Origin of the sequence: Acinetobacter sp. NRRL B-65365 (assembly GCF_001605865.1) — a bacterium.
Lineage (GTDB): Bacteria > Pseudomonadota > Gammaproteobacteria > Pseudomonadales > Moraxellaceae > Acinetobacter > Acinetobacter vivianii.
In genome coordinates this window covers 1-57,671 of the sequence record NZ_LRPD01000002.1, presented here as the reverse complement: position 1 = coordinate 57,671, position 57,671 = coordinate 1, and the positions used below count along the sequence as shown (strand labels likewise).

General features: G+C 41.2%; 54 protein-coding genes and 1 tRNA gene (1 of these 55 running past the window's edge). 31 read left to right on the top strand and 24 right to left on the bottom strand.

Translation table 11 applies throughout. The features are described from left to right. Nucleotides 1-1,060: the 3' portion of a beta-ketoacyl-ACP synthase III gene (locus AWW72_RS01585; RefSeq protein WP_062846219.1), read on the top strand. Its footprint begins 47 nt before the window's first position; the window shows 1,060 of its 1,107 coding nt (coding positions 48-1,107); its start codon lies beyond the left edge, outside the window; the stop codon is at nucleotides 1,058-1,060. Between the two features lie 63 nt (nucleotides 1,061-1,123). Here AWW72_RS01585 and lipA read toward each other — a convergent pair whose 3' ends face one another. Continuing rightward, entirely contained in the window at nucleotides 1,124-2,137 is a 1,014-nt protein-coding gene (lipA, locus tag AWW72_RS01580) for a lipoyl synthase (protein ID WP_004772671.1), read from the bottom strand. Nucleotides 2,138-2,327: 190 nt separating this feature from the next. On the opposite strand from lipA, the gene sthA reads away from it, so the two are divergent. Beyond that, on the top strand, nucleotides 2,328-3,743 hold the full coding sequence (gene sthA, locus AWW72_RS01575; RefSeq protein ID WP_004772670.1) for a Si-specific NAD(P)(+) transhydrogenase: 1,416 nt from the start codon (nucleotides 2,328-2,330) through the stop codon (nucleotides 3,741-3,743). Between the two features lie 79 nt (nucleotides 3,744-3,822). After that, complete coding sequence (locus AWW72_RS01570; protein ID WP_062846218.1) at nucleotides 3,823-4,296, top strand: DUF3465 domain-containing protein; 474 nt, start codon at nucleotides 3,823-3,825, stop codon at nucleotides 4,294-4,296. Nucleotides 4,297-4,336: 40 nt separating this feature from the next. Here AWW72_RS01570 and AWW72_RS01565 read toward each other — a convergent pair whose 3' ends face one another. The 11 genes from AWW72_RS01565 to AWW72_RS01515 all read right to left on the bottom strand — a co-directional run bounded on the left by AWW72_RS01565 (nucleotide 4,337) and on the right by AWW72_RS01515 (nucleotide 13,107). Beyond that, the gene (locus AWW72_RS01565) at nucleotides 4,337-4,789 is read right to left on the bottom strand and encodes an Mpo1 family 2-hydroxy fatty acid dioxygenase (protein ID WP_062846217.1); all 453 of its coding nucleotides are present in this window, start codon (nucleotides 4,787-4,789) and stop codon (nucleotides 4,337-4,339) included. Nucleotides 4,790-4,929: 140 nt separating this feature from the next. Further along, nucleotides 4,930-5,541 (bottom strand): septal ring lytic transglycosylase RlpA family protein, encoded by a 612-nt coding sequence (locus AWW72_RS01560; RefSeq protein ID WP_004772666.1) that lies wholly within the window; start codon nucleotides 5,539-5,541, stop codon nucleotides 4,930-4,932. A gap of 290 nt (nucleotides 5,542-5,831) precedes the next feature. After that, nucleotides 5,832-6,833, bottom strand: a complete 1,002-nt coding sequence (mltB, locus tag AWW72_RS01555) for a lytic murein transglycosylase B (RefSeq protein WP_005258051.1) — start codon at nucleotides 6,831-6,833, stop codon at nucleotides 5,832-5,834. A gap of 19 nt (nucleotides 6,834-6,852) precedes the next feature. Beyond that, nucleotides 6,853-7,995, bottom strand: a complete 1,143-nt coding sequence (gene rodA / locus AWW72_RS01550) for a rod shape-determining protein RodA (RefSeq protein ID WP_004772663.1) — start codon at nucleotides 7,993-7,995, stop codon at nucleotides 6,853-6,855. Nucleotides 7,996-8,160: 165 nt separating this feature from the next. Then, nucleotides 8,161-8,820, bottom strand: a complete 660-nt coding sequence (locus AWW72_RS01545) for a hypothetical protein (protein WP_004772661.1) — start codon at nucleotides 8,818-8,820, stop codon at nucleotides 8,161-8,163. Between the two features lie 35 nt (nucleotides 8,821-8,855). Then, on the bottom strand, nucleotides 8,856-9,671 hold the full coding sequence (queF, locus tag AWW72_RS01540; RefSeq protein WP_062846216.1) for an NADPH-dependent 7-cyano-7-deazaguanine reductase QueF: 816 nt from the start codon (nucleotides 9,669-9,671) through the stop codon (nucleotides 8,856-8,858). Beyond that, complete coding sequence (locus AWW72_RS01535) at nucleotides 9,668-10,441, bottom strand: ABC transporter permease (protein WP_004772656.1); 774 nt, start codon at nucleotides 10,439-10,441, stop codon at nucleotides 9,668-9,670. Before AWW72_RS01535 ends, queF begins: the two co-directional genes overlap by 4 nt. Further along, nucleotides 10,438-11,373 carry an ABC transporter ATP-binding protein gene (locus AWW72_RS01530; RefSeq protein WP_062846215.1) on the bottom strand — a complete coding sequence of 312 codons (936 nt, stop codon included), beginning with the start codon at nucleotides 11,371-11,373 and terminating at the stop codon, nucleotides 10,438-10,440. Before AWW72_RS01530 ends, AWW72_RS01535 begins: the two co-directional genes overlap by 4 nt. Nucleotides 11,374-11,511: 138 nt before the next feature. Next, a tRNA-Arg gene (locus AWW72_RS01525) sits at nucleotides 11,512-11,587 on the bottom strand. A 120-nt stretch (nucleotides 11,588-11,707) separates the two neighbouring features. Further along, nucleotides 11,708-12,277, bottom strand: a complete 570-nt coding sequence (locus AWW72_RS01520) for a hypothetical protein (RefSeq protein ID WP_062846214.1) — start codon at nucleotides 12,275-12,277, stop codon at nucleotides 11,708-11,710. A 137-nt stretch (nucleotides 12,278-12,414) separates the two neighbouring features. Next, entirely contained in the window at nucleotides 12,415-13,107 is a 693-nt protein-coding gene (locus AWW72_RS01515) for a putative quorum-sensing-regulated virulence factor (protein ID WP_047428111.1), read from the bottom strand. A 246-nt stretch (nucleotides 13,108-13,353) separates the two neighbouring features. Between AWW72_RS01515 and AWW72_RS01510 the strand changes: the two genes are divergently transcribed. Next, a complete protein-coding gene (locus AWW72_RS01510) occupies nucleotides 13,354-14,589 on the top strand; it encodes an alpha/beta hydrolase family protein (RefSeq protein WP_062846213.1) in 1,236 nt (411 codons plus the stop codon). A gap of 26 nt (nucleotides 14,590-14,615) precedes the next feature. Here the strand turns inward: AWW72_RS01510 and AWW72_RS01505 are convergent, their stop codons facing one another. Further along, complete coding sequence (locus AWW72_RS01505) at nucleotides 14,616-15,347, bottom strand: hypothetical protein (protein WP_249409138.1); 732 nt, start codon at nucleotides 15,345-15,347, stop codon at nucleotides 14,616-14,618. A 172-nt stretch (nucleotides 15,348-15,519) separates the two neighbouring features. On the opposite strand from AWW72_RS01505, the gene glyA reads away from it, so the two are divergent. After that, nucleotides 15,520-16,773 carry a serine hydroxymethyltransferase gene (glyA, locus tag AWW72_RS01500; RefSeq protein ID WP_004772645.1) on the top strand — a complete coding sequence of 418 codons (1,254 nt, stop codon included), beginning with the start codon at nucleotides 15,520-15,522 and terminating at the stop codon, nucleotides 16,771-16,773. A 50-nt stretch (nucleotides 16,774-16,823) separates the two neighbouring features. Here glyA and AWW72_RS01495 read toward each other — a convergent pair whose 3' ends face one another. The 4 genes from AWW72_RS01495 to yiaA form a co-directional block, all read right to left on the bottom strand. Beyond that, nucleotides 16,824-17,072 carry a YfhL family 4Fe-4S dicluster ferredoxin gene (locus AWW72_RS01495; RefSeq protein ID WP_062846211.1) on the bottom strand — a complete coding sequence of 83 codons (249 nt, stop codon included), beginning with the start codon at nucleotides 17,070-17,072 and terminating at the stop codon, nucleotides 16,824-16,826. 1 nt (nucleotide 17,073) lies between these two features. Further along, on the bottom strand, nucleotides 17,074-18,441 hold the full coding sequence (gene trhP, locus AWW72_RS01490; protein WP_062846240.1) for a prephenate-dependent tRNA uridine(34) hydroxylase TrhP: 1,368 nt from the start codon (nucleotides 18,439-18,441) through the stop codon (nucleotides 17,074-17,076). A 148-nt stretch (nucleotides 18,442-18,589) separates the two neighbouring features. After that, the gene (locus AWW72_RS01485; RefSeq protein ID WP_004772639.1) at nucleotides 18,590-19,018 is read right to left on the bottom strand and encodes a hypothetical protein; all 429 of its coding nucleotides are present in this window, start codon (nucleotides 19,016-19,018) and stop codon (nucleotides 18,590-18,592) included. A gap of 240 nt (nucleotides 19,019-19,258) precedes the next feature. Then, a complete protein-coding gene (gene yiaA / locus AWW72_RS01480; protein WP_047428096.1) occupies nucleotides 19,259-19,726 on the bottom strand; it encodes an inner membrane protein YiaA in 468 nt (155 codons plus the stop codon). 327 nt (nucleotides 19,727-20,053) lie between these two features. Between yiaA and prfA the strand changes: the two genes are divergently transcribed. Together prfA and prmC are read left to right on the top strand one after the other, a co-directional pair. Beyond that, entirely contained in the window at nucleotides 20,054-21,142 is a 1,089-nt protein-coding gene (prfA, locus tag AWW72_RS01475; RefSeq protein ID WP_004772635.1) for a peptide chain release factor 1, read from the top strand. Further along, nucleotides 21,142-21,960, top strand: coding sequence for a peptide chain release factor N(5)-glutamine methyltransferase (prmC, locus tag AWW72_RS01470; RefSeq protein WP_062846210.1), 819 nt, complete (start codon nucleotides 21,142-21,144; stop codon nucleotides 21,958-21,960). Before prfA ends, prmC begins: the two co-directional genes overlap by 1 nt. On the opposite strand, the gene AWW72_RS01465 is transcribed toward prmC, so the two are convergent. Then, entirely contained in the window at nucleotides 21,957-22,589 is a 633-nt protein-coding gene (locus AWW72_RS01465) for an FMN-binding negative transcriptional regulator (RefSeq protein WP_004772632.1), read from the bottom strand. The two genes, prmC and AWW72_RS01465, sit on opposite strands and share 4 nt — an antisense overlap. Nucleotides 22,590-22,602: 13 nt before the next feature. Then, entirely contained in the window at nucleotides 22,603-23,664 is a 1,062-nt protein-coding gene (locus tag AWW72_RS01460) for an AraC family transcriptional regulator (protein ID WP_062846239.1), read from the bottom strand. A gap of 143 nt (nucleotides 23,665-23,807) precedes the next feature. Here AWW72_RS01460 and AWW72_RS01455 point away from each other — a divergent pair, with 143 nt between their 5' ends. Then, nucleotides 23,808-24,578, top strand: a complete 771-nt coding sequence (locus tag AWW72_RS01455) for an SDR family NAD(P)-dependent oxidoreductase (protein WP_047428087.1) — start codon at nucleotides 23,808-23,810, stop codon at nucleotides 24,576-24,578. Nucleotides 24,579-24,740: 162 nt separating this feature from the next. Continuing rightward, complete coding sequence (locus AWW72_RS01450; protein WP_062846209.1) at nucleotides 24,741-25,307, top strand: hypothetical protein; 567 nt, start codon at nucleotides 24,741-24,743, stop codon at nucleotides 25,305-25,307. A gap of 44 nt (nucleotides 25,308-25,351) precedes the next feature. Here the strand turns inward: AWW72_RS01450 and AWW72_RS01445 are convergent, their stop codons facing one another. Beyond that, on the bottom strand, nucleotides 25,352-25,927 hold the full coding sequence (locus AWW72_RS01445; RefSeq protein ID WP_062846208.1) for a flavin reductase family protein: 576 nt from the start codon (nucleotides 25,925-25,927) through the stop codon (nucleotides 25,352-25,354). Between the two features lie 450 nt (nucleotides 25,928-26,377). On the opposite strand from AWW72_RS01445, the gene AWW72_RS01440 reads away from it, so the two are divergent. From AWW72_RS01440 to AWW72_RS01405, 8 genes are all read left to right on the top strand, one after another. After that, complete coding sequence (locus tag AWW72_RS01440) at nucleotides 26,378-27,394, top strand: lipase family alpha/beta hydrolase (RefSeq protein ID WP_062846238.1); 1,017 nt, start codon at nucleotides 26,378-26,380, stop codon at nucleotides 27,392-27,394. Nucleotides 27,395-27,472: 78 nt separating this feature from the next. Further along, the gene (locus tag AWW72_RS01435; protein WP_062846207.1) at nucleotides 27,473-28,504 is read left to right on the top strand and encodes a lipase secretion chaperone; all 1,032 of its coding nucleotides are present in this window, start codon (nucleotides 27,473-27,475) and stop codon (nucleotides 28,502-28,504) included. A gap of 704 nt (nucleotides 28,505-29,208) precedes the next feature. Continuing rightward, the gene (locus AWW72_RS01430; RefSeq protein ID WP_227610468.1) at nucleotides 29,209-29,937 is read left to right on the top strand and encodes a HesA/MoeB/ThiF family protein; all 729 of its coding nucleotides are present in this window, start codon (nucleotides 29,209-29,211) and stop codon (nucleotides 29,935-29,937) included. Nucleotides 29,938-29,993: 56 nt separating this feature from the next. Then, nucleotides 29,994-31,292: an ABC1 kinase family protein gene (locus AWW72_RS01425; protein WP_004772617.1), complete on the top strand. Its 1,299-nt coding sequence runs from the start codon at nucleotides 29,994-29,996 to the stop codon at nucleotides 31,290-31,292. Nucleotides 31,293-31,318: 26 nt separating this feature from the next. Then, nucleotides 31,319-31,699: a dihydroneopterin aldolase gene (gene folB, locus AWW72_RS01420; protein WP_062846206.1), complete on the top strand. Its 381-nt coding sequence runs from the start codon at nucleotides 31,319-31,321 to the stop codon at nucleotides 31,697-31,699. Further along, nucleotides 31,656-32,090 carry a 2-amino-4-hydroxy-6-hydroxymethyldihydropteridine diphosphokinase gene (locus tag AWW72_RS01415; RefSeq protein ID WP_005258026.1) on the top strand — a complete coding sequence of 145 codons (435 nt, stop codon included), beginning with the start codon at nucleotides 31,656-31,658 and terminating at the stop codon, nucleotides 32,088-32,090. The genes folB and AWW72_RS01415 overlap by 44 nt, the downstream gene beginning before the upstream one ends. Nucleotides 32,091-32,130: 40 nt before the next feature. Continuing rightward, the gene (locus AWW72_RS01410; RefSeq protein WP_062846205.1) at nucleotides 32,131-32,682 is read left to right on the top strand and encodes a DUF2799 domain-containing protein; all 552 of its coding nucleotides are present in this window, start codon (nucleotides 32,131-32,133) and stop codon (nucleotides 32,680-32,682) included. Between the two features lie 134 nt (nucleotides 32,683-32,816). Next, entirely contained in the window at nucleotides 32,817-33,269 is a 453-nt protein-coding gene (locus tag AWW72_RS01405) for a hypothetical protein (RefSeq protein WP_062846204.1), read from the top strand. Nucleotides 33,270-33,341: 72 nt separating this feature from the next. Here AWW72_RS01405 and coq7 read toward each other — a convergent pair whose 3' ends face one another. Both coq7 and AWW72_RS01395 read right to left on the bottom strand, forming a co-directional pair. Beyond that, nucleotides 33,342-33,977: a 2-polyprenyl-3-methyl-6-methoxy-1,4-benzoquinone monooxygenase gene (gene coq7, locus AWW72_RS01400; protein ID WP_005258021.1), complete on the bottom strand. Its 636-nt coding sequence runs from the start codon at nucleotides 33,975-33,977 to the stop codon at nucleotides 33,342-33,344. Between the two features lie 3 nt (nucleotides 33,978-33,980). Continuing rightward, a complete protein-coding gene (locus AWW72_RS01395) occupies nucleotides 33,981-35,300 on the bottom strand; it encodes an MFS transporter (protein ID WP_062846203.1) in 1,320 nt (439 codons plus the stop codon). A gap of 162 nt (nucleotides 35,301-35,462) precedes the next feature. On the opposite strand from AWW72_RS01395, the gene AWW72_RS01390 reads away from it, so the two are divergent. From AWW72_RS01390 to AWW72_RS01360, 7 genes are all read left to right on the top strand, one after another. Beyond that, on the top strand, nucleotides 35,463-38,168 hold the full coding sequence (locus tag AWW72_RS01390; protein ID WP_062846202.1) for an autotransporter assembly complex protein TamA: 2,706 nt from the start codon (nucleotides 35,463-35,465) through the stop codon (nucleotides 38,166-38,168). Nucleotides 38,169-38,216: 48 nt separating this feature from the next. Next, nucleotides 38,217-42,722 (top strand): translocation/assembly module TamB domain-containing protein, encoded by a 4,506-nt coding sequence (locus AWW72_RS01385; protein ID WP_062846201.1) that lies wholly within the window; start codon nucleotides 38,217-38,219, stop codon nucleotides 42,720-42,722. Between the two features lie 136 nt (nucleotides 42,723-42,858). Beyond that, a complete protein-coding gene (locus AWW72_RS01380; RefSeq protein ID WP_062846200.1) occupies nucleotides 42,859-43,329 on the top strand; it encodes a DUF4124 domain-containing protein in 471 nt (156 codons plus the stop codon). 104 nt (nucleotides 43,330-43,433) lie between these two features. Further along, nucleotides 43,434-43,793: a hypothetical protein gene (locus AWW72_RS01375; protein WP_004772604.1), complete on the top strand. Its 360-nt coding sequence runs from the start codon at nucleotides 43,434-43,436 to the stop codon at nucleotides 43,791-43,793. 259 nt (nucleotides 43,794-44,052) lie between these two features. Then, complete coding sequence (locus AWW72_RS01370) at nucleotides 44,053-46,692, top strand: bifunctional aconitate hydratase 2/2-methylisocitrate dehydratase (protein ID WP_004772603.1); 2,640 nt, start codon at nucleotides 44,053-44,055, stop codon at nucleotides 46,690-46,692. A gap of 116 nt (nucleotides 46,693-46,808) precedes the next feature. Next, complete coding sequence (locus AWW72_RS01365; RefSeq protein ID WP_047428062.1) at nucleotides 46,809-47,390, top strand: hypothetical protein; 582 nt, start codon at nucleotides 46,809-46,811, stop codon at nucleotides 47,388-47,390. Between the two features lie 10 nt (nucleotides 47,391-47,400). Next, nucleotides 47,401-47,901, top strand: a complete 501-nt coding sequence (locus AWW72_RS01360; RefSeq protein ID WP_047428061.1) for a hypothetical protein — start codon at nucleotides 47,401-47,403, stop codon at nucleotides 47,899-47,901. 47 nt (nucleotides 47,902-47,948) lie between these two features. Here AWW72_RS01360 and AWW72_RS01355 read toward each other — a convergent pair whose 3' ends face one another. Next, nucleotides 47,949-49,406 (bottom strand): DASS family sodium-coupled anion symporter, encoded by a 1,458-nt coding sequence (locus AWW72_RS01355; protein ID WP_062846199.1) that lies wholly within the window; start codon nucleotides 49,404-49,406, stop codon nucleotides 47,949-47,951. 268 nt (nucleotides 49,407-49,674) lie between these two features. Between AWW72_RS01355 and AWW72_RS01350 the strand changes: the two genes are divergently transcribed. The 6 genes from AWW72_RS01350 (at nucleotide 49,675) to AWW72_RS01325 (ending at nucleotide 55,276) form a co-directional block, all read left to right on the top strand. Further along, complete coding sequence (locus AWW72_RS01350) at nucleotides 49,675-50,658, top strand: ion transporter (RefSeq protein WP_062846198.1); 984 nt, start codon at nucleotides 49,675-49,677, stop codon at nucleotides 50,656-50,658. A gap of 282 nt (nucleotides 50,659-50,940) precedes the next feature. Next, on the top strand, nucleotides 50,941-51,897 hold the full coding sequence (locus AWW72_RS01345; protein ID WP_062846197.1) for an ABC transporter permease: 957 nt from the start codon (nucleotides 50,941-50,943) through the stop codon (nucleotides 51,895-51,897). Continuing rightward, nucleotides 51,887-52,843, top strand: coding sequence for an iron chelate uptake ABC transporter family permease subunit (locus tag AWW72_RS01340; protein ID WP_062846196.1), 957 nt, complete (start codon nucleotides 51,887-51,889; stop codon nucleotides 52,841-52,843). The genes AWW72_RS01345 and AWW72_RS01340 overlap by 11 nt, the downstream gene beginning before the upstream one ends. Continuing rightward, the gene (locus AWW72_RS01335) at nucleotides 52,834-53,598 is read left to right on the top strand and encodes an iron ABC transporter ATP-binding protein (protein WP_062846195.1); all 765 of its coding nucleotides are present in this window, start codon (nucleotides 52,834-52,836) and stop codon (nucleotides 53,596-53,598) included. Before AWW72_RS01340 ends, AWW72_RS01335 begins: the two co-directional genes overlap by 10 nt. Nucleotides 53,599-53,607: 9 nt before the next feature. After that, nucleotides 53,608-54,561, top strand: a complete 954-nt coding sequence (locus AWW72_RS01330; RefSeq protein ID WP_062846194.1) for a siderophore ABC transporter substrate-binding protein — start codon at nucleotides 53,608-53,610, stop codon at nucleotides 54,559-54,561. 97 nt (nucleotides 54,562-54,658) lie between these two features. Continuing rightward, a complete protein-coding gene (locus tag AWW72_RS01325) occupies nucleotides 54,659-55,276 on the top strand; it encodes a DUF2238 domain-containing protein (protein ID WP_062846237.1) in 618 nt (205 codons plus the stop codon). A 12-nt stretch (nucleotides 55,277-55,288) separates the two neighbouring features. Here AWW72_RS01325 and AWW72_RS01320 read toward each other — a convergent pair whose 3' ends face one another. Next, a complete protein-coding gene (locus AWW72_RS01320; protein WP_062846193.1) occupies nucleotides 55,289-56,509 on the bottom strand; it encodes an MFS transporter in 1,221 nt (406 codons plus the stop codon). A 192-nt stretch (nucleotides 56,510-56,701) separates the two neighbouring features. Here AWW72_RS01320 and AWW72_RS01315 point away from each other — a divergent pair, with 192 nt between their 5' ends. Then, nucleotides 56,702-57,493, top strand: a complete 792-nt coding sequence (locus AWW72_RS01315; protein WP_062846236.1) for a DUF4198 domain-containing protein — start codon at nucleotides 56,702-56,704, stop codon at nucleotides 57,491-57,493. Nucleotides 57,494-57,671: the final 178 nt, after the last annotated feature.

Below are 57,671 nucleotides of genomic sequence, written 5' to 3'. Positions count from 1 at the left end.
TATTTCCAATGAAGAGTTGGTTGAAAGTTTAAATGCTTATGTAGAACAATATAACCAAGACAACGCAGCTCAAATCGAAGCGGGCGAAATCGAGGCTTTACGTGGTTCAAGCCCTGAATTTATTGAAAAAGCATCAGGGATTAAACGTCGCTATGTAGTCGAAAAATCAGGTATTTTAGATCCAACACGCTTGCGTCCGCGTTTGCAGGAACGTAGCAATGATGAGCTTTCACTTCAAGCAGAGTGGGGCGTGATTGCTGCAAAACAGGCGATGGAAAATGCAGGCGTAACGGCTGAAGACATCGATGTGGTGATTTTAGCGTGTTCAAACATGCAACGTGCTTATCCTGCGGTTGCGATTGAAATTCAGTCTGCACTTGGGATTCAGGGTTATGCTTATGATATGAATGTGGCATGTTCTGCTGCAACATTCGGTTTGAAGCAAGCGTATGACGCAGTGAAATGTGGCGCTCGCCGTGTGTTATTGCTCAATGTTGAAATCACGTCTGGTCATTTGGATTATCGTACCCGTGATGCTCACTTTATTTTTGGTGATGTTGCTACAGCGTCAATTATTGAAGAAACTGAAACAAAAACAGGTTTTGAAATTTTAGATATTCATTTGTTTACTCAATTTTCAAATAATATCCGTAATAACTTTGGTTTCTTAAATCGCAGTGAAGATGCGGTTGTAGATGACAAACTGTTCCGTCAAGACGGTCGTAAAGTATTTAAAGAAGTTTGTCCGCTTGTTGCAAAAATCATTACTGCACAATTAGAGAAACTTGAATTAACGCCTGAGCAAATCAAGCGTTTTTGGTTGCATCAAGCCAATGCCAACATGAATGAACTGATTTTAAAATTGGTTGTTGGTAAAGATGCTGATCTTGAGCGTGCACCGATCATCTTGGATGAGTTTGCCAATACTTCATCTGCTGGCGTCATCATTGCGATGCATCGTACTGGTGAGCAGGTAGATAATGGCGAATTCGCTGTGATTTCTTCTTTCGGTGCTGGCTATTCAGTTGGCTCGATTGTGGTACAAAAGCATATTGCTTAAGCCTTTGGGTTAGAGCATAAAAAAACACCACAATCGTGGTGTTTTTTTATGCCTTATGAAACTTTAAGCTTCAATCGCTTGAACTGCAATTTTCTTGGCAGGATCTGCTTTACGACGTACAGCAGGTACTGGTTCACCATGATATTGGCGATCAGCAAAGTAGCTTGAACGAACCATTGGCGCAGACCAGATATTTCTGAAACCGAGCTTACGGCCATGTTCAGCATAACGCTCGAATTCTTCTGGTGTAACAAAACGGTCGATTGGTGCATGTTGTTTAGACGGTTGTAGATACTGACCAATGGTCACGTAATCCACATCGTGTGCACGAAGATCATCTAGTAATGAAATTACTTCTTCTTCAGTTTCACCAATACCCACCATCAAACCACATTTAGTTGGCACATCAGGGCAGTATTCTTTAAACATTTTTAACAGGTTTAAAGAGTGCTGATAGTCAGAACCTGGACGCATCGCTTTATAAAGGCGAGGTACAGTTTCAATATTGTGGTTGAATACATCTGGCGGACATTCAGTCATGATGCGTAAGGCGATATCCATACGACCACGGAAGTCTGGTACCAGAATTTCCAATAAGGTTTTTGGACTTAATGCACGTGCTTCTTTGATACAGTCAACAAAATGTTGAGCACCACCATCAAGAAGGTCATCACGGTCAACCGAGGTAATCACGGCATATTTTAAGCCCAGATTAGAAATGGTTTCAGCCATGTGACGCGGTTCATCAGGGTCCAATGCATTTGGACGACCGTGTGCAACATCACAGAATGGACAGCGACGGGTACAGATATCGCCCATGATCATGAAGGTTGCTGTACCACCACCGAAGCATTCAGGCAGGTTAGGGCAAGCAGCTTCTTCACATACGGTATGCAGTTTTTGTGAACGCAAGGTTGTTTTGATACGCTGAACTTCTTCTGGAGCGGTCATCTTGACTCGAATCCAGTCAGGTTTGCGAGGTACTTCAACCGTAGGGATAACTTTTACAGGAATTCTTGCGACTTTTTCCGCGCCACGAAGTTTTATACCCTGTTCAGGTTTACGGTGTTCAGACATATACTTCCTACAGCCTTTGATTTGAGATATGTGAATATTATAGTCAAATTTACTGCATTAAAGCAGGAAAAGTGGTATTCATTTTGAAAATGTAAATATATAAAAATATATAGTTGTGAAATACATCATCTCGCTGCATATTGGTTATCATATAGAGAGCAAAAACGGTTAAGAGACAAAGGAGCTTTGAATGCCACGTAAGAAAGAGGTCGTTGGTGGGAATATTGTTAAATATGATGCAGTAATTCTCGGTTCTGGCCCAGCTGGCGAAGGCGCGGCAATGAAGCTTGCAAAAGCAGGTAAAAAAGTTGCAATCGTTGATGTTCGTGATCAACTCGGCGGTAACTGCGCACATGTAGGAACAATTCCAAGTAAAGCTTTGCGTCAAACAGTTTCAAGTATCATTCGTTATCAACGTGATCCAATGTTTCAAAAAGTCGGTGAATGGAAACAATTCACCATGAAACAGGTATTACGTAATGCGCATAAAGTGATTCAACAGCAAGTTGACACGCATACACGTTTCTATGATCGCAATAAAATCGAAGTCTTTCATGGACGTGCTTATATTCAAGACAAGAATACGGTTCTGATTTTTGGTCAGGATGGCATCAAAGACACCATTATTTGCAAGCAAATTGTGATTGCAACGGGTAGCCGTCCATATCAACCAAAAGGTTTAGACTTCAATCATCCGCGTGTATTTGATTCAGACAAGATTCTTGATCTTGATTATGCCATTCAGAAAATCATCATTTATGGTGCAGGTGTGATTGGGTGTGAATATGCGTCGATTTTCATTGGATTAGATCATAAGGTTGATTTGATCAATACGCAGCAAAAGCTTTTAAGCTATCTGGATGATGAAATTGCCGATGCATTGTCATACCACTTGCGCGAACAAGGTGTGTTGATCCGTCACAATGAACAGATTGACCGCTTAGAGACTTTTGATGATCACGTGGTTTTACATTTGCTCAGTGGTAAGAAGATCAAGGCAGATGCGATCTTGTGGTGTAATGGCCGTTCAGGGAATACCGATGGTTTAGGTCTTGAAAATGTGGGCTTAGTACCAAATGGCCGTGGTCAGTTGATGGTGAATGATCAATATCAGACTGAAGCAGAAAATATTTTTGCGGCAGGTGATGTGATTGGCTGGCCGTCATTGGCATCAGCGGCGTATGACCAAGGTCGTTGCGCAGGTGCGAACATGGTGGGCGAGAAAAATGTGAAGCCAATCCGTGACGTTCCAACGGGTATTTATACTATTCCAGAGATTTCATCGATCGGTAAGACTGAGCAAGAGTTAACCGAAGAGAAAGTACCATACGAAGTGGGACAAGCCTCTTTCCGTCATCTGGCGCGTGCGCAGATTACAGGCGATACAGTGGGTGAATTAAAGATTCTATTCCACCGTGATACTTTAGAGGTATTGGGCATTCACTGCTTTGGTAATAATGCCGCAGAGATTATCCACATTGGACAAGTCGTGATGCATAGTCCAAACAATACTTTGAAGTACTTTGTTGAGACCACATTCAACTATCCAACGATGGCTGAAGCCTATCGTGTTGCAGCGTTGAATGGCATGAATCGTTTGTTCTAAGCCAGCTAGACATTGTATGATCCAAATGCCAATCACCTCGATTGGCATTTTGCTATCTTGAGTTGAATAAAAGGGAAATATGAAAAATCAAAAAAATAATTTGATCATTATTGCCATCGTCTTGTTGGTCACGGCTTATTTCGGTCTGGATCTTAAGCAAAAACAAAATACTGGTGCTGGCGTTCAGACTTCCAATACAGGAAATACGGTTTCTGTTGATGATCAACAGAAGATCATGCAAGCTTATCAGCAGCAACGCAGTAATGTTCAAGTACAGGCTCAAGGAACGGTGAAAGCCATTTTGCCAGATGACAATGAAGGCTCAAGACACCAGAAAATGATTCTTAAACTGGATAACGGTTTAACCGTCCTTATTGCGCACAATATCGATTTAGCACCAAGAATTGAGGGGCTGAAGAAGGGTGATATCGTTGAGTTTTATGGTGAATATGAATATAGCCAGAAAGGTGGTGTCATTCACTGGACGCATCATGATCCACGCGGAAAACACATTGATGGATGGCTAAAATATCAAGGAAAAATGTATCAATAGCATTTTTCCTTGATCGGTTACTTGCAAGATAGGCGCTAAATTAGCTTGTAAGCGCCAATTTTTGACGAATTTTCCATTTAGGTAGGACTTTAGCTAAATAAGCGTCCATGCACCATACAGGGCCAATCAGAAGGAATTGTAAGTCTTTAAAGAAAGAAGGCTTCTTACCTTCAACTTTATGGCCATAAAATTGACCGATCCATGCGATCACAAATACCCCGATATAGAATCCTACACCGACTGGCAAGATCACAATCAGCCATGCCATCACTGCCAATAAGGCTGCCATCGCAATCGCCAGCATAATATCCAGACGTGCATAAAAAACTAAAGTTAAAACCAGCAATAAAGCTGTGAGTAAGGTGCTAAAGTGCGCAAGGATACCAATAATCGAAAATAAGATTGCAGGTACACAGATCCAGTGAATTTTCTTGTTGGTCTGATTTTGATGGCTATCACTATATTCATCAAACCATTCGTCTATCGATTTCACAATGCGCTCCTCGCTGTATTCATTTTTATTGCTTCAATATAACCAACAAGCGAAGAGGGCGTAAAGTGCTAAAAAAGAGAATCGATAAAAATAAAAAAAAGCCGCATGAGGCGGCTTTTTTTGAATGCTGTGGTTAACGCTTAAGAGTTAGGACCATCAACACGTTCGATGCTTACATTGCCAGTACCAGCGCTAGACATACCCAATTGCTTTGCAGCACCGTAAGATAAGTCTAATACACGGTTACCATGGAATGGGCCACGATCGTTTACTTTCACAACAACACTTTTACCATTGTCTTTGTTTGTTACACGGATGTAACAGTTCAAAGGAAGGCTACGGTGTGCAGCGGTCATGGCATTCATATCGAATGTTTCACCACTTGCTGTTTTACGACCATGGAATTGACGGCCGTACCATGAAGCAACGCCACTTTGGCTGAATTTACGAACGGTGTTCGAAGCAACAGTATTCAGTTTTTCAATCACTGAAGGCTCTTCTTCAGGGATATCGATCTTTGCAGCAATCGTCTGGCGACGTACTTTGTCACCTGAACTCTCAGTGATTGAAAGACTATTAACGTTAGAGAAACGAGAATTAAAATTTTGAGAATCTTTGCTTAGAACGCGGGCAGCCAAATTAGAACCATCCACATCATTTGATAATGATGAAGACTGTACCATTTCAGCATGTAACGGGCTTAAACTTAAGCCTGCCGTCAGCGCTAGAATATATTTTAGCGAAAACTGCATTGTATAAACTCCTAGAGAACATGCTTTTCTATTTCAGTAAAAACTGCCTGAAATATAGTGCACATGTCTAATTATTCACTTTTGCAATTACTTTTAACTTGCGGCGATAATATTCATCGCTTACGAAGTGTGTCTAGTCTTTAACGATAAATAGTTACAAAAAGGGCAAAAACTTACAGTTTATGGTTAAATAATAATCAATATTGTAACAAAAAATGAATTTTGCTGATTCTGTGTTCGTTTTTTATTAAAAAATTATTGACTTTTCATAATCTTGTAAAAAAGCTAGCCTATCGGCTAGCCACTTCTGTACCCAATAACCATACTGCTGTCGCATACATACGGCTCTTATTGTAGGTGGTAATCACCTGAAAATTTGGATAGGTAATATAGTAGATCGGACCAAATTGATCTTGTAATTGAATGACATTCACTAGATCAAGATCATCAATTTTTACCAAAGGGTTAACTGGTGTAATTCCTAGTCTTTTCAGCTCGCCATAAGGTGTTGGCTGGGTTAGATCCTTGGCAATAATGCTATCAGGATTGTTGCCTGAGTAACGTGCAGGGAAGCCAATTGGACGATCACGCTCCCAGCCATACTGAGCTAAATAGTTTGCAATTGAACCAATCGCATCAGCAGCAGAATTTCTGAGATCAATATGTCCGTTACCATCGTAGTCCACACCAAGTTTCTGAATGTTACTTGGCATAAATTGTGGATAACCAATCGCACCTGCATAAGAGCCAACGATACTGTTGGTTGGATAACCTTCTTTATAAGTCCACGAAATCAGGGCAGCAAGTTCATCACTAAAATAGTCTGCACGACGTGGATAGCCGAATGCGAGCGTTGCTAGGGCATCACGTGTGATGAAAGAGCCCTTATTTGCGCCGTAGCCAGTTTCTACGCCCAGAATACCTAAAATGACTGCTTTAGGGACGCCATACTGCTGTTCTGCGCGATTGAGGACATCTTCATATTCATTTTTGAAGCGAACACCACGTTGAATGGTGCCTTCAACCAGAAACATAGAACGATATTGATACCAAGGTTTGCTTTCACCTGGGCGTGTCATGATATTTAAAATGTTAGGTAGGTTACGTGCGCCGCTCATTGCAGCGTCAATTTGTTCGCTGCTTAAGCCGTAAGTTGTCATTGCTTTTTGTTTAAAAGCAAAGTAATTCGGGTGATTATAAAATTCATTTGCTTGTGCCCAATTACTGCTCAAGAATAAACCAGCGCTTAAAGTTAAAAATTTAAAAGTTTTATTCAAAGTAGGAAGAAACATAAGTTTATAAAATTCCTCATTATCGATGTGTATGAATAGACATAACCAGTCCAAAAGTTGACATAAGGGTAATAATTGCAGTTCCGCCATAACTCATGAACGGCAAAGGCACACCTACTACAGGTAAAATACCACTGACCATGCCTGCGTTTACAAATACATAAACAAAAAATGACAAACCAAAGGCGCCAGCCACTAAACGACCATAGTTATGGAAGCTTTGCAGGCCAATCTGGAAAGTCCTGAAAATAATTGCACAATAAAGAAGAATCAGCAGGGTAACACCGATCAGACCAAACTCTTCTGAATAGGCTGCAATAATAAAGTCTGTATGGCCTTCAGGTAAAAAGTGTAAATGTGACTGAGTACCTTCAAGAAAGCCTTTACCCGAAAAACCACCTGAACCAATCGCCGTTTTGGACTGGATAATGTTCCAGCCTGTACCCAAGGCATCCGCTTCGGGATTAAAAAGTGTTAATACCCGTTGACGTTGATAGTCATGTAATAAAAATTCCCATGCAATCGGAATAATGATACCAGCAGCACCTGCCGCCGCCGCAATCAATTTCCACGATAAGCCGCTGAGGAAAAGTACAAAAATACCGCTGGCGAGTACCAGCAAGGAAGTGCCTAGGTCAGGTTGTTCTGCAATAAGGAGAAAAGGCACCACAATCAGCATTAAAGACAGAATGACCTGAGAGAAGCTAGGAGGAAGGGCTTTGCGAGACAAGAACCATGCAACCATCATCGGCATGCCGATCTTCATAAACTCACTTGGCTGCACACTCCCGAAGCCCGGAATATCAATCCAGCGTTGAGCTCCCATACGCACTTCACCAAAGACCATCACTGCGATCAGGCACAACACACCGAACACATAAAAGTAAGGTGAAAATGCCTGATAGACTTTTGGTGGAATCTGGGCCAAACCAAACATCACCGCAAAGCCAATTCCGAAGCTCATCGCCTGTTTGGTAACCAGCCCCACATCTTGTGCAGATGCGCTATATAAAACAGTCAGGCCGAGTATGGCATTGAGGATCAAAAACAGGCAAAGCCAAGGATCAAGGTGAAGTTGTTGCCAACGGGAAAGTTGATTGGCTGTGCTCAAGCCATCACGTGGTGCTTGACGCAAAAATTTGTATTGTGAGCTTGGAGACATGCGATTCTAAATCAAGTAAATCAACGCTTCGCGCATGCTAACATAATCGCCGATTTAGACAATGCAAATTTAGAAATTGTGACATTTATAAGCGGTTAATTTTGCATAAAATCGGTATAAAAAAAGCGACGATTTTACAATCGCCGCTTTCTGCTGAATTTCAGCTTATTTTTGTACCAGTAACTGATCGAAATGTTTGGTAAACACTTCGAGTTCAACTTGGCTTAAGCTTGGAATCAATTTCTTAATCACGATATGAACTGCGGTTTCAACACCACTTGTTGCAACGCTAGCAACGCCACGTTTTACCATACCAAGACCAAGTGTCTTGTTATATTCAGTCATAAAGTGGTGGATCAGCGCATCGGCAAATGTTTTAAACTGTTTTGTTAAAGCATCGCGTTGCTCTTTGCCATTTCCAGCAGCTACTTCAGCAAAGCTCTTTTTCATGTCTGCAACAAGGCTATCTGGTAATGCTGTACCAATACGTTGTTTACCGTCATTATCAATGAATAGGCTCTTTTCCATAAAGGCTAAAGATTCAAGCACCTGTTCATTTGAAGCTTTGCCTAGAAGCTGTTTCATGAGGGTTTCAACAATGCCGCGAATTTTAATCGCTAGACCTTCGGTAGTATCTCGTTTATCACTTGGTGGAAACTGCTGAACCAGGTGAACCAACATGGTGTCAATTAACTCATCAGTAAGCTGTAGAGAAATTTTGTCACGTAAAGGGTATTGAGGCTCTTTACTGTCACGATTGGCTTGTGCAAGTTGAATATCCTGACTCAAACTTGCTGACGGAAGAATACCGAAATAACTGGTCATTGAAGAACGTCCTCTATATATCAAATTTATTCGTTTTATTGTCGTGCCAAGCGAATTGGCTCGGGCATCCATGACAAATCTGATACTCGGCATGGGTTAATATCCAAGCCCCCGCGGCGAGTATAAGTTGCATAGACCATCAGTTTTTCTGGCTTCAAAAGTTGCCAAATGTCGGCAAATATTTGCTCAACACATTGCTCATGGAAGCCATTATGCTGACGGTACGAGATAATATAAGCTAAAACGCTGCGATAACAAGGCTTTTTACCTTGCAAACGAATAAAAACCGTACCCCAATCTGGTTGACCTGTAACAGGACAATTACTTCTTAAAAGATGAGAGTAAAGCTCAATTTCTACATTTTCTTCAGCAGACGTATCTAATTGCAACAACGTCGAATCAGGATGTTCGGAAAGACGTTCTGGAATCAAATCATCAATGCAAATGCCTTGGGGTTTTGAAATCTCCAAATCATCGACTTGAAACAGGTGTAGTTCAACTTTTGCACCTGCTGCTTTTGATAGGTCCTGTTCAACTGTTGCAATAAAGGCTTCTTTCGAATCAAATTGAGTGAAGTTCATGCTGTTGAAATAAAGCTTAAGTGACTTCGATTCAATTAAGTTGGGTGAGCTTGCTGGCAGCGTTAAACGGCCAATCGCCACCTGAGGTAAACCCAGTTGATTCAACCATGAAATTTCAAAAACATGCCACCAGTCTTTGCCTTGAGTAATGCCTTCAATATGCGCATATTGTTGACGAGATTCAGCACGAGCAATTGGAAATAAAACTTCTGGCTGATATTGAGTCGGGTATTGGGTGTCTTTACCCAATAAAGAAAGTTCAACACTCATTCACGCATTCCTGAACCACGAGCTAATAAATGATATGCAATTGCATAGAGGACAACACAACACAAGGTCACAACACCTAAAGAGAAGGCAACATTAACGTCACTGTGCCCTAAAATGCCGTAACGGAAGGCATTGACCATATATACAATTGGATTAACTAAAGAGACGTTTTGCCAAAAAGGGCTTAATGCACTGATGGCATAGAATACACCACCTAAATAGGTGAGTGGGGTCAATACGAAAGTCGGGATAATGGAAATATCATCGAAAGACTTTGCATATACGGCATTAATAAAGCCGCCCAGAGAAAACAATAATGACGTAATAATGACGGTATATATCGTCACAAATAAATTATAAATTTCTAAATGAGTAAAGAATAGGCTCATGATGGTCACAATCAAGCCAACCAGTACGCCACGGCTAACCCCACCAATCACATAACCCCACAGGATTAAATGCAATGGCACAGGACTCATAATCAGTTCTTCAATACTTTTCTGGAATTTGGCACTAAAGAAACTTGAAGAAACATTGGCATAGCTATTGGTAATGACGGCCATCATGATCAAACCGGGCACGATGAATTGCATATAGCTAAAGCCACCCATTTCACCAATACGTGAACCGACCAGATTCCCGAAGATCACAAAGTACAAACTCATCGTGATCGCAGGTGGAAGTAAGGTTTGTGGCCAGATTCGCATAAAGCGACGAATTTCTTTAACAACTAAAGTCCAAAGCGCAGTTTTTAATTGACTGAAGTTCATTCATTCGCTCCTGCAAGATTCTTCTCGACCATTTTCACGAATAACTCTTCCAGACGATTCGATTTATTCCGCATACTGTTCACTTGAATATTTTGTGACTGCAATATCAGGAACAGGTCATTCATACTGTGGGCTTTGTCCATAGTCACTTCTAATGTCACTGGATCAATCAGATTAAATTTGAAACCAATGATATTGAGATCAAAACCATTAATCGGTTCAGCCAAATCACAAATGAATGATTCTTCATTGAGCTGGTTGAGGAAGCCTTTCATGGTGGTGTCTTCTTTAATCACGCCACGATCGATAATCGCAATGCGACGACACAACATTTCGGCTTCTTCTAAATAGTGTGTGGTCAGAATGATTGACGTACCATTTTCATTCATTTCGGTGAGAAAGTCCCACATCGAACGACGAAGTTCAATGTCAACACCAGCGGTTGGCTCATCCAGAATCAGCAGCTTTGGCTCATGCATCATGGCACGTGCAATCATCAAACGGCGTTTCATACCGCCTGAAAGCATACGTGATTGAATATTACGTTTTTCCCATAGGCCAAGCTTTTCTAGATAATGTTCGGCACGTTGTTCTGCCAATTTTTTAGGAATGCCGTAATAACCAGCTTGGGTCACTAAAATATCGAAAGTTTTTTCGAATTGACCAAAGTTAAATTCTTGAGGAACAACACCAAGACATTGTTTTGCTTGAGAAGGATGGGTATCTAAGTTATGTCCAAAAATCTCAACTGAACCAGATGTTTTTTTGGCTAAAGAGCTAATGATACTGATCGTCGTCGATTTTCCTGCACCATTAGGGCCTAATAGTGCATAAAACTCACCTTCAGGTACGGTTAAATTAATACCTTTTAACGCCTGAAAACCATTACGATAAGTTTTGGACAAATCGCTCAACACCAAAGCATCAGTCATAAACGTCTCACGTTGTTAAATAGAACGGGTATTTTGAGCGATATGAATAAATAAACCAAGTAGAAAAATAGGTTTATGGCGTGTTAAAAACAGAACGATTATAGAAATATGAGAATTTGGGTAAAAAAGAAGAAGCAATGGTGCGCTCAGCGGGACTCGAACCCACGCCACAGGCTTCGGAGACCTGTACTCTATCCAGTTGAGCTATGAGCGCATGCGTGCCACATCATAGGCAAAAAACACAGGCAGGTAAATATATACCTTTGAATAAAGCGATTTCTTGTTTATTAAAACATCAATTTTATTCTCGACTTAGTCAAATTCTGGAATAAAACTATAAATGCTGTACTGAATAATTGATTAATTTTAAGGTTTGATTCAACTGACTTGGTGGAATCCGCGATTCTTGTAATGACGTAATCCATTGCATCTGACAGGTTTTCAGTTGCTGTAAAGAATGAATCGACTGAATTTTCTGGATTAACGGGCGAGCCATCAGACCACAATAGCTGGTCAATGTCTGAATCATGACTTGCTGGATTTCAACAAAAGGAAGTTTTTCCAGTTCAACTGTTTCTTCAACCTCTAATGCAGTTTGAATTATGTCTTGTTCTTGAACTGGGAGTGATTGAATAGGTAGTGCTTCTTCAAGAATTTCTGTCGTTAATACTGTTTTTGTTGCTTCTTTATTTATTGGTGGAGATGTGTGTTGTGCCAATAGGCCCATCTCGATTAGCTGTTGCACCAGTTCCGTGGGTGCAATTCGATCCTTATAATCTTGATCCAGTTCTTTAAAATCTTCGTGATCAATTAAAAGCAATAAACGACGTTGACGGGCAGTTAAAGCTATATGACGTTCCTGTAACGCACTTTGCCCAAGTTCGGTTTTAAAAAAATGTGACATCTCTTAATTTCCCCCTAATCAAGATAAGACGGGGATTAAGATAGAGTTGAAAAATGACAGTAATATTAACAATTTATTAAATATCACTGCCTTTTTTGATAAAGAGGGAAAGTTACGAAAAGACTTTCCCTTTAAGCTTATTTAACTAATTTTGCTTCTAAAGCTTTGCGCAAATAAGGATCTAGATCATCCTGACGCATTAGCCATTGAATATAGTCAGCAGGAAGATCCTGAATGGCAGTGCCTTTATGTTTGCCAAAGGTGATACTTTTTGGAATACGGGCTTCTTCTGAGGCAATATAGAGTTGTTCAATGTCTTGAATGTTGAGTTGATGGATGATGTGCATCAAGATATTGGCGGTTAAGATAATGTCCGCGTCCGCGCGATGTGCACCTTTAAGCATTTCACGCGCTTTATCACTGCCTTTAGAAATGAGATAGATGAGGGCAGAGATATTATGTGCTTCAGCATTTTCCCAGACATGTCGTGCCAGTGCCAAAGTACAAATGGGCTTTAATTGAGATACATCGACACCACAACGTGCAATAGCAGCAATATCATAGTCAACGTTGTGACCAATAATATAGGTGGTTTGAGCAGGAAGCTGAAACTCATTATAAAAAGGTTGTCCCACCAGATCAGATTCTAAAATATGGTGTACTGCCATGGCCGCATAAGAAATCGGTTGTCCAACCTGATAAAGTTGGTCAAAGATCTGCTTTTTATCCAGACTGAGTTTTCCATTTTCGATTTCAATTGGAGCGTAGGCGATTTCAATCGGCAAACCATTCAAAGTATGCGTTTCTGTATCTAGGATGATGGCTTGCATGAAAGTCGACCTGATCTGAGTTGAGAATGCCAATATCTTACAAGAAATTTATTTGAAACAGGATTGAATCAGTCAAGGTCACTTTATTTTTTTTAAACATAAAATTGAGTTTGGATAAATTAACATCGAAAATTGAAAAAATACTTGAACAATTTGATATTAAGCGCATTCTTATAGAAGTAATTGCCTTAGTAAAAGATGTGCTAAGGATTAAAATGAAAAAGATAAAAAACAGGGAAACATGACATGAATATGAAATTGTTAACGGTTGCGCTCATCAGTTCAAGCGTGTTGCTTAGCGCGTGTAATGACGATGATAACGATATTTCGTTTGTACCTAAGCCAGACATTCCAGAAAATAATATTAAAAATCCAGTTGTGGGGATTCCAGTAGCATATACCAAAACAGATTTTAGCGCGGTGGCTACGGAAAGTTCGGTACTGACTTATAAAATGTTGGGACAGAATGGTAAGGAAACGATGGCAACCAGTCTGTTGTTCGTACCAGGCGGGCCAACACCTCAAGGAGGATGGAAAATTGTTGCATGGGCACATGGTACGACAGGGGTAGCAGATCAATGCGCGCCGAGTCGTAACGCAACTGGCCCTGAGGTTGGAAATATGATTACGCAGTTACTTGCAGCAGGTTATGTTGTAGTCGCGCCTGATTACGAAGGCTTGGGAGAACCGAGTGGTCGAGAATTACATCCATTCTTGAATGTTAAGAGTGAGGCATTCTCTATAACCGATGCTGTAGTGGCTGCACGATATTATTTAGCTGGACAAGGTAAAGTTGTATCTCGTCAATGGATGACAGTGGGGCATTCACAAGGTGGGCAAGCAGCATTGGGCGCAGCGCAATATCAAAGTCGTGCCAAGCTGGATTATAAAGGAACAATTGCTGTTGCTCCTGCGTCTAATTTAGCGGCTATTTTGGTCAATGGGAATGCATCTGTTGAAAATGCACCTTTGCCGCAAAAAATTGAAATGTATGCGCAACTGGATACATTTACGGCCTTAATTACCGCCGGACTACGAAACCTTGAACCAAGCTTTAGCTATACCAATGTATTCCAGTCGCCAACGGATGGGATCGCTAACAATGCAGAAACTGATTGCTTTGATGTGCTAGGTAAAAAGTTTGGAAACGCCATGCAGAAATATGCACTGAGCAATGGTAATTTAACCAATTATCCTCGCACACAAACCAATTTTATGGCTGTGCCATTGGTGAAAACATTCCTGGAAAAGGATTCACAGCCCGCTCAAGTGAAGTTGAATCAGCCTGTTACGATTTATCAAGGTGCACAGGACACAACCGTTCCTAAAGCAGCAACGGATGCACTTGTAGCGCTGGCTCAGAGTAAAGGGTCAAGCATCCAGTACATTACGAATACACAGTGGAATCACGGTACAGCTTATGACTTGAATATCAGCAATATTGTCGGGGATGTAAAAGCGGCGATGCCTGCGAATAATTAAGTCACTGGGAATAATTTAATGGTAAATTATTCCCGAATTTTACTTTCTAGATAAGCAATATCTGGACATAGTGTTTTGGTTGGCTTGTGTTCATAAAACTCTGCCCTAAAATCAATTTTTTCAGGTTCATTAAAACCGAAAGTTTTATAAATTTGCATACTTTCGTGAACAGCTTTTTTATATAAAAGACTAACTGAAAAATATGCCAGTAAACCCAAGGTTCCACTGATAAGAATAGAGGAGATAATTGCTATAAACATTTCTCCCGTAGATTCGCTATTAAATAAAAAGAAAGCATTTACTAAAAGGCCTATTATAAGGAATGCCATACCAATCGTTTTTTGTCTTCTTTTTAAACCTTCTAGAGTGAAGCCATGTTGAGGAAGCGAGTAAATTAAATTTTGTTCTAGGTGATAGATTGCATAGGCAGGGCTTATGTCAGTGAAGCTCTCTGCATCAATAACAGCATATAACTCATCACCTTCTTGAAAAAAAATATATTCAGCAACGCCCATTACTGTGCGCTGATCAATCATAAAACTATATATTTTATATTGTTTATTTATCTTATATGCTAAAGCACGAGCATCAAAATCGAACAATTTGTCTATAAGTATCTGTGCCAACAGAGCTTGATCTTGTTCTATCTGAGTTTCATAATTTCGATTTCTGATACAGTAAAAAGCATATATTTTTAAATGCTGAATGTTCCCGTTAATGCGTATCATTTTATCTAGATAATTAACAATAAACTCCAATGATAAGCTTAAGGAAAAATCTTAATCAACAAAAAGCTAGATTTTGATAGATATAAGCAATTTTTATTGAGAAATGAGTAAACTTCATTCTGCTTAATTACAAACTTCGTGCTACAATACGCACCAATCTTTAGCACGGCTTAAAAGCCCTAATTTATAGGACCCTCCGCTAATGTTTGCCAATATTTCTATTGCTGAATTTGATCCAGAATTAGCTCAAGCGATTGCTTCTGAAGGCGTACGCCAAGAAGCGCATATTGAGTTAATTGCATCTGAAAACTATTGTTCACCAGCTGTGATGGAAGCACAGGGATCAAAACTTACTAACAAATATGCAGAAGGCTATCCTGGCAAACGCTACTACGGCGGTTGTGAATATGTTGACGTGATCGAGCAGCTTGCAATTGATCGCGCAAAAGAATTATTCGGCGCTGATTACGCAAACGTTCAACCACACGCAGGTTCTCAAGCGAACTCAGCTGTTTACCTAGCGCTTCTTAACCCAGGCGATACTGTATTGGGTATGAGCTTGGCACATGGTGGTCACTTGACTCACGGTGCAAAAGTAAGCTTCTCTGGTAAAACATACAATGCGATCCAGTACGGTTTAAACCCAGAAACGGGTGAAATCGATTATGAAGAAGTTGAACGTTTAGCTTTAGAACATAAGCCACGTATGATCGTTGCTGGTTTCTCTGCATATAGCCAAGTTGTTGATTGGCAGCGTTTCCGTGACATCGCAGACAAAGTAGGTGCATACCTTTTTGTTGATATGGCTCACGTTGCAGGTCTTGTTGCTGCTGGCGTATATCCAAACCCAGTACAAATTGCAGACGTAACAACCACAACGACGCATAAAACACTTCGTGGTCCACGTTCTGGTTTGATCCTTGCTAAAGCAAACGAAGAAATCGAGAAAAAACTTCAATCAGCTGTATTCCCTGGCAACCAGGGCGGTCCGTTGATGCATGCGATTGCGGCAAAAGCAATCTGCTTCAAAGAAGCAATGTCTGATGAATTCAAAACTTACCAACAACAAGTTGTGAAAAATGCTCAAGCAATGGCTGAAGTATTAATCGCACGTGGTTATGATGTTGTGTCTGGTGGTACAGAAAACCATTTATTCTTATTGTCTTTAATTAAACAAGACGTAACGGGTAAAGATGCTGATGCATGGTTAGGTGCTGCACATATCACTGTAAACAAAAACGCGGTTCCAAATGATCCACGTTCTCCGTTTGTGACTTCTGGTATCCGTATCGGTACGCCAGCAGTGACTACACGTGGTTTTGGTGAAGCGGAAGTTCGTGAACTTGCTGGCTGGATCGCTGACGTGATCGATAGCAAAGGTGATGAGAAAGTGATCGCTGATGTGAAAGCAAAAGTTGAAGCAGTTTGTGCAAAATTCCCAGTATATGCAAACTAATTTGTATAGCTAAAAAAAGCGCCGTCAGGCGCTTTTTTTATCGCTGTCTTTTATACAATTTGTAGATGTTTAAACTTTTGTAAAAGTTCAGTTTGAGTTTCAGGGTGCTGCGGATCGGGTTTAATACAGTCAATCGGACACACCGCCACACAAGTGGGTACTTCATAAAAACCGACACATTCAGTACAGCGGTGTGGGTCGATTTCATAGACTTTTGCACCTTCATCGATCGCTTGATTGGGACATTCAGGCAAACACATATCACAATTGATACATGCCTTTGTAATCAGCAAAGCCATTTTAATCTGCCGAATAGGCTAAAGCTGCCGAATGCAATTGCTCAGCAGCATCAGGTAAATTACGGATCAGCAGTGCATAAGCAATATCAATCTCTGGAGAGAGAGGAATTTCGACAATGTGGCCTGAGCCTTTGGCATTCTCAATCGGATTGCCTTTAAGGTCTCGCATCTGTTCCAAGATAAAACTGATATTACCTTTTGGAGTCATCAGTTCCAGTGAATCGCCGACCAGAAAGCGGTTTTTGACTTCGATACGAATATAGTCGCCATTACGCTCAATCACTTCACCACAAAACTGTTGATAGTCAAAGTGAGATGAACCATCCGTATAATTCTGATAATCGCGATGCACATGACGGCGTAAGAAGCCTTCGGTATAACCTCTATTGGCCAGACCTTCCAGTTGGGTCATTAAGCTAGTATCAAATGCTTTGCCAGCAAGTGCGTCATCTATGGCCTTACGGTAAATCTGTGCTGTACGTGCACAATAAAAATAGGATTTAGTGCGACCTTCAATTTTCAGTGAAGCCACTCCAATTTTAGTAAGTCGATCAACATGCTGCACGGCACGTAAATCTTTTGAGTTCATGAAATAAGTACCATGTTGATCTTCTTCAGCTGCAAACATATCTTCATCGTTGCGCTGTACTAAAACAGTGTGTGCTGATGAATGAGATGTTGAGGTTTGAGAACAACATGTTTTTTCTGAATGGATCTGTTGAACAGGGATCACATCACCATTGGCATCTTCTTGTGCGGCATGAATTTTGTAATCCCAGCGACAGGCATTGGTACAGGCACCTTGATTGGCATCACGTTTATTCATATAGCCAGACAATAGGCAACGTCCTGAATAGGCCATGCACAGTGCGCCATGTACAAAAACTTCCAGTTCAATGTCTGGGACCTGTGTCTGAATTTCCTCGATTTCTTCGATCGACAATTCACGAGACAGAATAATGCGGCTTAGACCATAATCCTTCCAGAATTTAACCGTTGCCCAGTTAATGGCATTGGCTTGTACCGAGAGATGAATCTGCATTTCAGGGAAATGTTCGCGTACCATCATGATCAAGCCTGGATCAGACATAATCAATGCATCGGGTTGCATGGCAATAATCGGTTCGATATCTCGGATAAAATTTTTAAGCTTGCTGTTATGAGGCTGGATATTGACCACCACATAAAACTTTTTGCCTAAGGCATGCGCCTCATCAATACCCATTTTTAAATTGTCGTGGTCAAACTCATTATTACGCACACGTAAGCTATAACGGGGTTGACCTGCGTAGACCGCATCTGCGCCATAAGCAAAGGCATAGCGCATGTTTTTGAGAGAACCAGCAGGAGAGAGTAATTCGGTATTCATCATGCAATAAAAGGCATATAAAAAATAGGGAATTATTCTAGAAAGTTCGAAACAATGATTCAACCTAGCATTTTGCTCAGGATTTTATCGATAGGCTGGAAAGATTGCGGGCATAAAAAAAGCACCCGAAGGTGCTTTTTCTAAGAAATTAGTGATGACGATGCTTTCTTTTTTTCTTGTATTTTTTTGACTGGTGATTGTCATAATAACGGTCTTGACCGACTTTACGGCCTAAAGCAGAACCACCTGCGGCACCCGCAGCAGCACCAATATAACCGCCTGTTGTACCACCGAGGTTTTTACCTACAGTATAACCACCCACACCACCTAAACCACCGCCAATGGCAGCTTCAGTACGTGTACGTTTGCTACTTGCAGCCGCTGCACCACCAGCGCCACCAAGTGCAGAGCCAATCATTGCGCCGTTATTGCCACCGATTTCTTTGCCAAGTGCAGTACCAACGACACTACCGAGTGCAGATGTTGCTGCAACACGAGTTGCGTTATCAGCATGAGCGACAGTAACAAGTGATGAAGTTGCAAAGATTGCACCACATAACCAAGCGTTTAATTTCATTTTTTGACTCCGTGTCCGCAATAAATCGGACGTCTTTCTAATGGCAGCAAATGTAACAAAGTTTGAGAATGAAAGTGTGGAGAAGCTGGCCCAAATTATTACTCTTTGGTGTCTGGATTGTAATCTTTTGTTTTATGTTAGGTTTTTATAGAATATATAATGATTTAAAAACAAATAGTTAGGGTTTTGTTGTTGAGGATAAGGCTTAAATATTTTTAAGCCTTTATTTCAAAATAAAACTTAGTCTTGTTGTTCATCTTTTACAGAATTGTCTTCTAACTTGAGTTGACGCGGGTTAAATTCTGTTTGGAGACGTAAATAATTTAGATCACGAATATTCTTTTGTGTGGCGACGACACCAAATAGACTTAACAGGAAGGACATAATATAAAAGCCTTTCTCACTCATTGTCAGTTCGGCGTTCCATAAACTAATCAATAAAAGCACGATACACACTGCCATTGAGGCCCAGCACAGTCCGTAGTAAATGGCAGTCACAGGAATTTCTTCAAGTTGATCTCGTACCGTTTTTTGCAGAGATGCTGCCGAGAAAAGGCCATAGAGTAAAATGACCAGATAATAGCCTTTTTCATGGAGTGGCATATTGGCATTCCACAATCCAATCATAAAGCCAACGGCACCTGCAATTAAGGCAACCCAGCTTGCTGCAATAAAGGCAGAGGTAGGACGATTAATAAAATTATTCATAGTTTATCCTGTTGTTTTATCATTCTATTTATCCTCCATTATTTATAGCTAAGCACTCGGCAGAGAACAAGCTGTAAAAACTAAAACTGAACAATTTGTGATGAAATGAGGGAGGAATAGTAAGTTCCACAGTTTCACTATGTCTTTTAAGCGGCAGAGTCTGTAAACTATGCGCAATTTTTTGATTTTACTCGTGCTTCGTAGGGGCACCATTGTCTTTTCATGCCTTATTTCTGTTGTTTTAGCCGATAACGCAATGCATGGCTGTAAGGTCAACAAACCCTATTTTGATCGCACTGAGTCTTTAGATTTTGAGATATTCCGCCCATGAAAGCATCACTCCGTTTAAGACTCGATCAACTTTGTGATCGTCACGAAGAGCTGACTGCATTACTCGCTGATGTAGAAGTAATTTCGGACAATAAACGTTTCCGTAAATTGTCCCGTGAACATAATGATTTAACTGAAATCACCGAAGTTTGGAGTAAGTATCGTCAAGCGGAAGAAGATATTGAAACTGCCGAAATGATGAAGTCAGATCCTGATTTCAAAGATATGGCCGAAGAAGAAATCAAAGAAAATAAAGCGCTTCTGGTCGAGCTTGAAGATCAACTTAATGTGTTGATGATTCCTAAAGATCCGAACGATGCCAATGCGGCTTATCTTGAAGTGCGTGCGGGAACGGGTGGTGATGAAGCTGCGATCTTCTCGGGCGATTTATTCCGTATGTATAGTAAATACGCTGAAACCCAAGGTTGGCGTATTGAAGTGCTTTCTGAAAATGAAGGTGAGCATGGCGGTTATAAAGAGATCATTTGCCGTATTGATGGTGAAGGTGTGTATGGCCGCTTGAAGTTTGAAAGTGGCGCGCACCGTGTACAACGTGTCCCTGCAACTGAATCGCAAGGACGTGTTCATACCTCGGCATGTACAGTTGCTATTCTTCCAGAAGTAGATGTAGATACTACAGTTGAAATCAATCCTGCTGATTTGCGTATTGATACTTATCGTGCGTCAGGTGCGGGTGGTCAGCATATTAACAAAACTGATTCTGCGGTGCGTATTACCCATATTCCGTCTGGAGTTGTGGTGGAATGTCAGGAAGAACGTTCACAGCATAAGAACAAAGCCAAAGCGATGGCCTTGTTGGTGTCACGTCTGGAAAATGCCAAACGTGCAGCAGCAGATGCAGCAACATCAGAAATGCGCCGTGATTTGGTCGGTTCAGGTGACCGTTCAGAGCGTATTCGTACTTATAACTATCCACAAGGTCGTATGACCGATCACCGTATTAACCTGACTTTATATAAGTTAGATGCAATTATGGAAGGTGATTTAACCGAATTACTGGACAGCTTGCATCGTGAATATCAGGCCGATCAGCTGGCGATGCTTGCACAGGAAAATGGCGGCTAATGAATATTGCTCAAGCGTTAGAGATTAAAGGTGAAATTGATAGCTATGAACGTCAGGAGGCGGCATGGCTACTTGAACATCTTCTCGGTATTAATGCGCTGGAACTCAAACTACGCCTTGAGCAAGAGTTAACAGACATGCAGGAACAAGCTTATCTGGATGGTCTGGCTCGTATTGAGCAGGGTGAGCCCTTGGCCTATGTCACTGGTTCACAGCCATTTTGGACCTTAGATCTGAAAGTGACGCATGACACTTTGGTGCCACGTCCAGATACTGAAATTCTTGTGGAAACAGTGTTAAAGCTGCCACTGGATCAGCAAGCCAAGATTGTTGATTTGGGTACGGGAACGGGTGCAATTGCTTTGGCACTTGCGAGTGAACGTCCGCAATGGCAAGTCATGGCGACTGATATTTATGAGCCAACTTTAGCGGTTGCTCAGGAAAATGCGGTTCGTCATGGTCTGATGCAGGTGAAATTTGCTTGTGGTGCCTGGTTTGAAGCACTGGATGAGCAGCAGTTTGATTTAATTGTGTCGAATCCACCGTATATTGATCCAGAAGACGTGCATATGCAGAAGCTCAAGTCTGAACCTGAGCGTGCCTTGATTGCGGATCGTCAGGGGATGGCGGATATCGAAATTATTATCGAGCAAGGTAAAAACTGGCTCAAACCAGAAGGCTGGATTGTGCTGGAACATGGTTATGACCAAGGTGAAGCTGTTCGCCAGGTCTTCGAGCAGCAAGGTTTTGAGCAAATCCAGACCATTAAGGATTATGGCGGCAATGATCGGGTCAGTTTAGGTCAAAAGTCTGCTTAATCTTTAATATATTGCTGTACGGCTTTTGCTAAATTGTGATTGCCGTGTTTTTCAAGCCCATCAACCACGCCTAAAGCATCTACTTTTTCCCGATTTTGACTCAATTTAAATTTGCCTGTGATCTCGGTGATCTGAATTTCAATGCCCACAATTCCTTGCAATTGCTGAGTAATATATTCGGCAGGTGCATCTGACATTTTCCATGGAATAGGCTGTTTCGCTTCATGTGTCCGTGTCAGTTTTGCCAAAATGCCGCGCAATGGTTTTTCATCAGATAAGAAATTAATTTTGCCTTTAACATGCACCACCTGATAGTTCCATGTCGGTACATGTTGATGGTGCTGTTGTTTGCTTGGATACCAATTTGGTGAAATATAACCTTGCTCACCTTGAAAGATAATCAGGACTTTTGTGCCATTTGGGATTTGCGTATGCAATGCATTATTTTTGGCAATGTGTGCAATCAGTGTCGCCGTTTGATTTTCTTCATCGAGTATCAGTTTGAAAGGCAGATGATGGGCATCCAAGCCTTCTGAACTGTGGCTGATAAGGGTCGCAAAAGGATAATCCTGAATCAGTTGATAGAGTTTTTGAGTGTCTTTTTCTTCAAAAATTTCAGGTAAGTACATGGCTTAATTCCTTTTACTCATCAAGTAGGTTCAGTTTATTTTTCTTTAATGGAGAGGTTTTTCGATAACTGCCCGGGCTAACACCACTCCATTTTTTAAAGGCACGGTGAAAAGCACTTGGATCATGAAAGTTGAGGTCATCGCTAATACTTTGAATTGAATCATCCGTTTTGCTCAGCCTTTCAATTGCAATATCACAGCGAATGTCATTCTTCAACTGCTGGTAGCTGACACCTTCCTGTTTTAAACGACGCTGGATGGTGGCTGTCGACATATTGAGCTGCTGCGCAATATCTTTCAGTTCCGCCCATTCCGAAGGTGCTTGTAGAAGCAATTGCCGACGTATTTGTAGACTCAGCGAATTTTCATTCTTAAAACGTACAATCAGGTTGTAGGGCGTATGTTTGAGAAAATCATTGAGTGCCTGTTTGTCTTTTTTGATTTTATGTTTCAGATAATGTGCATCAAATTCGATGCTATTTTGCTCAGCATGAAAGTGAATATTTTCACAAAAACGGACACGATAATCCTGTATTTCGACAGGTGGATAGCATCTAAACGTCATTTTATGAAAATGAATGCGTTGATCGCTGAGCCAGCACATTAAGCTGTGAACTAGCATCAGAAAGGTCGAGTAAGTAAACATTCGCTTTGGTTGTTCGCGATCATGCAGGATTAGATAAGCCTTAGTACCTTTCTGAACCAGTTCACCGCGAATATCATCCAGAATCAGCGCTAAAAACTTTAAAATTTCTTTAATTGCCTGTTCCAGCGTTTCGGTATTAAACGCAAGCTTTGCCAGTAATTGATAGCTACCACGGCGCATGGGATGGGTATCCATACCGAGAAACTCATCATTCATACTCTCCGCCAGTTCTACCCATAACTGGGCACACTGCGCGACAGGAACGCGAGCTTTGCTTGAGGTTAACAACTCAGCAGAAATGCCAGCCCGATTGGCAATACTGACAATATTTAAACCGCGACTTGCAGCAACGCTTAATGCTTCCCGAATTAAAGCATTTGAAATTGTATCCTTGGCCGCATTAAGATCGTGAGTGTGGTTTTTGGTCATATCAGCATGAAATACAGGAGAATAAATAGATCGACTGCTCAAAAGTCGCATTAACTTTGCTACTTTTTGAAATTGTATCGGAAAAAAGTTGCCTTTAGGCTTAGTTATAAAAATTTATATCTTTAATTTGATAGGAAACGTAAATGAAAATTCAGGGAAAACATTTTGTTATTACAGGCGGTGGCTCTGGTTTAGGTGCAGCAACAGCTGAATATTTGGTTGAAAAAGGTGCTTCAGTCACTTTGGTCGACATGAATGTTGAAGCAGGACAACAACAAGCACAAGCATTGGGAGCACAGGCAGAATTTGTAAAACTGGATGTGACCGATGAAGCAGCTGCGGAACAGTTTTTTAAAGATGTGCTGACCAAACATGGCAGTGTATATGGTCTGATCAATTGTGCTGGAATTGGCCCATCGGCAAAAGTTGTGGGCAAAGAGGGTGTACATGATTTGGCAATGTTCTCGAAAACGTTACACATCAATGTCACAGGCACATTTAATATGTTGCGCTATGCAGCGGATGCCATGAGCAAAAATACCGTTGCGGAAGGTGATGAAGATCGAGGGGTGATCGTCAATACAGCTTCGGTTGCAGCCTTTGATGGACAAATTGGGCAAGCGGCGTATTCTGCATCGAAAGGTGCCGTTGTGGCGATGACTTTGCCGATTGCACGAGAACTTGCTCGTCATGCGATACGCGTGATGACCATTGCACCGGGTATTATGGAAACCCCGATGTTAAAAGGTTTACCGCAGAACGTACAGGATGCTTTAGGGCAAATGGTGCCTTATCCTTCACGTTTGGGGCGCCCAGAAGAATTTGCTCGATTAGTGGCACATATCGCAGAAAATTCATATTTAAATGGTGAAGTGATTCGTCTGGATGGTGCGATTCGTATGGCACCAAAATAAGCTTTTAAAAAAATTGAATCAATCTACAGAACAGTTGTGAGCTTGGCGCTTGCAACTGTTTTTTATTCTCGTTCTCAAATTTTATATTGTCTGTTGACGGGTTTGACTCTAAGGTAAGAAACAGCTTCTTGATAAGAATAACGATACCAAAAGGATTTAGATATGAAATATAGACTGATGATTGCTACATTGTTTGGCCTGAGTCTAACGGGTTGTGTCGGTAATATGAATCCAACAGGTGGAAATTCATCACCGAATTATCCCTATTATAAAACTCGCGAAGCGCGCATCGTTAAAAAAATTCAGGTACCCGTAGGCACAACCTTGGTTTATGAGACCCAGTTTTTAAAGGAAGGCGAGCAAGATAAAATAATGTCTGAGGATAAACTCAAAGATATTCGTTTTCCTCAAGATCAACCGATGATGTGGGGTGGCGTGCCTGTGAGCATGATTTCGAAATTTTTTAATTCAGAAATGCATGGTTTTTCTGTGTATGCCGACTTTAAACAACTTGATGCAAAGCAGCGCAGTCGATTTGCTCAATTGTGGCAGAGTTGTGATGATGATCTAGGTATTACAGTCAAAGACACCACGGACTGGTCTTTTAATAAAGCCAATATCGCCGATGTAGAAAGCTGCAGTGTCAATTATCAACGTTATTTTAAAGACAATCAGAAACAGCAGCAGTTCCTAGATACCTTATACCGTGAAATGATGAAAGCTGAATAAATAAGGCAGGCAATGCTGAAAATCATTGCCTAAGACCTTGCTGATTATTTGGCTTTGACTTCATCGCCAATTAAATAAAAGGTTCCACCCGCAATATAGTGCAAGCTTCGCAACTCTTTTGCAGCGTCCTGAAAATGCCAGTGTCCATCTCGGAATACGCGAGAATCGGCCCATGCTGCAACCACAGATCCAATAAATAAATCGTGTGCTTGCTGGTTATGTGGCTCTGGAATAACTTTGCAAATCAACCATGCCAGACTGCCTGTGACCAGCGGGAGTGGATAGGGATCCTGATAAAACAATTCCGTTTTGCAATCTGCCAGTTTGGTGGGCTGATCAAATTTACTAATCGTACCGAGTTGGTGCACCATATCAATTTGCGCATAGCAGGGCACCTGTAGTGCAAAATAACCACTTTGCTCAACCAGTTGACGAGTCTTGGTGCTTTTGTCCAGAACAACAGTGACTTTGGCTGGTGTAAGTTCCAGTGCACAAGCCCATGCAGCAGCCATCACATCAGTGTCTTGTTCATGCTGAGCAGAGACCAGAACGGTAGGGCCATGATTTAATAGACGATAGGCTTTGGAAAGTTCAACGGCTGTAATGTCTTGAGCACTCATACGCGATCCGGCAGGATGATAAGACTGGTTATTGTTACATAATCTCTGGAAAAATAAGATTCAATTTTTCTGCATTTAACATGTTCACTACAGCAAAAAGGCAGAATGATTCTGTATCTTTTTGCGTGAAAATTCAAAGCAGATATTAAGTTCTCATATACATCGATGCTCATATTTTCATTGTGTATCGCGTAGAACCTTTTTAACAACGCCTAAAGTGGAAATCCATTCCATTCGCTTTGGGTATGTACATTCATCGGAATTTTATCAATCAGTCGTAATTTTGGCCTGAATTGTTATGATTTTGGCGCAGTTTGCTTTAGTCTAAAAATCAAACAATATTAAAGGAGGGTGATTTGATATCCCTTTTGTATGCTAGGAATGATTCCACGTACAAAATTATAGGACTAACACTTTGTAATAAAAATGAAAAATGCTCGGAGCAAAAACGTGAAAAAGAAATATTTAAATGCTATGGCGTTAATGGCAGGCATGTTTATTAGCAGTGGAACCGTTGTTCATGCAGGTTTGTTTGATTTTCTATCACCTAAAGCCTCATGGCAAAACTGTAATGTGAACGGTTGCTCAGTCGGCGGTAGTACCAACGTCACCTCCAGTTATGCAAAAACCAAGTATCCTATTCTCTTAGCACACGGTATGGCTGGATTCTCAGCGGTTGGCCCATTGCAATACTGGAACGGGATTACTGAAGATCTGGTGGGAAATGGGGCCAATGTATTTGTTGCACAGCAAGCTTCTTTTAATTCATCGGAAGTACGCGGGGAACAACTACTGATACAGGCAAAACAGGTGCTGGCAATTACAGGTGCTGAAAAAATCAATTTAATTGGCCATAGTCATGGCTCACAATCGGTTCGTTATGTAGCAAGCTTATTGCCGAATAAGATTGCTTCAGTGACAGCAGTAGGAGGCCCAACTAAAGGTTCAGATGTTGCAGATGTGGTTGATTCAGTTGTTAAATCACCTGCTGGCCCAGCACTTGCACCTATTATTGCGGCAGGCGTAAATGCCTTCTTCTCATTGGTCGGCATAGGTTCTGGTCATTACTATGATCAAGATGCAATTGCAGGCCTAAACTCACTCACGACCAGCGGTTCAGCAGACTTTAATAAACGCTTTCCAGCAGGTGTACCAACCACAGCGTGTGGATCTGGTGCCGAACTGGTGAATGGGGTTCGTTATTATTCATGGAGTGGAACCAGCCCATTTACCAATGCAGCTGATCCGATGGACTATGCTTTAACAGCGACCTCTTTACTGATCTCTGGTGAAAATGATGGTTTGGTACCACGCTGTTCGAGCCATTTAGGCACGGTCATTCGTGATAACTATGCATTTAACCATTTGGATGAGGTAAATCAGGTATTAGGTCTGGTAGGGTTTTTGCAAAATCCAGTCACGCCATACCGTGCACAAGCCAATCGTTTAAAAAATCAGGGGTTATAATAAATAAGCTAAAGGGGCAGCATTTGCTCCTTTAGCTAAAACGGATTTAAAAATAAAGGATAAATAGAGCAAGGGATGATGAACGGTAAATTTTTAAATAATAAAACCATCAGTTTGTGTGTGATTATCGGGTTATTGCTGATATTGGCTTTGATTTACTGGATATTTAAGCCCGATGCACAAACGACTTCGCATCCATTGAACCAGCAGGCTCAAGCACAGTTCTCAGAGCACAATTTTGCTGGTGTAACACAAGATCATCAAAAGGGAAAACTACCTGTTCTAGCAGCTTCATTACAAGGCACTGAAATTGATTGTCCAATTCAGGTGGATGCCAACGGTAAACTTATACTGACAGTTGGAATCCGTAGTTGTTTTGATTATTTCTTTTCAAGTCTGGGCGAGAAAACCGAAACGGAATTGATCGCGGATATTCGTCAATATCTAACAGCAACGCTACCTGATACGGCTTCAAGTTATGCGATTTATTTGTTAGATCAATATGTGGCGTACAGTCATACCCTCAAAAATTTAAAACCTAATGGTAACTTTAAAACGGGTGATATTGAAGGTTTTCAGAAAGTCCTTGATCAGATGTATAAAGTCCAGCAGCAGTTTTTTAATGCGGCTGAGATCAATGCCTTGTTTGGTAATGAACGTAAGTTAAATCAGTTTAATATTGAACAGATGCGTATTCATGCCAATAAGACTTTAACTGCACAGCAAAAAGCAGCTGAATTGGCAAAACTGATTGATCAGCTTCCTAGTACGATGGCGGATGGTGTTTGGGTTTCTATGCAATTTGCTGAGTTACAGCAATTGACGCAGGAGATCCGTGAGAAAGGTGGTTCTGCACAAGAGCTTCGTAATATGCGTGAAAGTCTGTTAGGGCCAGAAGCTGCGGATCGTCTCGAAAAGGTGGATCAGGAAGAGGCAGGCTGGCAAACACAGGTCAATGGTTATTTGGCTGAGCGCGACCAGATTTTAAAAAGTGATGCGAGCGATGCCAGTAAACAACAGTCGATTAATCAGTTGCGTAATCAATCTTTTGGAACTAAAGAGGATGTGTTAAGAGCGCAATCTTATGAAATGATGCATGATCGGAAGTAGCATTTTTAAGTGTATGTGAATTTTAGAAAATAATGGATGATAGATAAATTTATGGCTAAGGTATTTTTGAAATCTTGTTGCCTGACCTGACCATAGCAATTATGGCCTTAATCGTTCAAAAAAATTAAGGTCATTTTTATATGGGTGAACATAATCTACCTAGGCGGTAGTCAACAAATGCACGTATGAAGAAAAGCGAGCGTTTGACTTCTAAACTAACTATACGGTAGTCAACGCGGTTAAATCAGCGGTACGCCAATTCTGTCACTTCTAACCTACCTATACGGTAGTCAACGAGGAAGAAAAAAAACTTGAAGGCTGCGTGGTCTTCTAAACTACCTATACGGTAGTCAACACCATTGAATATGCGACTTGCTAATGATTTATCTTCTAAACTACCTATACGGTAGTCAACTATAAAATATAATAGATAACTTACGTTAAAACATAAAGTTATAATTAAAAAAGAATAAATACCTAAAGTTTTTAGTCGATATTATAAGTTTTTGATTTTATTCAGCTATTAAAGAGCGATCGAATTGTTGGGATAAAAATAAAACTTGGTCGAAAGAAAATGCGTTTAGATAAAATTTATTACTTTCCTCAAGTCCTGCATCGACTTAGAATCAGCACTATCTTGAAAATAAAGAAGTAGCCACGTGTCAGACCATTTTGAAAACGAATTTGAGCTTAGTAATGAGGAAATGCATCTCTATAGTCGTCAGATTTTATTAGATGGTTGGGATATTGAAGCACAAGAAAAACTAAAACTTGCCAATGTACTGATTATCGGCGCAGGTGGAATCGGCTGTACCAGTGCTGAGCTGCTGGCTCGTGCTGGGGTGGGAAAAATTACCATTGTCGATGCCGACACCATTGAGATGAGTAACCTACAACGTCAAATTGCATTTACCTCAAATGATTTAGGTCGATACAAAGCTGAAATATTGGCAAAACATCTACAAGCCATTAATCCACATATACAAGTCCGCTATCAAAATATACGTTTCGATGAAACGAATGCTGATGACTTCGTACAGCATCAGGATGTAGTGTTAGATGGTTGCGATAATTTTACCACGCGTTATCTGGTGAATCGTGTCTGTAAAACACACCAAGTGCCACTTATCAGTGCTTCAGCGATTGGTTTTGAAGGGCAGATGTTTATGGTTGAGTCAGATTCAGCTTGTTATGAATGCTTATTTCCTAAAGAAGAGCATGCCAATGAAGGCTTGCGCTGTGCTGAGTCTGGTGTATTGGCAACGACACCTGTAATGATAGCGTCATTACAAGCACATCACACTTTGCTGTTTTTAGGGTTGGGTTTGACGCCACTTAAGCAAAAACTGTTGCTCTGGAATGGTTTGAATCTGTCGCAACGCATTCTTAAATTTGAAAAAGATGTAAATTGTCCAGTTTGTCAGGCAACTTGATCGGTAAAATGAGCAAAATTTGCTAAACTAATGCCATCTGTGAGGCAAGAAAGATTATGAAAAGAAATATTTTATTCGATGGATTACGCTCTGTTGCACGTATTGGTGAAACAGTAGTGGTTGCAGCACAAGCAGGTGTGAAATATGCAACTGAGAAACCAAGCAATGCTAAACTCATGCGTGAGACCTTTGAGTCGCTTGGTTCGACTTATATTAAGCTGGGCCAGTTTATTGCCAGTACGCCGTCTTTATTCCCGCGAGAATATGTTCAGGAATTTCAGGGCTGTCTAGATCAAACGCCGACTTTGCCTTTTAGTTATATCCAAAAGGTTTTGGCGGAAGAATTTGAAGGTCGAAATCTCAATGAAATTTTCAGTTTTATTGATGAAAAACCATTAGCTTCTGCTTCGATTGCACAAGTTCATCCAGCAAGATTGGTGACGGGTGAAGATGTCGTTTTAAAAGTTCAGAAGCCTGGCGTTGAAACGATTCTTTATACCGATTTGAATGTAGTGCATTGGGCAACCAAGTTACTCGAAAAAGCAGTGCCTAAAATCAAATTTGCTTCACTGTCTGAAATTGTCGATGAAATTAAGACACGCATGGTACGTGAAGTTGATTTTATTGAAGAAGCACAAAATCTGGATGATTTTATCCAGTATCTGAATATCTCAGGCAATCAGGCTGCGACAGCACCAAAGGTGTATCACCAGTTTTCAACCCGCCGTGTACTAACCATGCAGCGTTTATATGGTGTGCCATTGACGGACTTTGACGTCGTAAAACAATATGCCAAAGATCCAACCCAAGTCCTGATTACGGCTATGAATACTTGGTTTGGTAGCTTGATGTTGTGTAAGAGTTTCCATGCAGACTTACATGCAGGCAACTTGATGTTGCTTGAAGATGGTCGTATTGGCTTTATCGATTTTGGTATTGTTGGTCAGTTAAAACCAGAAGTTTGGACTGCATGTATGGCATTTATGGATGCGTTGCAGCACACCAACTACGTTGCGATGGCTGAGAATATGCTTAAGATGGGCATGACGCATCAAAAAATTGATACGCAAGTATTGGCCGATGATCTCGAACGTTTGTTTAGTGGTGTATTACTGGCAGATCCACAAGAAATTCTGAGTTCGAATCCAGCAGACCTGAATGACATCATGATGGATATGGTGGCTGTGGGCGAACGTCATGGCATCAAATTCCCGCGTGACTTCGCGTTATTATTCAAGCAAATGTTATATTTTGATCGTTTCATGCGTGTTCTTGCACCATATACCGATATTTATGCTGACCAACGTCTGAAAATGGTTCACAATATTGAACCTGCTTCTTTTTTAAAGCATTAATTTATTTATCGGTTCAATAGGTCATTATGGATGCCATTATTATTGAAGGGTTAAAAGTTGATACTGTGATCGGCTGTTTCAACTGGGAACGCCAGATTATTCAACCTTTAATGCTAGATCTCACCATTCATAATGATCTTAGTCAGGCTGCAAACTCGGATGAGCTGGAAGATACGCTCAACTATGCTCAAATCTGTGAGCTTGCAGCACAAGTGATTCAAACAGCAAAACCGAAACTGATTGAGCATGCTGCTCATTTGGTTCTTGAGTGTCTATTTACGACTTTTCCTTCTATTGAGTCGATCACGATCACGATTCGTAAACCCGCAATTATTGCTCAAGCTAATGCAGTAGGAATTCGCCTTGAACGCAACAGAAACAATTTTTGCGCTCGCACTGGCGAGTAATCTCCAGCAGCAACAAAATTTCACTTTTGCTTATGAGCAGATTGCTCAACTCGGTAGAGTGGTGTTTTCTCCGATTTATGAAATTCCATGTCGAGATGGGATCGGGGCTGATTACTGGAACTCGGCCTGTCTATTAACAAGTCAACTTAGTATTGATGAAATCACTGAACTGTTAAAAAGGCTGGAACAACAATCAGGGCGTACTCGTCCTTCACATCAGATCACGCTGGATATTGATGTGATTGCTTGGGGACATACCTTAGAGAATATGCAGTTTAATCCTAAAAAATTACCTTTAGCGTTGGATGTGAAAATTCCTCTATTTGATTTATGGCAACATGCTGATCTAAGCTATGATCAAAAGGTGAACTATCCTGTCATTACAATGTAATTTGTTTGAATGTAATCGCATAATAATTAGGAACATTTTCATGAAAAATATTTTAATTTTATCGACTTTGATGGTTTTACTTTCTGGTTGTGCAGCCATGAGTGTTGAGCAATGTAAAACTGCCAACTGGTTAAGCGTGGGTGAAAAAGATGGTTCGGCTGGGCATCAATCACGTCTAGATAAGTATTATTCGTCTTGCCAGAAAGCCAATGTTGTTCCTAATCAGAGTCTCTATGAAAAAGGCTATCAACAAGGTCTAGGCTATTATTGTCAGCCTGAAAATATTTTCAGTGAAGCATTAGAAGGTCGTGGGGATTTCCGAGTTTGTCCTGTTGAAAAACGCCAATCATTACGACCTTATTATCAGGCTGCCAACGAATATTATCAGGCCGATTCGGAGTTCAGCCGTTCACAGAATGAGATGAATCGGTATTTAAAAGAGCTGGAACGTACTGATCTTTCTTCTAAAGTTCGGGATGATTATAAGAAGCGTTTATATGATCTACGGATCAATAGCAGCAGCGTACAATCACGTTATCATGATGCCGTGAGAAACATGGAACGTTTTAAAGCAGAACATGGTCTAAATTAAGTTGAAAATATTGTTTTAAACAGCCTGTGATTTCGGTCACAGGCTGTTTGCTTTTGGGATTAAACATTTAAATTACAGACCCATGCCGAGATCAATGTTTAAATATTTAACTGATCAATCGCAAGGGATGCATCATGCAAATCAAATTTATTACTGTCGGACTGATGGCATGTGTTGTCATGAACTCTGCTTATGCCATTGATGCCAAATATAGAGAACAGCTCGAACGTTCAGGCTGTACGCAACTGAGTGAAGCGCAAGGTTGTGATATTCATAAAACAGCAGAAGAAAATATGAAGGCTGGATCTACAGCGCCAGATGCAGTTGCGGCGCCTGAGAATGGTGTCAATCAGCCTCAATGGATTGCTGAAAGATCAGATGGAACAGCCTTGGCAACCATTCGAATTGACCAACAACAACGTGTCTGGGTGAATGATACCAGAGTAGCAGCAACTCAAAAAAATGGTCAGTTTGAGTTTAGACAAGGCAAAATTAACTATACGATTTTTACTGATCTTGAAAAGCAACCACAAAGTTTCTGGTCTGACCGTTATTCGACAGATAAAGGGAAAATTGTATTTCGCTGATCTTTTATAAGAGTTTTATGAAGAATTGAGCAGAAAAAAGGGAATTATGAAGTCATAATTCCCTAGACGAGTTTATAAATAATAACTGGTTTTTGTCATTAATTTTGAAATTGCGGTCATGGTAATGCGTACAGGCACGGGTAAATCAACTCCACCTGCATTCAATGCAGTATCACGATGATGCAATTCATCTTCATTCATCTGTTCAAGAATTTTACGTGAACGATCATCATGCGCTGGCAATTGCTGGAGATGTTCTTGTAAATGCTGGCTCACCTGACGTTCAGTTTCAGCGACAAAACCTAAGCTGTATTTGTCGCCTGCAATGCCTGCAATCGCACCCATGCCATAAGACAATCCATACCAGATCGGGTTTAAGACACTGGTGTGGCTATCCAGTTCTTTTAAACGATCTTCACACCAAGCTAAATGATCTTGTTCTTCGATCGCAGCATGCTGCATTTCTTCACGAACGTGTGGCAGCTTTGCCGTCAATGCCTGTCCATGATAAAGCGCTTGAGCACATACTTCACCACTGTGGTTAACGCGCATCAAACCTGCAACATGGCGTGCATCACTCACACAGAGTTGTGAAGGTTCATCACTGGCTGGATTTGAGCGTTGAGCACTGGTTGCTCCAGGTACCAGACTACGTAAAGCCTGATCAAAAGAATTAATAAGTTTATCGAGACCTGTGTATTGACGCATATATTAATCCTCTAAAGTATTGGGCGCATTTTCCAATAATGGTTTGAGTCGTTTTAATAACCAGAATGAGAAAATTGCACTTAAAACAGCAGTAATGGTGAATAAGATTTTAATATCAATTTTTAAAATGCTTAAGATTAAAATTGAAAAAACTGCCGAAGAGACCATAAATACAGCATTTAAGATATTGTTTGCTGCAACAATACGCGCACGGTGCGAGCGTGGTGAGTAGGCCTGCATCATGGCATAAAGAGGCACGATATAAAAACCGCCGCTGATTCCGAGTAAAGTAACGGCAAGCATAACGTGATAATAGACTGTACCTTGCGTAAACATATCTTTTAACGTGAGCAGGTCGCCAGTACGTTCTGGTACAAACGCCAGACTTGCTGCAAGATAAAGTGCAAAAACAGTTAAGCCAATCGCACCGTAGGGCACCATTTTAATATTGATTTCAGTGCCGCCGATTTTTCTGCAAAGTAAAGAACCAACGCCAATACCAACCGAGAAAAAGGTCAGAAGCAGACTCACTACATTTTCAGAAGCATGTAAGTTTTGCTGTGTGAGTTGTGGAATCTGGGTCAGGTAGGTTGCACCATAAAACCAGTACCAAGAATTGCCTAACAGAATCACAAAAACAATCGGGATGCTTTTGGCATATTTAATAGTTTGAAAACTGGTACGAAAAAAATTCCAGTCAATTTTAAGATCGGGTGCAGCGACTTTTTGTGGCAGGATAAAACGACTACACAAATAGCCTAAGCAAGCAATAGCCACCACAGTTACACTGATCCAGAGCAGATTGCCTTCAGAAGAAGCAATTACTGCGCCACCGAGGATCATCCCCAGTAAAATCGCAATCGATGTACCTGACTGGAATAAGGCATTACCGGACATCAGTTCTTGTGGCTTTAAAATTTCAGGCAGAATGGCATATTTGATCGGCCCGAAACAGGTGGAATGCGTTCCCATTAAAAATAGGGCAAATAACAGCAGCCAAAGATTGCCCAGCAAAAAACCTGCTGTGCCAATCAACATGATGCCAATTTCTAATATTTTAATGAAGCGAATAAGCTGTGAGCGTTCGTACTTATCTGCAATTTGCCCAGCTGTTGCTGAAAAGAAGAAGTAAGGAAGAATAAACAGTAACGCCGCTAAATTATTTAAAGTACTGACGGGCGCACTTTGTTGTTGAATCCAACCATAAGTGATGACTAACAGAAGCGCTTGTTTATAAACATTATCATTCAGTGCTCCAAAAAATTGCGTGAAAAACATCGGGGCAAACCGACGTGATGTCATTAAGCGCTCATCTTGTTTCATCGTGTGTTCACTTCATTGTGATTTATAAAAAAATGTGACGAACTGTAAAAATGTGATGAAATGCATGTATGATATCCCTGTCTGATTGGATGAAAAATCAAAGATTTGAAGTTGTTTCAGCCATCAAAAATGATAAATTAAAAAATAAGTTTAGAGTTCTACATGCCATCTAAATCGAAGTTTAAACAGTCAACACTGGTTCATTCTATGCATTTAATTTTTAAAATGCAGGGTTTTCCTAAACTTATTTGTAGCGGTTTTTTAATTACTTATTGTATATCAATTGCTTATGCGCAAGATCAAATTTTAAACCCGACTGAAAATCAGACAGCAGATCAGGCCGAACAACAGGCCAATGCGGCAACTGCTTTGATGAAGCAGCAACAAGCGCTTTTAAATGATCAAGAAAATTCGTTGTCTGTGCAGGACAGTTTGACGGCTTTAAAGCAGCAAGAACAGTCTGCAAATCAGATTGACGAGTTAAAACCGATTCAGTTGGATGATAATTTAGAGAATTTGCCCGTGATTCCTGTGGATCAATCGATGGCAAATGAAATCTTTCGCGTCGCGGAAGACGCAAAAAATGAAGCAAAGAACTATCGCGAAAATACTGCTAAAACCCCTGAAGTCTCGGTAAGCGATGTTTCTCAATCTGAACTGACTGAAATTAAAAGTGCGCCTGTCAATATTGATCAGTTGATGCGAGATATACAGACTGACAGCAAGATTGTGGTAGAAGCCAATGAGACGGGACGAACCTTACCTGAATTTCAGACGCAAACAGAGCAGACTGCTGAAAAAGAAGGTTTCTTTAAAAGAATCTGGCATCGCTTGCGTCCAGAGAATCTGCTGAATACAGATAAAGTACCTCGTATTACGGCAGATGTTACGGGTGCTCCGCCCATTTTGGCTGCAAATATCAAGGCCAAGTTATCCAGTTTTACTCAGGAATCTTTTGAAGAGTTTAATGTTGCCTTGCCGCAATTACGTGCTTTGACTAATCAGGCAGCCCAAGCAGTGGGTTATTACAACGCCACTTATACTTTTGTGAAAGAAAGCGAGAGTAAAGTTAAGGTTATTGTGGTGCCGAATGAACCCGTCAAAATTAAAGAACAAAATATTGAATTTACGGGTGCGGGTGCAAATATTCCTCAATTCCAAGTGATTCGTTTGATTCCAGAGCAGGATGAAGGCGATATCTTTAACCATGGAAAATATGAAGAGACAAAAAACAAGATCACGACTGTTGCGACAGATAACGGTTATTTTGATGCGTTCTGGCGCTTGCATGATGTGAAGATCAGTCAGCCTGAGAAAACCGCAGACATTAACCTGAAATATGAAACAGGTGATCGTTACAAACTGAAGAAAGTTGAATATCGGATGAGTGATCCGAGCAAGCCATTACCATTAACCCAGAAAGTGCTGGATAGTCTGGCGCCCTGGAATGAAGATGATGACTATGCGTTTTGGCGTGTCAATGCTCTGGCCAATAACTTAACCAATACCCGTTATTTTAACTATACGCTGGTGGATACGATCAAGCCAGATGCCATTCAGCCGCCACTTGAGTTACCACCAGATTTGCAAGCTTTGGTCGATCAGCAACGTATTCAACAGTCACAGTTGTTAAATAGTCAGCAAAAGGCTGATCTTGCACGAGCAAAAATTACCTCGGCGGAAGAAGTTACTCAGGATGTTGTAGATGAGTCGCAATTCTCAGGGGGTGAACAAGCACAGACCTATTCTTTAGCCCGTTCAATGCCGATGCCAACGCATGATGAAGATGACGAAACGCGCCAAAAACAAGAAGAGCAAGCACGTATCGATCAGAAAATTCCTGTGGTCGTGACTCTGAATGCGGACCGTTTAAATAGTCTAGAGACGGGTATTGGTTATGGGACCGATACTGGGGCGCGTATTCGTACCCAATATCGCCGTGCCATTGTCAATAAATATGGTCATTCTTTTGATGCCAACGTTGAGGTTTCTGAAATCCGTCAGTCGATTGATGGTCGTTACAGCATTCCTTATAAGCATCCTTTAAATGACTATTTCAACCTTGTGGGTGGTTATGAGCGTGAAACGCGTGATGATATTGGTCCAGATGTCAACTTGCTGATCGAGTCTGCGGTCGTGGGTGGTGAACGTGTCATCAAAAATCCACTCGGCGACTGGCAACATACTTTTGGTTTGCGTTATCGTTTAGACCGTTTAACTGAAAAAGGAATTGTGGATATTGATGAAATCCCAGATGCCTTTAAAGTTTCGCAACCTGAGCAAGAATCTTTGCTCTTGAGCTATGAAGCTTCTAAAACCAATAGCAATACTCGTTTGAATCCAACCAAAGGGTTTAAACAAACCTATAAAGTTGAACTGGGTACAGAATCATTATTGTCCGATGCCAATATGGCGATTGTGAGTGCAGGCTGGCGCTTTATTTATTCACTGGGTGAAAATGACAATCACCAGTTTGTTGGTCGTGGCGATGCAAGCTATATTTTTACCGATGATTTTAATAACGTGCCTTATAACTTACGTTTCTTTACTGGTGGTGATCAGTCTTTACGTGGTTTTGACTATAAGAGCTTATCTCCAGAAGAAAATGGCTATAAGTTGGGTGGACAAGCTTTAGGGGTTGGTTCATTAGAATATAATTACCAATTTAAAGATGGCTGGCGTGCGGCCGTATTCTCGGATTTTGGTAATGCTTACGACAAACAGTTTAGCAATCCAACAGAATATAGTGTGGGTGTCGGTATTCGCTGGAGATCACCAATTGGACCGATTCGTCTCGATATTGCCTCTGGTATTTCGAATGAGAATAATCCGATCCGATTGCATTTCTTTATTGGTCCACAACTTTAAAACTTTTTTATAACCCTTCTATAAAGGGAAAACAATTTCAGGTTGATTATGACGGAAGTAGAACAGCAACTGACACCTCCAGCTGGACCAAGAAAAAATCGGCACATTGTTCGAAATATTGTGCTGATCGTGCTGATCATTCTTTTATTATTGGTCAGCTCTTTAGTTGTAATGATGTCTACGGATAAAGGTAGCCGTTTTCTATTAGATCGCGTGCTGCAAAGCCAGAAAATTATTAAATACGAATATGAAGGCGGTAATCTGCTATCGGGCATTATCCTGAAAAATATTCTGGTGCAGTTACAGGCTGTTGATGTTTCTTTAGATCGGGCAGATGTCTCTTTAGGTTGGAGAGCGATTCTAAGTAAAGAAGTACATTTGAGTCATGCTGATGTTCGTAATCTGAAAATTATTAATAAAAAACCACCATCAGATGAACCGTTTGGATTTGATCCGATCAAGCTGCCATTTGTCTTGCGTATCAATGAAGCCAGTCTGGATCATCTGGAAATCCAGACCGCAACCTCAAAAGTTGATTTTAATGATGTTTATTTAAAAGATGCATTGTGGTCTGAGACCAAGCTGGAATTTGAAGATTCGCGTATGGATATGGGCTATTTAGCCGTCCAGAATGCTTCAGGTCAGATGGATTTTAGTGGTAAATATCCTTTAAATGCGAATGCTGATTTAATTATTCCGTCGTTAAAAAGTCTGGATATTGAAACGATTAAGGTTGCAGCGCGTGGTTCTTTAGACACTTTGAGAGTAGGCGTTGCAACAACCACACCTGATTTGCTCACAGGTCGGGCAACGCTTCATCCTGTGCGTGAACATGTGCCCATGCAAGGCGAGTTATTTTTAAAAAATTATCATTTGCCTTTACTAAAAGACCAGAAACTCTTTGCTAAAGATGGCGTGGTCAGATTTAACGGTGATATACAAAAGCTGGCCTTAAATCTCGATACGGATTTAAAAGGTGAGCAAATTCCTGAAGGGAAATATACCGCACTGATGGATACAGATTTAACCCATCAGTTAAATATCCGTGATTTTAATGGTCAGTTAATGAAAGGTGCTGTCAGCCTGAATGGTATTGTCAACTGGCATGAGCATGTCTCTTGGGATGTTAAAGGTCGTCTTGATCATCTGGATCCTGAAAACACCACAGTACCGCAGATCGCACAAGACTTTTTACCACCAAAACTTGATGCAAATATTAGTTCTTCTGGCTCATTGGAAAAAGGTTTGGCGCTAACGGCTCAAGTGGCCTTTGATAAATATGAGACTTGGGCACTTAAACTTGATCAGGCTGAAGAAAAAAATAATAAAGCTCAGCCTATGCTGCTGGATATTTCATGGAAAGGCATTGATCGCGCCATGCCTTATATTGGCTGGTTGAGTAGTGAGGAAGGTCATACCAATGTGGCACTCAAAGAGGGACAACAGGATATTTATGTTGCAACCACTGTGCGTCCGCATGAACAGGCTTTATTACCAACAGGTAAATATGAAGCGCGACTCGATTTAAAAGACAATCTGTTAAATGTCGAAAATTTCCGTTACCAAGCTGAAAAAGGCAGTTTGTCTGGTCTGGCAAAAGTTAAATTGCCAACTGAAAAGCAGCAACTGTCATGGCAAGCTCAGCTTAAAGCTCAAGATTTTAATCCGCAAACTGTTGCTGAGGCTGCACCTGTTAATTTGTTAAATGGTGATATTAAAGCAAGTGGTTTTGCCAAGCCAAATCAGCAAGTGATTCAGCTTGAACAAATTGATCTGAAAGGCCAGCTTGCTCAAGCCAATCAAAAGGAAACCATTGCCTTAAAAGGAAAAAGTACAGCAGCTTTAATTTTCCATGACGAAAAAGCGGGTGGCGGATTCAAGAGTTTTGCTGTGGACTATAACGGCTCTTTAAATGCTTTGAATCAAGGTGATGGTCTATTAAAAATCAATGTCGCAGGAACACCTGATTATATTAAGATTAATGAACTGAAGCATGATGGCGTTGCGGGTAAGGTCTTTGCGACGGGTGCCGTGAATCTTAAAGATAAGCTCGGTTGGGATATTGATGCTTCGCTGGTACGTTTTAAACCACAATATTTTGTTTCCAGTGTTAAAGGTGAAGTGTCGGGGCATGTTAAAACACAAGGTGTCTGGTCAGATAAACTGAAACGGATTGATATTCGTCAGCTCAATGCAGCAGGCTTCTTGAACAATAAACCGATTCGTGGCCGTGGTAATCTCAGCTTATTGCTTGATTCAAATCAGGAAGGTTTTTTACCGCAGCAATTTGAGGCTAATGACCTGTTCCTTGCCTATGCACAGAACCAGTTGCAAGCCTCAGGCAATGCACAAAGTTTAAGAATCAAACTGAATGCACCTGCGTTGTACGAGTTATATCCTGGTTTACGTGGGCGCGCGTATGGCAGCTTAAACGTTCAGTCACAACCACGTTTAAGAGCAACAGCAAACATGGCGGTCGATGACTTTGGATTTAATGATCTGGTCAGTATCAAGTCATTACGCGTACAAGGTGAACTACCGACATCTGAGACTACACCAACACAATTAACGGCGACGTTGACTCAGCTGCGGAATGGTAATCGCGAGATCCAGAATGCCACTGTCAATCTGGCAGGAACACGTAAAGCACATGTCTTGAAAGTGGAGAGTAAAAACCGTCAGTCTAATTTCTATGTGCAACTGGCAGGTGGCTTTAATTCAAATAATGACTGGTTTGGACTGGTGCAGAAAGGTAACTTTACTTCACGTAATATCAGCCTAGTGCAAAACCAGAATGCACCGATTATCTATACCGCTGCGAAACAGGAACTCTATGTTGGACAGCATTGCTGGCAGAGTGCAAATAGTCAGTTATGTCTGGATCAGCCTGCACGCATCAGTAAGGCAAAAGGTAACTTCTCACTGATTACCAAGAATCTGGACTTAAAAGACTTTACTGCATTTATGCCAGAAGGTCTGGCGGTGACAGGTCAGCTCAATGGTTATGCTAAAGCCTCTTGGGCGAATGGCAGTCATCCAAAACTGGATGCCCGTTTAGTGACACGTAAAGGTGAAATTGGTCTGGCAGCAGATGATCCGCAAGATCCAGCTACAACTGTGACCTACGATGAATTGAGCCTGATTGCTAAAAGTATCAGTGAGGGAATGTTATTCCGTGTGGATATGAAGACCCCTGATATCGGGACGGGCTATGCCAATGTGATTATTGATCCATTCCAGAATAATATGCCAATGCGCGGCGAAGTAGCCTTTGATGATGTGCAGTTAAAAGTCTTCAAGCCATTTATCAAAGATGTACGTTCAATGGCTGGCACATTGTCATTGGCTGGAAAAGTAAATGGGACCTTAACGCAGCCACAGATTACCGGTGAAATGCGTTTAAAAAATGGCGCAATCAGTATGATTTCGCTGCCAGTCAATTTAAGCAATATCCAGCTTTATTCATCTATTCGCCAAGACTATGCCACGATTGATGGGGCATTCAACAGCGGACAAGGTGTAGGGCGCTTAAAAGGGAACTTTGACTGGAAGAATGATCCACATTTAAATCTGACATTAAAAGGCGATAACCTACTGATTCGTCAGGCGCCAATGATTACGGCAATTGTAGAACCTGACCTGACGCTGGACGTTTATCCATTTAATCAGCGCCTAAGCTTAAAAGGTAAGATTGATGTTCCTCGTGCACGTATTTCAATGCCAGAAAGCTCTGCTACAGTTGTGAATCTGTCACCAGATGTACGCGTTGTACAGCAAGGCCAAGATTTACTTGCGACTTTAAAAGCAGCTAAACCGTGGGATATTCGTGCCGATATGACCGTGACACTGGGTAATCAGGTCATCTTCCAGGGCTTCGAAAGTACTATTCCACTGGTCGGACGTTTGCATTTATCTCAACGTGGTCTGGAAACAGCAATGCGTGCCAATGGTGCAATTGGTGTGAGCCAGAAAGTGAAGATTGAAGCCTATGGTCAAAGTCTTGACCTGAACCGTGCGATTGCGCGTTTCAATGGTCCATTGGCGAACCCAACATTGGATATTGATGCCAATAAACCGGTTCAGGGCAGTATGGTTGGTGTACGGGTAACAGGTACAGCAACCGTGCCGAATATTCAGGTTTATAACGATGCTGGCTTATCTGAACAGGAAGCACTGAATGCCTTACTGACGGGGCGTATTAATGAAGGTAACAGTGGTTTAAGTAATACCGAAGGCTTTAAGTCCGATGTCAATAACACCATTGCTGCCGCAGGAATCAGTATGGGCTTAGGTGGTACACGTGCCTTGACCAATCAAATTGGCCGAACCTTTGGTCTAAGTGGTTTAGCACTCGATGCACAAGGGACTGGTGACGATACGCAGGTGAGTCTGACAGGCTATATTACGCCAGACCTGTTCATTCGTTACGGTATTGGGGTATTTACACCAGTAAACAAGTTAACCTTGCGTTATCAAATGAACCGCCGTTTATATCTGGAGGCAAGTCAGTCTTTAGAACGAGCCATCGATATTTTCTACAACTGGCGTTTCTAGCAATACCAATCAAAACCTGTTTTACGGAAGTAAAGCAGGTTTTTTTATTTCAGTTTATTTTGTAATTAGATCGTTGTAAAATAATAATAAGGTGTTGAAAAATATTAATATTTGTGAAAATTTTGGGAGAGGTTGAATGAAATCTGTCACTTTAAGTCAGCTTTTGGCAATGCTGAGCTTAGGCGTATTCAGTTTTGGCTTTCAGGTTCATGCAAAAGAATACTATAAGTGGGTGGATGCAAAAGGTGTGACGACCTATTCAGCGACACCACAACCCGTTCAAAGACATGAGCCTCAATTAGATCCTGCAAAAAAGACCATAAACCCTACGACGACAAATCCTTCCATTCCAGCATCGAGTCAGAATATTGCGGTCAACTCCAAGACAACAGCATCTATTCAAACTAAGCCTATAGCTGCTACGACTGAAGGCAATAACACTCTTAAAGCATCATCGGAGATGCTTTTTTCAATCAAAAGTTGTAACGGTGTGCGATGCTGGGACATGAAAGGACAGTCTTATCATCTAGTCGCAGGAACAACTTATCTTTCTGCAAAAGGTGGGAAGTGTCAAAAGATCGCCAATCAGATGCATTGTAATAAATGATTTGTATGTTTTTATTACGGAAAGCAAGGTTTTAGCCGCTTCCTTTTTGCAAAACAAACAAGTTTGAGTATGATGGTGGGCATCAAATTAGCCGCAGTATGAAGATGAAAAAAGTTTTGTTGATTGCAATAGGTTTAGTTTTGGCTGGTTGTGCTGAGAAAAAGCCGTTAACTCCCGAAGAACAATGGCATGGTTACTGTGTCAGTGTAGGGAATGCTGCGCGCTCAATCACTTTAGATCGTCAAAATGGAATTGACCAAAAGCAGGCAACGGAACATGCGGGTAAAATTGAAGATGAGATGACACGTAAGTTTATCTTTAATATTCTGGATACGGTTTATGCAATTCCAGTCGATGAACTGAAAAAAGATCCAGAAGCATTACGTGAAAATTTAAAGAAAAAATTTATGGAAGAATGCTTGGCTACACCACATGACAAGCTACCGAACTATAAACTTTTTTAATGTGTTCATAAAAAAGACAACATCGTTTGTCTTTTTTTATAGATGTAATTTATTGTTTTATTAGACTTTAACCTTAGACCAAAGCGGTATTTAAAAGAGGGGATCATTTCGCTATAAAATAATGGACATCACGTAGAAATACGGTAGTTGCATTAACATTTGACGCGAAGTCTAGTAAAATTTTGCTGTCCACATTGCTTGTAAAGCTTGTACAAAGCTGGAACTTACAAGTAATTTTTTAAAAAAGAGGAATAACACTGTGCTAGAAGCTTACCGCCAACACGTTGAAGAACGTGCCGCACTCGGAGTCCCACCGAAGCCGCTTGATGATGCTCAAACTGCTGAACTTGTAGCCTTATTAAAAAATCCACCAGCAGGTGAAGAAGCATATCTTGTCGATTTGCTAGAAAACCGTGTTCCAGCAGGTGTTGACCAAGCTGCATATGTAAAAGCTGCTTTCTTAGCTGCCGTTGCAAAAGGCGAAGCAACCTCTCCACTCGTAACCAAAGAACGCGCAGTATACTTACTTGGTACTATGCTTGGTGGTTATAACGTAGCACCGCTTGTTGAGCTTCTTGATAATGCTGAACTTGCTGAGCTAGCTGCTGAAGCATTAAAGAAAACACTTCTTGTATTTGATGCATTCCATGACGTAGCAGATAAAGCAAAAGCAGGTAATGCTGCAGCTAAAGCTGTTTTACAATCTTGGGCTGATGCTGAATGGTTCACAAGCCGTCCAGACGTTCCAGAAGAAATCAAAATCACTGTGTTCAAAGTAACAGGTGAAACCAACACTGATGACTTGTCTCCTGCACAAGACGCTTGGAGCCGTCCAGACATTCCATTACATGCAAATGCAATGTTGAAAAACGAACGTGATGGTATCAACCCTGAAAAACCAGGTGAAGTTGGTCCATTAAGCCAAATTAAAGAACTCATCGCGAAAGGCAACCAAGTTGCTTACGTAGGTGACGTTGTTGGTACAGGTTCTTCTCGTAAGTCTGCAACTAACTCGGTTCTTTGGTTCTTCGGTGACGAACTTCCACACATTCCAAACAAAAAAGATGGTGGTGTGTGCTTAGGTTCTAAAATCGCGCCAATTTTCTTCAATACAATGGAAGATGCAGGTGCATTACCTGTAGAAATCGACGTTGCTAACATGAACATGGGCGACGAAGTTGTATTGAAAATTGACCACGCTGCTGCAAAAGTAACTGCATTTAAAGACGGCGCTCAAATTTCAGAAGCTGACCTTAAAACGCCTGTACTTTTAGACGAAGTACGTGCGGGTGGTCGTATTAACCTGATCATTGGTCGTGGTTTAACTGCGAAAGCACGTGAAGAATTAGGTCTTGCACCTTCTACATTGTTCCGTACACCTGTACAACCTGCTGACACTGGCAAAGGCTTTACACAAGCTCAGAAGATGGTTGGTCGTGCATGTGGTTTAGCAGAAGGTCAAGGTATCCGTCCGGGAACTTACTGTGAACCTAAGATGACAACTGTGGGTTCTCAAGATACCACTGGTCCAATGACTCGTGACGAGTTAAAAGACTTGGCGTGCTTAGGCTTCTCAGCTGACTTGGTCATGCAGTCTTTCTGTCACACTGCTGCGTATCCAAAACCAGTTGACGTAACAACTCACCATACATTACCTGACTTCATTATGAACCGTGGTGGTGTATCTTTACGTCCAGGTGACGGTATTATCCACTCTTGGTTAAACCGTATGTTACTTCCAGATACAGTTGGTACTGGTGGTGACTCACATACACGTTTCCCAATTGGTATCTCATTCCCAGCGGGTTCTGGTCTTGTTGCGTTCGCAGCTGCAACTGGTGTTATGCCACTTGATATGCCTGAATCTGTACTTGTTAAGTTCAAAGGTAAAATGCAACCTGGTATCACTTTACGTGACCTTGTACATGCAATTCCTTACTACGCAATTCAAGCGGGTGACTTAACTGTAGAGAAGAAAGGTAAGAAAAACATCTTCTCTGGTCGTATCCTTGAGATCGATTTGTCAGAAATGGAAAATGACTTGACTGTTGAGCAAGCATTCGAACTTTCTGATGCATCTGCTGAACGTTCTGCTGCTGGCTGTTCAATCACACTTTCTGAAGAAAAAGTTGCTGAATACTTACGTTCTAACATCACCATGTTGAAGTGGATGATCGCAGAAGGTTATGGCGATGCTCGTACTATGGCGCGCCGTGCTGAAAACATGCAGAAGTGGTTAGACAACCCAAGCTTGTTAAAAGCTGATGCTGATGCAGAATACTTAAAAGTTTACGAAATCGATCTTGCTGACATCAAAGAACCAATTCTTTGCTGCCCGAACGATCCAGATGACGCAAAACTTCTTTCTGACGTTCAAGGCGACAAGATTGATGAAGTATTCATCGGTTCTTGTATGACGAACATCGGTCACTTCCGTGCAGCTGGTCAGTTACTTGACAAAGTACCTGGTGGTTCATTGTCTACTCGTTTATGGTTGGCTCCACCAACGCGTATGGACGAGCATCAATTGATGGAAGAAGGCATGTACAACATCTACGGTCGTGCGGGTGCGCGTACTGAGATGCCAGGCTGTTCATTGTGTATGGGTAACCAAGCACGTGTAGCACCGAACACAACATGTGTATCGACTTCTACACGTAACTTCCCGAACCGTTTAGGTCAAGGTGCAAACGTTTACTTGGCTTCTGCTGAGCTTGCATCTGTCGCTGCGGTTCTTGGTAAATTACCAAGCCCAGAAGAATATCAACAGTACGCGTCGCAAATCGACAGCGCTTCTGCTGATATCTACAAATACTTGAACTTCGACAAGATGAGTGAATATACAAAAGAAGCTGATCAAGTTGATACCAAGAAAATTCAAGCTGCTCAATTGACTTAATGAGCTAGGATCAAGAAAAGCCGAAAGGCTTTTCCCTAGCGCAAGAGCAAATCTATGATTTGTTTGAGCAAAAAGCTAGAATAAGGGCTGAGTAATCGGCCCTTATTTTTTATAAAATGAAAAGTATTTTGAAGATATGCGATAATATTTCTGCACTAGTTAACATTATCAATAAAAAACAGAAAGTTGAGGATCTAGAAACAGCAATTAAAGATTTAGTTTCTCTAATGTTAAAGGATTATCCTTATTTAAAACCGCCAAAATTTTCAATTATTCCGACAAAAACCTTAGCATTTTCTGTTTGGTATCAGGAACCAAATGCAATTACAGAAACCTTAATGATTGAGCAAAATGGTTTTACTGCTTATTTATGGAGATGTGATGACCAAAAATGGTATTTGGATGATTTAGATTCTGAACCTCATGAAATTGCTCGTAAATTAATAGAAAATATACCCGTATTTCACTCTATTCCTGAGAATCCTAGAGAGATTAAACACTTACTTGAAGTTGGAATAATGCATTTTAATACGATTTTATTTCCCAATTTTTCAAACAAAGAGTTAGAAGACAGTAGAGAAGTATTGACATGGGACGATCGCTTTTTATTAGTTGGTACTCAAGTGAATAATCTTAAACTTTATAGTCATGAAGAGTGGAAAGCTTTGATTGATAGAGAAAACTACCATTTAAACTAAGATTCTATTTATGGCACTTATACATGACTTTGTTTTATTGAATAAAAATGAATTTTCTTACGAGGATTGCTGTGAGCTTGCAGGTAAGATTTCTTATGATGTTTCAATTGATGACGATTTAATCCTGTATTTTATGGATTACTTAAAGTGGCTACCAACCTACAGTCCTTTATTGAAAATAAGAATGCATGGGCTCGATTATCATGCGATGACTATTATCGATATAGAGGGGGCTACTGAGGCACTCATTTTATTTTCTAGTCTAGTTAATATTTTAAAGTTAGCGCCAAATATCTTAAAGTTAACAGGCGCTTATACTTTTATGTATGCTGATGACGATATGATTGACCCTAATGAAAAGGTTGATCGTATTTTGAAAGAAACTGCTGGTTATGAAAAAATCATGCTTTACAAAAGTAAAGTGATACAACAATTTGAGATATTAGCAGAGCTTATGCGGAAGGTTATTGATTCTAATAATACTTTGTATGTCTTACATTTTGGTGTTTAAGGTTAGAGGAACATTCCTATTCGCGCAGAATGTTCCTCAATTTTAAATCACCAATAACCCAACACTTTCCACCAAAGTCCGCCGATCACCACAAAGATGATGATATTAACCACGCTCATGACAAAGCCAGCTTTCCACCATTCACCGAGTGTGGTGTAGCCTGAGCCAAACACAACAGGCGATGTACCCGTTGCATAATGAGTCAAGGTCATCATGATGCTAGAAGCCGCTGCCATCATTAAGGCAAATAACATCGGTGGGGCACCAAGTGCAAGTCCAGCCGTATAAAAGGCCGCGAACATGGCAGTGATATGTGCCGTAGTACTGGCAAACATATAATGTGCATACAGATAGGCAAGCATCAATAATAAACAGGCAGGCATCCAGCTGAGACCCAAATGACCAATCCCAGTTTCAAGCACACCTGAGAACCATGTGATTAAACCGAGTTTATTTAAATAAGTCGCCATCATCACCAAAGCTGCGAACCAAGTAATGGTATCCCACGCACTTTTTTGTGTCAGGATATCTTCCCAAGTCAGTACGCCAGTAATGAGTAGTAATCCTAAACCAATAAAGGCTGTTGTGGTTGGATCAACCGCCCAAGCTGAACCAAAGATCATGGCAGGGATGCCTGCCCATAACAGCAGTAAAATCCCAAATACCCCAAGCATGATGATTTCATTTTTACTGACAGGCCCCATTTCTTGCAACTTAGTTTTGGCAAACTGAGCTGCATTCGGGGTTTCTTTGACTTCAGGCGGGTACATCCAGTACATAATCAGTGGCATGATGATCAAGGCGATCAAACCCGGTAATAACATCGCCAGTGCCCAAGTACTCCAACTCAATGAAATCTGGCTATTGGTCGCCTTCGCCACTAGATCAACCACCAATGGGTTAGGAGCGGTCGCGGTAATAAACATGGCAGAGGTAATCGGGTTAGCTTGATAGTTCACCAACGCTAAATATTTCCCCATACGACCTTCGGTACCTTTGGCTGGGTCAGAGTCATAGCTCGTGGAAATGGCGCGGACAATCGGGTGAATAATCCCGCCACCACGAGCCGTATTACTTGGGGTCACAGGTGCAAGAATCAGCTCGGAAAGCACCATGCTATAACCGATACCAATGGTTTTCTTGCCCCACACTGCGATAAATAAATAGCCTAAGCGTGCGCCCAATCCAGTTTTTTGCAAACCTTTGGAGATCATGATCGAAATACCAATCAGCCAGATCAGCGGATTGGCAAAGCTGCTCAGCGCGTCTTGAATGGCGCCACTTGGTGTGTCATTGGTGACACCTGTCACGGCGACTAAGGTAATGGCAATAATGGCAATTGCACCAATCGGCATAGCTTTACCAATAATCGCGGCAATGACACCGACAAACATTGCCAATAAATGCCATGCATCAGGGTCGACTCCAGCAGGTACAGGAATCACGAACCAGATGATCAATGCAATAAATAAAGAGATAAGCGTAGGGAGAGCTTTAAATCCCATGTAAATTCCCCTTGTTGTCACGGGTTTAATAAAATTTATAGTTCTTTATGAATGAATCGTTAAAGAAATAACCACTAAGCTTTTATTATCGGTGAATGAGGCCACAAAATTCAAAGAGAGTTTTGTTGAAACCGCGTGAGATAGGTCAATGAATTGGCAAATGATTTTGTTTTATGCAGTAAAAGCGAGGTTCACACCAAAATTTCTTATTAAAAACACAGTCAACGTGCTACATTTTTAAACTGCTTGATCGAACAATAAATACGGTATGACTCAATTTTCATGGCAACAATTAAGACGATTTGTTTATAACAACCTACATAACGATGACTATAAAAGTAGCGTCAGTACCTGTGTGAATTATCTCTTAATCGCATTGATCATTGGCAATGTTGCAGCGGTATTGCTTGAGTCGGTGAATGAGTTTTATAAGCTATATCGTGTCTATTTTGATTTTTTTGAAAATCTATCGATCATAATTTTTAGTGGCGAATATCTATTACGGCTATGGAGTGTTGTTGAAAAAAACCCTCAAGAGAGCGCTTGGAAACAGCGTCTCCGCTGGATGAGAAGTGGTGGTGCAATTATTGATTTAATGGCAATTTTACCTGCTTATCTAAACTTCTTCGTACATCTCGATCTACGTTTCTTGCGGGTATTACGACTGTTCCGTTTATTGAAGCTGACACGCTATTTTGTGTCACTACAAATTCTTTTGCGGGTGATTCAGCGAGAAAAAGGTTCGTTCCAAGCTGTTATTTTTATCTTGGTGATTATGATCGTGATGACAGCTTCTGCAATCTATGTGGTTGAGAATAAAGCGCAGCCTGACGCCTTTAGTTCAATCCCTCAAGCGATGTGGTGGGCGGTAGTAACGCTGACCACAGTGGGCTATGGAGATGTGACACCTGTAACTAATTTGGGGCGGATATTAGGGGCATTTATTACCATTCTCGGGGTGGGGATTGCTGCTTTACCAGCAGGTATTTTGGCCTCAGGTCTAGCCAATGAATTGAATATGCGAAATCAGCGTCTTGAACAGGAGTTTCGTGAAGTTCTACAAGCGAAAGGACTGGATCTATTACATGACCAAGTGGAAATTGAACGGATTCGCAAGAAAGTCGGTTTGCCCAAGGAGCAAACCCATGAAATTATCATTCAGCTGGTTCGAGAAAAATTACTTGAAGATCAAGAGCAGGAAAAAAAGCATTATCGCTTCTGTCCACATTGCGGTGAGAAATTATCTGAATAATTCAAAGATTTATTATAAAAATGTAGAGCAGGGTTAAGCTCAAGTTCCTAATCATTTTCAAATCTGAACAATTTTGGAGCGCTATAACTGAGGTGTGTTAGTACTTAGCGCTTTTTATACCCAAAAATAAAATTCTTTAAATATTAAGTTGTGCTTAACAGAGATTAAAATCCATTTAAAAAAGTTAACAATAATCTTTCTCGTTTGTGATAGTTTCTTATTATCTATTTTGTATTTTTTAAGCTTATTTTAAGTTTACGCATCCTATGAAGTTCTCCCAACATGATTAAGCGGCGTTACCTGATTCTATTATTGCTTCCGCTGGCATTTATTTCCTTATTTGTCGGTGTGGGAGAGATGAGCCTTGCTGGTCTGTGGGCCGGCAATCCTCAAGACTGGCAGTTGTTCTGGACCAGTCGTTTACCACGTTTGATGGCGATTATTGTGGCGGGTGCAGGTCTGAGTGTCTGTGGTTTGATTATGCAGTCGCTAAGTCGTAACCGATTTGTCTCTCCAACCACCGCAGGTTTATATGACTGTGCACGTTTAGGCGTACTGGTTTCGATTATTTTACTGCCAAGTGCTTCGATCTTTATTAAAACTGGTTTTGCGATTGTCGTAACGCTCATTGGTGCGATGGCCTTTATGAGTATTCTGGCGACTTTAAAGCATCGTGATACGGTTTTTGTTCCACTGGTGGGGATGATTTTTGGCAGTATTATTTCTGCATTTACCACCTTTATTGCGCTGCAACTGGATTTATTACAGAACTTGGCAGGTTGGTTGCAAGGGGACTTTTCCACCATTTTAAATGGTCAATATGAGCTGATCTATCTCAGCGCGCCCGTTCTGATTCTGATTTATATCTTTGCCAATCGTTTTGTTTTGGCTGGGTTAGGGCAGGATTTTGCGATGAATCTTGGACTGAATTATAAGCAGACCCTTTTTATTGGTCTGTTATTGGTTTCGGTCATTACGGGTGTGGTGATTGTCACTGTCGGTGCGATTCCATTTCTTGGATTGATTGTACCGAATCTGGTGAGTCTGTATCTGGGCGACAATATCCGTAGAACGCTTTCACATACTGCATTGTTGGGTGCTTTGCTGGTTCTGCTTTGTGATGTATTTGGCAGGGTGGTAATTTTCCCTTATGAAGTCTCTGTGAGCCTGATTATGGGGGTGGTGGGAAGCGTGATTTTCCTGTGGTTGCTACTCAGGAGATATCGTTATGCCTCATAAAACCAAGCTGATTGTTTTGGCGGTATTGGTGCTTGCAACGATTGTACTGTACCTCGGCTGGAATTTAGGTGTGGCATGGCAATATGCCTTGAATCTACGCTTAAAAACGGTTGCTGCCATTATCGTGGCGGGTGTGGCGGTCGGTGTTTCGACTTTGGTTTTCCATACTATTGTGAATAATCGGGTGGTGACACCACAGGCTTTAGGATTAGATAAGTTATACGAACTTTCCAAGACTGCGATTATCTATTTCTTTGGTGCCAGTACGTTATTGTCACTGAACTTTGTCACCGATTATCTGATCAGTTTGCTGTTAATGGTGAGCTTTGCCTTGCTGCTGTATCGGTTTATTTTCCAGAAAGTTGCACAGCAAAATATCTATTTCCTCCTGCTCGTTGGTCTGATTTGTTCGACTTTATTCGACAACATGACCACGTTCTTTCAGGTTTTGCTGGATCCCGATGAATTTCAGATTGCAGCTTATGCTGGTTTTGCCAGTTTTAATGTCGTGAAAATGGAAACCGTGGGGCTGTCCTTGCTGACCATTGTGCCGATTTTATTTTACAGTCTGATGCATTATCACAAGCTCGATGTCATGGCGCTGGGACGGGATCATGCGCTGAATTTAGGGCTGGATTATGACAAGACCAGCCGCTTGCTGTTGATCCTCGTGGTATTGGCACTGGCTTCTGCAACAGCGTTAGCAGGCCCAATGATGTTCCTCGGTTTATTGGTTCTCAACATTACTCTGGAACTGTTCAAAACCCATCAACATCATATCTTATTGCTTGGCATTATTCTGGTCAGCATTCTTTGCCTGATGCTTGGGCAATTCATGGTTCTGCATGTACTGAATTTCAAAACAACGCTTAGTGTGATTATTAATTTTGTCGGTGGAATTTATTTCTTCTGGATTTTATTGAAGGAAAATAAAAAATGGCAATAGAGCTTAAGAATTTAAGTAAAAGCTATCAACAGCAGCGTGTGGTAAATGCGCTTTCGCTGACGATTGCCAAAGGACAGTTTACGGCGTTTATTGGCCCAAACGGCGCAGGTAAAAGTACAGTACTTTCGATGATGAGCCGCTTAATTGAGGCAGATCAGGGGCAAGTTTTGCTGGATGGGCAAGATTTGCAACAGATGAAAAGTGCCGACATTGCCAAAAAACTGGCGATTTTAAAACAGTCTAACCATACGGAGCTGCGCCTCAGTATTGAGGATCTGGTTGCTTTCGGTCGTTTTCCCTATTCACAAGGCCGCCTTACACAGGAAGACCGTGAGGTGATTGATCGCTCAATTGCCTATATGGATCTGGAAGCCTTAAGACACCGACAAATCAGTGAATTGTCGGGTGGGCAGCGACAACGCGCTTATATCGCCATGATTCTGGCTCAGGACACCGAATATATCTTGCTCGATGAACCCTTAAACAATCTGGATATGAAGCATTCTTCACAGATTATGCGGGTTTTAAAAGATTTGGCCGAGAATCATGGCAAATCGATCATTGTGGTGATTCATGACATTAACTTTGCTTCCGTCTATGCCGATCACATCATTGCCATGAAAGAAGGTAAATTGGTGTATCAAGGGCATCCACAACAGTTGATGGATGAACATATTCTGCAAGATATTTTCGATTTCCATATTCCGATCCAGCAGGTTCAGCAACATAAATTAGGTTTGTATTTTATTAGTTAGGAGTTCGTTATGCGTTTCAAAAAAACATTGCCAGTCATGATGCTGAGTGTGGCATTGGCTGCATGTGGTAATTCCAACACACCTTCGGCAAATCAGGACAGTAATACTGCTGCTACACATGAAACCTTAAGCTTTAACAGCAAGGCAGGGCAGATTACTATTCCAGCGAATTTATCGCGTATTGCGGTACTGGATACCAGTGCTTTAAATACCATTCATGCTTTGGGCGCGGACGATAAAGTGGTTGCCTTGCCAAAAGGAACGCCGTTACCGAAAGTCTTGAAAAATTTCAGTGAAGGTAAATATCTGGATGTAGGGACAGTGAAAGAACCGAATCTGGAAAAAATTGCAGCCAGTCAGCCTGAACTGATCTTGATGAGTGGCCGCATGGAAAATCTGGTGGGTCAAATCAAGCAAATCGCGCCAACTTACTTTGTCGATGTGGATTACAACGATCAGTTCAATTCTTTTAAGCAGCAAACCTTGAATATTGCTGAAATGGTTGGAAAAAAGCCAGAGGCTGAGCAGCAATTACAAAGCTTGGAAAAAGATATTGCTACATTAAAAGACAAGACTAAAGGTAAAACGGCTTTGGTGATTCTGGTGAATAACAGCAAGATTGCTGCCTATGGCCCAGGTTCGCGCTTTGGTAATATTCATGACCTGTATGGATTTACACCAGCCGATCCTTCAATCAAGGTGGGATTACATGGTATGGCGGTATCGCATGAGTTTATTGCCCAGAAAAATCCAGATTATCTATTTGTGATTGATCGTGGTGCAGCAATTACTGAAAATCAGGAAGGTGCAAAGCGCGTATTGAATAACAAGATTATTAATGAGTCCAAAGCTGCGAAAAACGGCAATATTGTCTATCTGGATTCGAGTAACTGGTATTTGATGAATAATGGCTTGGGCGGCATGAAAGCCATGCTTAAAGAAGTTGCGGATGCCGTGAAATAAAATCTAATTTGCCGATTTTATAACAAAAACCCGCAGGATTTTTCGCGGGTTTTTTATATGATGATATAAATAATGAGATCAATACTTTTATAAAATGATGCGTATTTCTTTATTAAGCTTGGGTACTGTGATTCTAGCCATTCTATTGGTCATTTCAGGGATCCAGCCTTTTGATCGTACCACTTGGTGGCTTGAAGTCACACCTGTGCTGATTGTAATACCGTTATTGTTTGCCACCTATAAAACTTTTCCACTTACCCATTTGTTGTACGTACTTATTTTCTGTCATGCCATTGTGCTGATCGTAGGTGGGGCGTATAGCTATGCGCGTGTGCCTTTCGGTTTTGAAATCGCACAATGGTTTGGTTTGGATCGTAATCCTTACGACAAGATTGGGCATTTTATGCAGGGTTTTGTGCCCGCAATAGTGGCTCGTGAGATCCTGATTCGAAACTATATTTTAGTTAAAGGCAAAATGCTGAGCTTTATTGTGATTTGTATTGTGTTGGCAATCAGTGCGGCTTATGAATTGATTGAATGGGCCGCAGCATTGTTATTGGGGCAAGGGGCTGAAGAATTCCTCGGAACTCAGGGAGATGAGTGGGATACGCAATCAGATATGTTTTTTGCCCTAATTGGGTCGATCATGGCCTTATTATTGTTATCAAAGTGGCATGATCGACAGATTGCAAATTTAATGCATGAAAATGAGTAAATGAAACTGCTGTTAAGACGCAGCAGTTTCATTTTTTTGTGAATATTTGGCATAAGCCAGCGCAATTAATAAAATAGCCAAACCACCCAAACTTAAGACAAAACCAACCCAGATTGGTGCTAACCAGCCCATATTATGGCTGAGTACCCATCCACCTAAGAATGCACCCAGAGCATTAGCCAAGTTAAATGCTGAATGATTGAGAGACGCTGCCAGAGTTTGTGCATCGCCAGCAATATCCATGAGATGTGTCTGTAATGCGCCACCTAAACCAATCACGGTAAAACCAATCAGGAATAAAGCTGCAATCGCGGTATAAAGATTGGACATCATAAAGCTGGCCGCGACAAAGGCGAGCGCAGAGCTGATCAGAATTCCGATAATGGTTTTAAACAGATTTTTATCGGCCAGCCAACCTGCAACCAGACCACCAATGACCATGCCTGTGCCCCAAATGGCTAAAGCAACCGGCACGACACTGATATTAGCATGAGTATATTCCGTCAGAATCGGTGAAACATAGCTATACACCGAGAACATGCCACCAAAACCGATTGCGCCAACCGCAAGTGTCAGCCACATATTGATATTTTTTAGACCTGCCAATTCAGCCTTGATACTTGCACTCTTTTGCAGAGGAATATTCGGAACAAATAAGCCAACACCAATCAGGGTAATAAACGCAATCACCGCAGAAAATTCAAAACCTGCTTTCCAGCCAAATTGCTGACCGAGCCATGTGGCAATGGGTACACCAATCACATTGGCAATGGTTAAGCCCATCATGACTTGGGCAATCGCAGTAGCACGGCGTTGTTTGCCTGCTAGTTCAGCTGCAACCAGCGCCGCTACACCAAAATAAGCGCCGTGCGGAAAACCCGCAATAAAACGGGATACCAGCATGGTTTCTGGCGTTGTGGCAAAAGCTGTCGCTGCATTGGCTAAGCCATAAAAAAGCATCAGGCATAGCAATAACGTCTTACGCGGAACTTTTGCGCCGAGGATGGCAATAATCGGCGCACCGACCATGACCCCAAGCGCATAAGCACTGATGAAATAACCTGCATGAGGAACACTGACATTTAAGTCCGTGGCGATTTCCTGAATCAGACCCATAGCGACGAATTCAGTTGTTCCAATACAGAAACTACCGACAGCCAATGAAAAAATAACCAGAAATAGGGAATAGTTGTGTGAGGGAGATGTGTGCAAGGGAGAGCTTGGCGAGGACATAATATCTCGAGTCTAAAAGTACCGCCGTATTATATTCGAGTCGCTTTCAGAAAAGTGAAACTGCACATAATTTTTATCTCATTCTCTGCATAAGTTCAGGTCAAAAAAGATATTATGTAATGATAATTATTTTCATTTATGCGTTATAATGCAAAACATACATATTTAGATGACAACTTTCAGGGTGGAAAAGTGAAAAAATTATTAATCAGTTCATTGCTACTTGTTTCGGGTTATAGCGCTGCACATGAACCGTATGTTGCCCCAATTGCCTATACAACTGAACAAACACAAGTGGCGATTATTTCTGGTTATGCAGAAGAAGCCTTAAACAGTGAATATGCGTTGAAAGATGCAAAATTTGAAATTACTGCGCCGAACAATACCAAGACCACAATTCAAGCTGATTCCAAACTTGGTTCAGCCACGGTATTTGATTTGAAATTGCCAGAAGCGGGCACTTATCTGATCCAGACCAAAGCATCTTATCCATTGAAATACGTGCAAGATCAAAAAGAATGGAAAATGTTCTTTGATATGCCAGCGGATAAAGCACCTGCAAAAGCTGAGCGTGATTTTGTGATTCCTGCGGATCTAAAAGCTAAAAAAATTAGCCCAGTAGAAATCACGCGCGAATGGACGTTATTGACTTATGTGAGTAAAGAAAAACATACTCCCGTTCAAGCAAGTACAGCACCGATTCAGGTTGAGTTTTTAACGCATCCAAATGAGTTAAAGGCCAATCAGGCAGTAAAAATTAAAGTATCGAAAGGCAATAAAGCCTTAGCAAATGCCGAGGTGGTGATTCGTGCTAAAGGTGCCACCGATAAGCAAGGAATTAGTTTAAAAACGGCGGCGGATGGCAGTGCTGAGCTGTTATTTCCAAAAGCTGCTGAGTATTTGATTGAAGTGAGTGAAACGGTAGATGTGAAACAAAAGCCGAGCAATCAGTTCTATAGCATTATTAGTGTTTCTGTAAACTGATTTGTTAATGGAGATTAATCCAGAGAAATTATGCTATTTCAGAGTCTTTCAATCAAAAGATTAATTTATGGATTAACCTTCGGTTCGACCTGAGAAGCGTTTAAAGCTTCGCAAGGTTTTAGGTTGAGGAGCATAAGCAGCGCAATGAAAGGTTAACCATCTTGCGCTGCTATAATCG

Excerpts from the sequence above, each read along its gene's own strand:
- lipA (WP_004772671.1), bottom strand. The coding sequence starts at position 2,137 with ATGTCTGAACACCGTAAACCTGAACAGGGTATAAAACTTCGTGGCGCG.
- sthA (WP_004772670.1), top strand. The coding sequence starts at position 2,328 with ATGCCACGTAAGAAAGAGGTCGTTGGTGGGAATATTGTTAAATATGAT.
- AWW72_RS01570 (WP_062846218.1), top strand. The coding sequence starts at position 3,823 with ATGAAAAATCAAAAAAATAATTTGATCATTATTGCCATCGTCTTGTTG.
- AWW72_RS01560 (WP_004772666.1), bottom strand. The coding sequence starts at position 5,541 with ATGCAGTTTTCGCTAAAATATATTCTAGCGCTGACGGCAGGCTTAAGT.
- mltB (WP_005258051.1), bottom strand. The coding sequence starts at position 6,833 with ATGTTTCTTCCTACTTTGAATAAAACTTTTAAATTTTTAACTTTAAGC.
- rodA (WP_004772663.1), bottom strand. The coding sequence starts at position 7,995 with ATGTCTCCAAGCTCACAATACAAATTTTTGCGTCAAGCACCACGTGAT.
- AWW72_RS01545 (WP_004772661.1), bottom strand. The coding sequence starts at position 8,820 with ATGACCAGTTATTTCGGTATTCTTCCGTCAGCAAGTTTGAGTCAGGAT.
- queF (WP_062846216.1), bottom strand. The coding sequence starts at position 9,671 with ATGAGTGTTGAACTTTCTTTATTGGGTAAAGACACCCAATACCCGACT.
- AWW72_RS01535 (WP_004772656.1), bottom strand. The coding sequence starts at position 10,441 with ATGAACTTCAGTCAATTAAAAACTGCGCTTTGGACTTTAGTTGTTAAA.
- AWW72_RS01530 (WP_062846215.1), bottom strand. The coding sequence starts at position 11,373 with ATGACTGATGCTTTGGTGTTGAGCGATTTGTCCAAAACTTATCGTAAT.
- AWW72_RS01520 (WP_062846214.1), bottom strand. The coding sequence starts at position 12,277 with ATGTCACATTTTTTTAAAACCGAACTTGGGCAAAGTGCGTTACAGGAA.
- AWW72_RS01515 (WP_047428111.1), bottom strand. The coding sequence starts at position 13,107 with ATGCAAGCCATCATCCTAGATACAGAAACGCATACTTTGAATGGTTTG.
- AWW72_RS01510 (WP_062846213.1), top strand. The coding sequence starts at position 13,354 with ATGAATATGAAATTGTTAACGGTTGCGCTCATCAGTTCAAGCGTGTTG.
- glyA (WP_004772645.1), top strand. The coding sequence starts at position 15,520 with ATGTTTGCCAATATTTCTATTGCTGAATTTGATCCAGAATTAGCTCAA.
- AWW72_RS01495 (WP_062846211.1), bottom strand. The coding sequence starts at position 17,072 with ATGGCTTTGCTGATTACAAAGGCATGTATCAATTGTGATATGTGTTTG.
- trhP (WP_062846240.1), bottom strand. The coding sequence starts at position 18,441 with ATGAATACCGAATTACTCTCTCCTGCTGGTTCTCTCAAAAACATGCGC.
- AWW72_RS01485 (WP_004772639.1), bottom strand. The coding sequence starts at position 19,018 with ATGAAATTAAACGCTTGGTTATGTGGTGCAATCTTTGCAACTTCATCA.
- yiaA (WP_047428096.1), bottom strand. The coding sequence starts at position 19,726 with ATGAATAATTTTATTAATCGTCCTACCTCTGCCTTTATTGCAGCAAGC.
- prfA (WP_004772635.1), top strand. The coding sequence starts at position 20,054 with ATGAAAGCATCACTCCGTTTAAGACTCGATCAACTTTGTGATCGTCAC.
- prmC (WP_062846210.1), top strand. The coding sequence starts at position 21,142 with ATGAATATTGCTCAAGCGTTAGAGATTAAAGGTGAAATTGATAGCTAT.
- AWW72_RS01465 (WP_004772632.1), bottom strand. The coding sequence starts at position 22,589 with ATGTACTTACCTGAAATTTTTGAAGAAAAAGACACTCAAAAACTCTAT.
- AWW72_RS01460 (WP_062846239.1), bottom strand. The coding sequence starts at position 23,664 with ATGACCAAAAACCACACTCACGATCTTAATGCGGCCAAGGATACAATT.
- AWW72_RS01455 (WP_047428087.1), top strand. The coding sequence starts at position 23,808 with ATGAAAATTCAGGGAAAACATTTTGTTATTACAGGCGGTGGCTCTGGT.
- AWW72_RS01450 (WP_062846209.1), top strand. The coding sequence starts at position 24,741 with ATGAAATATAGACTGATGATTGCTACATTGTTTGGCCTGAGTCTAACG.
- AWW72_RS01445 (WP_062846208.1), bottom strand. The coding sequence starts at position 25,927 with ATGAGTGCTCAAGACATTACAGCCGTTGAACTTTCCAAAGCCTATCGT.
- AWW72_RS01435 (WP_062846207.1), top strand. The coding sequence starts at position 27,473 with ATGAACGGTAAATTTTTAAATAATAAAACCATCAGTTTGTGTGTGATT.
- AWW72_RS01430 (WP_227610468.1), top strand. The coding sequence starts at position 29,209 with ATGCATCTCTATAGTCGTCAGATTTTATTAGATGGTTGGGATATTGAA.
- AWW72_RS01425 (WP_004772617.1), top strand. The coding sequence starts at position 29,994 with ATGAAAAGAAATATTTTATTCGATGGATTACGCTCTGTTGCACGTATT.
- folB (WP_062846206.1), top strand. The coding sequence starts at position 31,319 with ATGGATGCCATTATTATTGAAGGGTTAAAAGTTGATACTGTGATCGGC.
- AWW72_RS01410 (WP_062846205.1), top strand. The coding sequence starts at position 32,131 with ATGAAAAATATTTTAATTTTATCGACTTTGATGGTTTTACTTTCTGGT.
- AWW72_RS01405 (WP_062846204.1), top strand. The coding sequence starts at position 32,817 with ATGCAAATCAAATTTATTACTGTCGGACTGATGGCATGTGTTGTCATG.
- coq7 (WP_005258021.1), bottom strand. The coding sequence starts at position 33,977 with ATGCGTCAATACACAGGTCTCGATAAACTTATTAATTCTTTTGATCAG.
- AWW72_RS01395 (WP_062846203.1), bottom strand. The coding sequence starts at position 35,300 with ATGAAACAAGATGAGCGCTTAATGACATCACGTCGGTTTGCCCCGATG.
- AWW72_RS01390 (WP_062846202.1), top strand. The coding sequence starts at position 35,463 with ATGCCATCTAAATCGAAGTTTAAACAGTCAACACTGGTTCATTCTATG.
- AWW72_RS01385 (WP_062846201.1), top strand. The coding sequence starts at position 38,217 with ATGACGGAAGTAGAACAGCAACTGACACCTCCAGCTGGACCAAGAAAA.
- AWW72_RS01380 (WP_062846200.1), top strand. The coding sequence starts at position 42,859 with ATGAAATCTGTCACTTTAAGTCAGCTTTTGGCAATGCTGAGCTTAGGC.
- AWW72_RS01375 (WP_004772604.1), top strand. The coding sequence starts at position 43,434 with ATGAAAAAAGTTTTGTTGATTGCAATAGGTTTAGTTTTGGCTGGTTGT.
- AWW72_RS01365 (WP_047428062.1), top strand. The coding sequence starts at position 46,809 with ATGAAAAGTATTTTGAAGATATGCGATAATATTTCTGCACTAGTTAAC.
- AWW72_RS01360 (WP_047428061.1), top strand. The coding sequence starts at position 47,401 with ATGGCACTTATACATGACTTTGTTTTATTGAATAAAAATGAATTTTCT.
- AWW72_RS01355 (WP_062846199.1), bottom strand. The coding sequence starts at position 49,406 with ATGGGATTTAAAGCTCTCCCTACGCTTATCTCTTTATTTATTGCATTG.
- AWW72_RS01350 (WP_062846198.1), top strand. The coding sequence starts at position 49,675 with ATGACTCAATTTTCATGGCAACAATTAAGACGATTTGTTTATAACAAC.
- AWW72_RS01345 (WP_062846197.1), top strand. The coding sequence starts at position 50,941 with ATGATTAAGCGGCGTTACCTGATTCTATTATTGCTTCCGCTGGCATTT.
- AWW72_RS01340 (WP_062846196.1), top strand. The coding sequence starts at position 51,887 with ATGCCTCATAAAACCAAGCTGATTGTTTTGGCGGTATTGGTGCTTGCA.
- AWW72_RS01335 (WP_062846195.1), top strand. The coding sequence starts at position 52,834 with ATGGCAATAGAGCTTAAGAATTTAAGTAAAAGCTATCAACAGCAGCGT.
- AWW72_RS01330 (WP_062846194.1), top strand. The coding sequence starts at position 53,608 with ATGCGTTTCAAAAAAACATTGCCAGTCATGATGCTGAGTGTGGCATTG.
- AWW72_RS01325 (WP_062846237.1), top strand. The coding sequence starts at position 54,659 with ATGCGTATTTCTTTATTAAGCTTGGGTACTGTGATTCTAGCCATTCTA.
- AWW72_RS01320 (WP_062846193.1), bottom strand. The coding sequence starts at position 56,509 with ATGTCCTCGCCAAGCTCTCCCTTGCACACATCTCCCTCACACAACTAT.